Source organism: Oceanobacter mangrovi (assembly GCF_019740315.1).
GTDB classification, from domain to species: domain Bacteria; phylum Pseudomonadota; class Gammaproteobacteria; order Pseudomonadales; family Oceanobacteraceae; genus Oceanobacter; species Oceanobacter mangrovi.
On sequence record NZ_JAHXZR010000004.1, the window covers coordinates 1 to 57,671 of the forward strand.

General features: G+C 52.9%; 52 protein-coding genes (1 of these 52 running past the window's edge). 34 read left to right on the plus strand and 18 right to left on the minus strand.

Annotated features, from left to right (window positions below; genetic code table 11):
- Nucleotides 1-656: 656 nt before the first annotated feature.
- Both K6123_RS09500 and K6123_RS09505 read right to left on the minus strand, forming a co-directional pair.
- On the minus strand, nucleotides 657-1,037 hold the full coding sequence (locus K6123_RS09500; protein ID WP_221797059.1) for a hypothetical protein: 381 nt from the start codon (nucleotides 1,035-1,037) through the stop codon (nucleotides 657-659).
- A complete protein-coding gene (locus K6123_RS09505; RefSeq protein WP_221797061.1) occupies nucleotides 1,034-1,525 on the minus strand; it encodes a hypothetical protein in 492 nt (163 codons plus the stop codon). Before K6123_RS09505 ends, K6123_RS09500 begins: the two co-directional genes overlap by 4 nt.
- Nucleotides 1,526-1,732: 207 nt before the next feature.
- On the opposite strand from K6123_RS09505, the gene K6123_RS09510 reads away from it, so the two are divergent.
- Nucleotides 1,733-1,951, plus strand: a complete 219-nt coding sequence (locus K6123_RS09510) for a helix-turn-helix domain-containing protein (protein WP_221797063.1) — start codon at nucleotides 1,733-1,735, stop codon at nucleotides 1,949-1,951.
- 3 nt (nucleotides 1,952-1,954) lie between these two features.
- Here K6123_RS09510 and K6123_RS09515 read toward each other — a convergent pair whose 3' ends face one another.
- Entirely contained in the window at nucleotides 1,955-4,519 is a 2,565-nt protein-coding gene (locus tag K6123_RS09515) for a tyrosine-type recombinase/integrase (protein WP_221797064.1), read from the minus strand.
- Entirely contained in the window at nucleotides 4,509-6,680 is a 2,172-nt protein-coding gene (locus K6123_RS09520) for a hypothetical protein (RefSeq protein WP_221797066.1), read from the minus strand. The genes K6123_RS09515 and K6123_RS09520 overlap by 11 nt, the downstream gene beginning before the upstream one ends.
- A 271-nt stretch (nucleotides 6,681-6,951) precedes the next feature.
- Between K6123_RS09520 and K6123_RS09525 the strand changes: the two genes are divergently transcribed.
- Both K6123_RS09525 and K6123_RS09530 read left to right on the plus strand, forming a co-directional pair.
- Nucleotides 6,952-7,959 (plus strand): type IV toxin-antitoxin system AbiEi family antitoxin, encoded by a 1,008-nt coding sequence (locus K6123_RS09525; RefSeq protein ID WP_221797069.1) that lies wholly within the window; start codon nucleotides 6,952-6,954, stop codon nucleotides 7,957-7,959.
- A complete protein-coding gene (locus K6123_RS09530) occupies nucleotides 7,943-8,782 on the plus strand; it encodes a nucleotidyl transferase AbiEii/AbiGii toxin family protein (protein WP_221797071.1) in 840 nt (279 codons plus the stop codon). The genes K6123_RS09525 and K6123_RS09530 overlap by 17 nt, the downstream gene beginning before the upstream one ends.
- 1,524 nt (nucleotides 8,783-10,306) lie before the next feature.
- On the opposite strand, the gene K6123_RS09535 is transcribed toward K6123_RS09530, so the two are convergent.
- A complete protein-coding gene (locus K6123_RS09535) occupies nucleotides 10,307-11,992 on the minus strand; it encodes a class I SAM-dependent methyltransferase (RefSeq protein WP_221797073.1) in 1,686 nt (561 codons plus the stop codon).
- Nucleotides 11,993-12,079: 87 nt separating this feature from the next.
- Here K6123_RS09535 and K6123_RS09540 point away from each other — a divergent pair, with 87 nt between their 5' ends.
- On the plus strand, nucleotides 12,080-12,334 hold the full coding sequence (locus K6123_RS09540; protein ID WP_221797075.1) for a T6SS amidase immunity protein Tai4 family protein: 255 nt from the start codon (nucleotides 12,080-12,082) through the stop codon (nucleotides 12,332-12,334).
- A gap of 159 nt (nucleotides 12,335-12,493) precedes the next feature.
- The gene (locus K6123_RS09545; RefSeq protein WP_221797077.1) at nucleotides 12,494-13,501 is read left to right on the plus strand and encodes a hypothetical protein; all 1,008 of its coding nucleotides are present in this window, start codon (nucleotides 12,494-12,496) and stop codon (nucleotides 13,499-13,501) included.
- A 59-nt stretch (nucleotides 13,502-13,560) separates the two neighbouring features.
- Here K6123_RS09545 and K6123_RS09550 read toward each other — a convergent pair whose 3' ends face one another.
- The 8 genes from K6123_RS09550 to K6123_RS09585 form a co-directional block, all read right to left on the minus strand.
- Nucleotides 13,561-14,814 carry a hypothetical protein gene (locus tag K6123_RS09550; protein WP_221797079.1) on the minus strand — a complete coding sequence of 418 codons (1,254 nt, stop codon included), beginning with the start codon at nucleotides 14,812-14,814 and terminating at the stop codon, nucleotides 13,561-13,563.
- Nucleotides 14,793-16,022, minus strand: coding sequence for a cytochrome c peroxidase (locus tag K6123_RS09555; RefSeq protein ID WP_221797081.1), 1,230 nt, complete (start codon nucleotides 16,020-16,022; stop codon nucleotides 14,793-14,795). The genes K6123_RS09550 and K6123_RS09555 overlap by 22 nt, the downstream gene beginning before the upstream one ends.
- 32 nt (nucleotides 16,023-16,054) lie before the next feature.
- The gene (locus K6123_RS09560) at nucleotides 16,055-17,284 is read right to left on the minus strand and encodes a cytochrome c peroxidase (RefSeq protein WP_221797083.1); all 1,230 of its coding nucleotides are present in this window, start codon (nucleotides 17,282-17,284) and stop codon (nucleotides 16,055-16,057) included.
- The gene (locus K6123_RS09565) at nucleotides 17,277-18,254 is read right to left on the minus strand and encodes an MbnP family copper-binding protein (protein WP_221797085.1); all 978 of its coding nucleotides are present in this window, start codon (nucleotides 18,252-18,254) and stop codon (nucleotides 17,277-17,279) included. The genes K6123_RS09560 and K6123_RS09565 overlap by 8 nt, the downstream gene beginning before the upstream one ends.
- Nucleotides 18,255-18,334: 80 nt before the next feature.
- The gene (locus K6123_RS09570) at nucleotides 18,335-18,868 is read right to left on the minus strand and encodes a copper chaperone PCu(A)C (protein WP_221797087.1); all 534 of its coding nucleotides are present in this window, start codon (nucleotides 18,866-18,868) and stop codon (nucleotides 18,335-18,337) included.
- A gap of 331 nt (nucleotides 18,869-19,199) precedes the next feature.
- Nucleotides 19,200-19,589: a hypothetical protein gene (locus K6123_RS09575; RefSeq protein ID WP_221797089.1), complete on the minus strand. Its 390-nt coding sequence runs from the start codon at nucleotides 19,587-19,589 to the stop codon at nucleotides 19,200-19,202.
- 353 nt (nucleotides 19,590-19,942) lie between these two features.
- Nucleotides 19,943-20,308, minus strand: coding sequence for a hypothetical protein (locus K6123_RS09580; protein WP_221797091.1), 366 nt, complete (start codon nucleotides 20,306-20,308; stop codon nucleotides 19,943-19,945).
- Nucleotides 20,305-21,351 carry a LysM peptidoglycan-binding domain-containing protein gene (locus K6123_RS09585; RefSeq protein ID WP_221797092.1) on the minus strand — a complete coding sequence of 349 codons (1,047 nt, stop codon included), beginning with the start codon at nucleotides 21,349-21,351 and terminating at the stop codon, nucleotides 20,305-20,307. The genes K6123_RS09580 and K6123_RS09585 overlap by 4 nt, the downstream gene beginning before the upstream one ends.
- Nucleotides 21,352-21,833: 482 nt before the next feature.
- On the opposite strand from K6123_RS09585, the gene K6123_RS09590 reads away from it, so the two are divergent.
- The 8 genes from K6123_RS09590 (at nucleotide 21,834) to K6123_RS09625 (ending at nucleotide 31,768) form a co-directional block, all read left to right on the plus strand.
- Nucleotides 21,834-22,589, plus strand: a complete 756-nt coding sequence (locus K6123_RS09590; protein WP_221797095.1) for an SDR family oxidoreductase — start codon at nucleotides 21,834-21,836, stop codon at nucleotides 22,587-22,589.
- Between the two features lie 55 nt (nucleotides 22,590-22,644).
- Nucleotides 22,645-23,046 carry a tautomerase family protein gene (locus K6123_RS09595; protein ID WP_221797097.1) on the plus strand — a complete coding sequence of 134 codons (402 nt, stop codon included), beginning with the start codon at nucleotides 22,645-22,647 and terminating at the stop codon, nucleotides 23,044-23,046.
- A gap of 162 nt (nucleotides 23,047-23,208) precedes the next feature.
- Nucleotides 23,209-23,517: a 2Fe-2S iron-sulfur cluster-binding protein gene (locus K6123_RS09600; protein WP_221797099.1), complete on the plus strand. Its 309-nt coding sequence runs from the start codon at nucleotides 23,209-23,211 to the stop codon at nucleotides 23,515-23,517.
- Between the two features lie 122 nt (nucleotides 23,518-23,639).
- Nucleotides 23,640-24,674, plus strand: a complete 1,035-nt coding sequence (locus tag K6123_RS09605) for a WD40/YVTN/BNR-like repeat-containing protein (protein ID WP_221797101.1) — start codon at nucleotides 23,640-23,642, stop codon at nucleotides 24,672-24,674.
- A complete protein-coding gene (locus tag K6123_RS09610; protein ID WP_221797103.1) occupies nucleotides 24,675-27,134 on the plus strand; it encodes an efflux RND transporter permease subunit in 2,460 nt (819 codons plus the stop codon).
- Between the two features lie 91 nt (nucleotides 27,135-27,225).
- On the plus strand, nucleotides 27,226-28,881 hold the full coding sequence (locus tag K6123_RS09615) for a DUF1302 family protein (RefSeq protein ID WP_221797105.1): 1,656 nt from the start codon (nucleotides 27,226-27,228) through the stop codon (nucleotides 28,879-28,881).
- A 148-nt stretch (nucleotides 28,882-29,029) separates the two neighbouring features.
- On the plus strand, nucleotides 29,030-30,343 hold the full coding sequence (locus tag K6123_RS09620) for a DUF1329 domain-containing protein (RefSeq protein WP_221797107.1): 1,314 nt from the start codon (nucleotides 29,030-29,032) through the stop codon (nucleotides 30,341-30,343).
- Between the two features lie 126 nt (nucleotides 30,344-30,469).
- Nucleotides 30,470-31,768, plus strand: a complete 1,299-nt coding sequence (locus K6123_RS09625) for an ABC transporter substrate-binding protein (RefSeq protein WP_221797109.1) — start codon at nucleotides 30,470-30,472, stop codon at nucleotides 31,766-31,768.
- 76 nt (nucleotides 31,769-31,844) lie between these two features.
- On the opposite strand, the gene K6123_RS09630 is transcribed toward K6123_RS09625, so the two are convergent.
- Both K6123_RS09630 and K6123_RS09635 read right to left on the minus strand, forming a co-directional pair.
- Nucleotides 31,845-32,909: an aromatic ring-hydroxylating oxygenase subunit alpha gene (locus K6123_RS09630; RefSeq protein ID WP_221797111.1), complete on the minus strand. Its 1,065-nt coding sequence runs from the start codon at nucleotides 32,907-32,909 to the stop codon at nucleotides 31,845-31,847.
- A 71-nt stretch (nucleotides 32,910-32,980) separates the two neighbouring features.
- Nucleotides 32,981-33,970 carry a PDR/VanB family oxidoreductase gene (locus tag K6123_RS09635; RefSeq protein ID WP_221797113.1) on the minus strand — a complete coding sequence of 330 codons (990 nt, stop codon included), beginning with the start codon at nucleotides 33,968-33,970 and terminating at the stop codon, nucleotides 32,981-32,983.
- Between the two features lie 223 nt (nucleotides 33,971-34,193).
- On the opposite strand from K6123_RS09635, the gene K6123_RS09640 reads away from it, so the two are divergent.
- Nucleotides 34,194-35,987 (plus strand): sigma-54-dependent Fis family transcriptional regulator, encoded by a 1,794-nt coding sequence (locus tag K6123_RS09640; protein ID WP_221797115.1) that lies wholly within the window; start codon nucleotides 34,194-34,196, stop codon nucleotides 35,985-35,987.
- Here the strand turns inward: K6123_RS09640 and K6123_RS09645 are convergent.
- A complete protein-coding gene (locus K6123_RS09645; protein ID WP_221797117.1) occupies nucleotides 35,975-36,868 on the minus strand; it encodes a LysR family transcriptional regulator in 894 nt (297 codons plus the stop codon). The genes K6123_RS09640 and K6123_RS09645 overlap by 13 nt on opposite strands.
- A 170-nt stretch (nucleotides 36,869-37,038) precedes the next feature.
- On the opposite strand from K6123_RS09645, the gene K6123_RS09650 reads away from it, so the two are divergent.
- On the plus strand, nucleotides 37,039-37,974 hold the full coding sequence (locus tag K6123_RS09650; RefSeq protein WP_221797119.1) for a catechol 2,3-dioxygenase: 936 nt from the start codon (nucleotides 37,039-37,041) through the stop codon (nucleotides 37,972-37,974).
- Nucleotides 37,975-38,256: 282 nt separating this feature from the next.
- On the opposite strand, the gene K6123_RS09655 is transcribed toward K6123_RS09650, so the two are convergent.
- Nucleotides 38,257-39,978 (minus strand): sigma-54-dependent Fis family transcriptional regulator, encoded by a 1,722-nt coding sequence (locus K6123_RS09655; protein ID WP_221797121.1) that lies wholly within the window; start codon nucleotides 39,976-39,978, stop codon nucleotides 38,257-38,259.
- Nucleotides 39,979-40,234: 256 nt separating this feature from the next.
- Here K6123_RS09655 and K6123_RS09660 point away from each other — a divergent pair, with 256 nt between their 5' ends.
- The 12 genes from K6123_RS09660 (at nucleotide 40,235) to dmpG (ending at nucleotide 50,685) form a co-directional block, all read left to right on the plus strand.
- Nucleotides 40,235-40,522 carry a phenol hydroxylase subunit gene (locus tag K6123_RS09660; RefSeq protein ID WP_221797123.1) on the plus strand — a complete coding sequence of 96 codons (288 nt, stop codon included), beginning with the start codon at nucleotides 40,235-40,237 and terminating at the stop codon, nucleotides 40,520-40,522.
- A 32-nt stretch (nucleotides 40,523-40,554) separates the two neighbouring features.
- Nucleotides 40,555-41,538: an aromatic/alkene monooxygenase hydroxylase subunit beta gene (locus K6123_RS09665; protein WP_221797126.1), complete on the plus strand. Its 984-nt coding sequence runs from the start codon at nucleotides 40,555-40,557 to the stop codon at nucleotides 41,536-41,538.
- Between the two features lie 12 nt (nucleotides 41,539-41,550).
- Entirely contained in the window at nucleotides 41,551-41,820 is a 270-nt protein-coding gene (locus K6123_RS09670) for an MmoB/DmpM family protein (RefSeq protein ID WP_221797128.1), read from the plus strand.
- Nucleotides 41,821-41,961: 141 nt separating this feature from the next.
- Nucleotides 41,962-43,464: an aromatic/alkene/methane monooxygenase hydroxylase/oxygenase subunit alpha gene (locus K6123_RS09675; RefSeq protein WP_221797129.1), complete on the plus strand. Its 1,503-nt coding sequence runs from the start codon at nucleotides 41,962-41,964 to the stop codon at nucleotides 43,462-43,464.
- A 146-nt stretch (nucleotides 43,465-43,610) separates the two neighbouring features.
- A complete protein-coding gene (locus K6123_RS09680) occupies nucleotides 43,611-43,973 on the plus strand; it encodes a phenol hydroxylase subunit P4 (protein ID WP_221797131.1) in 363 nt (120 codons plus the stop codon).
- 3 nt (nucleotides 43,974-43,976) lie between these two features.
- A complete protein-coding gene (locus K6123_RS09685; protein WP_221797133.1) occupies nucleotides 43,977-45,038 on the plus strand; it encodes an NADH:ubiquinone reductase (Na(+)-transporting) subunit F in 1,062 nt (353 codons plus the stop codon).
- Between the two features lie 257 nt (nucleotides 45,039-45,295).
- Nucleotides 45,296-46,756 (plus strand): 2-hydroxymuconic semialdehyde dehydrogenase, encoded by a 1,461-nt coding sequence (locus K6123_RS09690; protein ID WP_221797135.1) that lies wholly within the window; start codon nucleotides 45,296-45,298, stop codon nucleotides 46,754-46,756.
- 11 nt (nucleotides 46,757-46,767) lie between these two features.
- Nucleotides 46,768-47,607 carry a 2-oxopent-4-enoate hydratase gene (gene dmpE / locus K6123_RS09695; RefSeq protein ID WP_425517706.1) on the plus strand — a complete coding sequence of 280 codons (840 nt, stop codon included), beginning with the start codon at nucleotides 46,768-46,770 and terminating at the stop codon, nucleotides 47,605-47,607.
- Nucleotides 47,607-48,407, plus strand: a complete 801-nt coding sequence (gene dmpH, locus K6123_RS09700) for a 2-oxo-3-hexenedioate decarboxylase (RefSeq protein ID WP_221797137.1) — start codon at nucleotides 47,607-47,609, stop codon at nucleotides 48,405-48,407. The genes dmpE and dmpH overlap by 1 nt, the downstream gene beginning before the upstream one ends.
- A gap of 55 nt (nucleotides 48,408-48,462) precedes the next feature.
- Nucleotides 48,463-48,696 carry a tautomerase family protein gene (locus K6123_RS09705; RefSeq protein ID WP_221797139.1) on the plus strand — a complete coding sequence of 78 codons (234 nt, stop codon included), beginning with the start codon at nucleotides 48,463-48,465 and terminating at the stop codon, nucleotides 48,694-48,696.
- Nucleotides 48,697-48,709: 13 nt separating this feature from the next.
- Entirely contained in the window at nucleotides 48,710-49,633 is a 924-nt protein-coding gene (locus K6123_RS09710) for an acetaldehyde dehydrogenase (acetylating) (RefSeq protein WP_221797141.1), read from the plus strand.
- A 2-nt stretch (nucleotides 49,634-49,635) separates the two neighbouring features.
- Nucleotides 49,636-50,685, plus strand: a complete 1,050-nt coding sequence (gene dmpG, locus K6123_RS09715; RefSeq protein ID WP_221797143.1) for a 4-hydroxy-2-oxovalerate aldolase — start codon at nucleotides 49,636-49,638, stop codon at nucleotides 50,683-50,685.
- Nucleotides 50,686-50,850: 165 nt separating this feature from the next.
- Here the strand turns inward: dmpG and K6123_RS09720 are convergent, their stop codons facing one another.
- Nucleotides 50,851-51,726 carry a helix-turn-helix domain-containing protein gene (locus tag K6123_RS09720; RefSeq protein ID WP_221797145.1) on the minus strand — a complete coding sequence of 292 codons (876 nt, stop codon included), beginning with the start codon at nucleotides 51,724-51,726 and terminating at the stop codon, nucleotides 50,851-50,853.
- A 155-nt stretch (nucleotides 51,727-51,881) separates the two neighbouring features.
- On the opposite strand from K6123_RS09720, the gene K6123_RS09725 reads away from it, so the two are divergent.
- The 7 genes from K6123_RS09725 to K6123_RS09755 all read left to right on the plus strand — a co-directional run.
- Nucleotides 51,882-53,912, plus strand: coding sequence for a TonB-dependent receptor (locus K6123_RS09725; RefSeq protein WP_221797147.1), 2,031 nt, complete (start codon nucleotides 51,882-51,884; stop codon nucleotides 53,910-53,912).
- Between the two features lie 8 nt (nucleotides 53,913-53,920).
- The gene (locus tag K6123_RS09730) at nucleotides 53,921-55,090 is read left to right on the plus strand and encodes a PepSY-associated TM helix domain-containing protein (protein WP_221797149.1); all 1,170 of its coding nucleotides are present in this window, start codon (nucleotides 53,921-53,923) and stop codon (nucleotides 55,088-55,090) included.
- Nucleotides 55,087-55,287: a hypothetical protein gene (locus K6123_RS09735; RefSeq protein ID WP_221797150.1), complete on the plus strand. Its 201-nt coding sequence runs from the start codon at nucleotides 55,087-55,089 to the stop codon at nucleotides 55,285-55,287. The genes K6123_RS09730 and K6123_RS09735 overlap by 4 nt, the downstream gene beginning before the upstream one ends.
- A 155-nt stretch (nucleotides 55,288-55,442) precedes the next feature.
- The gene (locus K6123_RS09740; RefSeq protein WP_221797152.1) at nucleotides 55,443-56,360 is read left to right on the plus strand and encodes a hypothetical protein; all 918 of its coding nucleotides are present in this window, start codon (nucleotides 55,443-55,445) and stop codon (nucleotides 56,358-56,360) included.
- A complete protein-coding gene (locus tag K6123_RS09745) occupies nucleotides 56,361-56,726 on the plus strand; it encodes a hypothetical protein (RefSeq protein ID WP_221797154.1) in 366 nt (121 codons plus the stop codon).
- On the plus strand, nucleotides 56,723-57,133 hold the full coding sequence (locus K6123_RS09750) for a hypothetical protein (protein ID WP_221797155.1): 411 nt from the start codon (nucleotides 56,723-56,725) through the stop codon (nucleotides 57,131-57,133). Before K6123_RS09745 ends, K6123_RS09750 begins: the two co-directional genes overlap by 4 nt.
- Before the next feature lie 204 nt (nucleotides 57,134-57,337).
- Nucleotides 57,338-57,671, plus strand: the 5' end (the start) of a protein-coding gene (locus K6123_RS09755; RefSeq protein ID WP_246624723.1) for a mechanosensitive ion channel family protein. It continues 980 nt past the right edge of the window; 334 of the gene's 1,314 nt are visible here — the first part of the coding sequence; its start codon is at nucleotides 57,338-57,340; its stop codon lies off the right edge, out of view.

Sequence of the window (57,671 nt, forward strand, 5' to 3'; positions counted from 1 at the left end):
TGGATATCGGCCGTTATCTGATGGGATTTTACAACCAGCAACGGCCACATACTGCGAATGATGGAATCAGTCCTCACGCCGCAGAAGAAAAACTTAAAACCGTGTCCGGAATCAGTTGACCACTACAGATGATGGTAGACAGAGCTCATAGAGTAAAATTAGTTAGCTCACTGTCCGTGTCATCAGCACCACCTTCTATTTCTTCAAAGTCGCTCGGCCGATCCTCCTCAACCTCAACAGTGCCGATCAAGTCTTTCCAATCTAAATTAGGGTTTTGCTCCAATAGAGACAGCATATCCAGAAAGGCCTTGATGATAGTCTTGTCGTTATGTGCTCATTTTCTCACCTGGGGCATGAGCAACTGGATCGCTACCCTTAGATTGACTGGGCCAATAAAAATATTGGGCTATCAGCGATTCTCAACGATCGAAGGGCAGGGGGTCGTGGCTAAATAACCCCGAACAGGATTAAAGCTCAGACTCCAAAGTTTGATATCCCTCCATCATTTTCGGGATAGTTTCTGCTTTATCACGCGAGCGGCCCACCAGGCGGCGATGATTAGCAGAATGTAAAATAGAAAGACTGCAGCCGTTTCAACAATAGGTTCGAGCATACCTTCCTCCGAAGGACGACGGGGCCTGCTGACCCCGTGTTGGTTACTGGCATTGAAGCTTAACCGCAGTGCCCATGACCTGGGCCGTTCCAGCTACCAGCATCCCCTTATAACGTGAGCCTGCTTGGTGGAATTCCCCCTCACTGGCCCCACCGACCCAAAATATTTTGAGGCCAGTAACCGCGTTGTAGCCATCCTTCTTCGCACTTTCACCCAGTTCTCTAACGGATTGCTGAATCATGCTATTGACGGATGTGCTTATCGAACCGTCAAAATAGAGAGAACTCCAATAGGGTGCCATGGCCACAATACTGCAATTCGGCAGTGGAAATGATTCTGTCGTGTAGGTGCCGTAATAATCTGCGGCGGCCGACCAGGATGCACTCAGTGCCAAAATTGCCAAGCAGGCTGTGCGACGAATCATCCTTGCAGTTCCTTGTACTTAACCAGACGCAGGTTGCAGCTGTGTTTTTGTACTGTTTTCATGGTTTGACCCATGAAATGCGATTCCTTGTAATAGTAATCACGTGCTCTCAGAGGCATCAGGTCACCAACCAGGCGATAGTGGTGACCACCCTCCAGCGTAATTTTCCTGACGGTATAGCCATCACGCTTGCCATCCATGGTCTTTTGGCTCAGGTCACATTCATAGGCGATGGTGTGAGTACCTGCTTTTAGTTCCTGCTTGGATTGAGAAATCAGTGATAACTCGTGGCCATCGATGGACTCGACGGTAATGCCATGGCCCATTCCCCAGCCAGTCTCGCCGTTGAATTCAATCACCGCTACCTGATCACGTGGCAATGGGGCCCCTTCATAAACCTGATCCGTTCCGTGACCGAGCATCGAGGCGCAGCCTGTCATGATGCTGAGGGTTGCTGCTGAAAATACAATTTGAGCTGTACGTTTCATTTGTCATCTCCTTGTTCTCAAAATGAGATCACAAATATAAGAAACGTCGCCATGATAGACAAGCTGGATTCATTGTAACTGCAATCAAGATCGCTATTGCAGCTTTGGGTAACGGTCATAAGGATAAAAAGACAATGAATGCATTGAGGTTGTACTCATTTTGGATAAATAATCAAATATTCTCAGAATGAGATGATGGAACGCACAATGAGCTCGACCAAATATGCCCGCCTGATTGGCTGGTTAATTGCCACTCGACAAGCCAGAGGCCTGACTATTCGGGATGTGGCTCAACGTCTGGATGTTGTGCCCTCGGCGGTGCATCGCATTGAAAATCTGGAACGTCGGTTGGATGTTTACGAGTACGTACAGTATTGCGCTGCATTGGAGCTGGATCCCCAGGAGGGGATCCGCATGTTGAAGTGACCGTTACTCTGTTTCGGGGGAGAGGGTTTTCATCAGGAAACGAAATGCTTTCTGCTGGCGAATGCTCCCCCAAGAGATCTCTTTAGAAAACAGTTTTTCCGGGGAATCCTGCCGAATGATCTCCCAGCGATACACGCATATTTTTTGGGTGCTGGGCATCAAATTGAAAAAATTGACCACCATTTTCTGAATTCTTTCTTTGTCGTCCTTTTGCCAATGGCCGCAGATCAGATCCAGCAGCAGTGGATCGCTTACGATTTGTCTGGGGATCGATGAAATCTCCGGAAATATCATGATCAGTCGCCCCAATGACTGATCTCCCGCCTGAAATTTTCTCAACTCGTCAACGAACCCATCAAAATTTTCTCGAATGAATCCAGGGCGGTCGGGTAGTTGAACTGCCTCAATGGTTTGCCAACCGGCCAGATCGAACTCTGGCACAAGTTTTTTCATCCGTTTGAAAACCATTTTTTCAACGGATGAAACTCCCCGGATGCCATCCGCGCTTGAAGCTGAGTTACTTTTCTGGATTGCTTGCCGGCTGACAGCCAAGAGCTGGGCCCAGGCAGCTGTAGTTAATTGCAGTTCTGTCCGCTTTCGGTACTGCGGCAGCAGCAAGTCGACCGAGTGGATATAATTTCGGAGTGTGGTCTTGGGACTTACATGCCCCAGTTCTGCCGAGATTTGATGAAGTGGGTTCAGAACTCGATTACCATTTTCTGACGGGCTGACGCGAGAAAAGTACTTTTTGAAGTTTTCGATTTCTGAGGGCGGAACTGAAAATGGATTGGCGCCAGCCGCCCCTTCAGGACCGATATTACACATCATTTGCTGGAAATTGATTGTTGCAAACGAATGTCGCAGTGAGTGAAATGAGGATTGTGGGTCTCCAGTCACCCTGCGAATGATGGCCGAAAGCAATTCAAAAATCCGGTTCTGCAACGTCGACACTTTGCGCCGCGAATTCCAATGCATCAATCCGTCCGTGTTGCTGGCATGATCCTGACGCCATGTGAGCCAGTGATTGAGCAACTCGAACTCTGTGTTTGACCAGCGTCCTTCCATGGCGACGACTCGATTTCCAGTTTGAGTTTTGGGCTGCCAGTCGTCTGTTTTCGAGATCACCACCGTTCTGAACCCCTCCAGGTGCAGCCCAGTCATGCGCAAATTTTCAATTTCTCCACGACGCAACCCAGAGCGAAATCCCAGCAGCGCACAAATTTTTGCAGCCTCCAAAAACCGCTTATTCGGATTTGACGTTTCCGCCGAAATCAACCGATCCAGCCAATCCAGGATTGCCTGAAACTCCCACGGCATCAGCATGACTGGGTGGTGTTCATTGTGACCGTCGCGATCAAATGCCACCTGGAACAGCTCTCTGCTGCATCGTTGATGCAGAAACCAGCAAAAATAATTTAGATTTTTGGCAACGTTTTCTCGACTGCGGGGGCTGCATCTGTACAGCAATGCCTCGAATCGAATCTGCAAATCGTCGTTGTCGAGATCCAGAGGATTCTGATCGCCAAATTCCTTTGTCATCCGGTCAGACAGATCATTCGCGAGCCGTTTCAGGCTGGCCGGTTTCAGATTCTGGCCGAATGCCGTTGGGTTTTGGCTGAAAAAGCCTATGCATTGGGCAACGATTGCCATCGGAGGCGGGAGTTGTTGAGCAAGGTTTTTCAGCTGGACTTGCAGATCGTTGGACGAATCAATCGTGGATGCGAGTGTTTTCGCATCTGGAGAATGCTGCTGCTTTCGGCTTTGCTGTTCGTTAGCCTGCTGCTCAACGATGGCTGTCATGGATGGAATTAAATGGGTCAACCGGCGAACGTGCCCGATCTCCGAGAGACCTCGATTGCGGGCTCGATTGGCGAGGGCATGGGCCATAAACGCTGGCAACTCCTGGTGCTGTAGCGCCAGCATTGCCGAGAGAAATTGGTGTTGATTGCCAATCTCTAATTCTGGTGAAAACTGCCGAACCATTTTTTTGATTTGCTGAAACCAGCTGGCGGCGTTTTTGGGTTCAAAAACGTCTCGGTGCCGCCAAATCAGCAACAGAGTTAGTGAATCTGGTTGCCAGACCATGTCGATCTCGTGCCTAGGTTTGCTCAACCTGAACCAAAAATCATTTTTCAATCGTCGCAGACTGCTGATCCAGTGCTGTTGATTAAAATCCCTAATCAGATCTGGATCGAGTAATCGGCCATAGCGAATGGCCGAGTACAAAATTATTCCTCTCGCTGTTTTTGAATCACTGTTGATCAGTCGCTCTGAAAAAATTCGATCAAATTGCTGTAGTGCCTGCCAGAATTGATAATTGTTCGACGTGACCGGCGCAGACGGTCGGGGGATGGAAACGCTGCGGTGGATTTCGTCGTGAGATGTTCTTCCCTGGGCAACCAGAGTTTCGACAATCTCGGTTAAAATTTTATCCACCTGATCGCCGCTGGTACGGCGACGCAGTTCGTCGATGAGGAGTGTGAATTGCTGGCGGCGGACCCATTGTGATTCGGAATCGGGGTCAACCCCAACTGCCAGGAGAGCGGCTTTTGCAATATCAGACAACATCGAACCATTCCTCCTGAATGCCGAGCTCGTCAATGATTTCATCGAACGCTTTCAAAAGTTGTTTTTTCACAATGACTGGATCGGTGGTCGAAAACTGATCCCACATGGCCTCGCCTTGCGAGTGGTGGTTCATGGCCACATTGATGGCATCAGCATCAACCCCCAAATTGCGCAGTTTGTTTTTGAGAAATTTGCGGTTCGAATTCAATGGCCAGCGAGTGTAATGCCGCAGATGGCTCTCAATGTTTTTTGGGTTTGGGGAAATGATTCGGCCGCCCTCGCCCCTGAAAAACGAAAAATAGGCGACACCATTTTTTTGCAGTCCAATTTTTGCAAATGTGGCGCGGCGTACCCCGCAGTAAAAATCGGAAATTTTAATCGCCAGCGGATGCACTGGCTGAAATCGGGCATGTGAGTAATCTGGCTTGTCCTTGTCACGAAAAAACAGAAATCCAGACTCCTGATCAATTTCAACCAACGGGTCGAACACACCCCGGACACTGGTGCAGATGGACTGCACCAAAATCGCCAACAGCGTGTTGGCGTTATGCCACTCCACTGAGCCTGGCTGAAAATGTTGTGCGTCCTCGGCAATTGCCTGAATCACAGCCGCCATTTCATCCGTGGTTGGGACGTGGCGAGCAGCGAAAAAACCGCTGTGTTTGATTTGCAGTGGCCAAATGGGTTGTTCATCGAGTCGCTGGAGCAGTTGATTCAACGAATCGAAAAAACATATTGCGACATCTCGGTCAGAAACCGCAGAGTAAAACTGAGGTGTGTTGGCTGACGGAACTCGGATGCCAAACGTGGTTTGCACGATGACAGGGTCAAATGAACTTCGGGCAATTTCGAAAAGGCAGCGAGAGATTTTGGCGCACGTGATGCGCGTTGAATTCAGCGTCGACAGTGCTGATTTCACTGATTTTTTCAGCTGCTCTGGGTTGGTCGCAGCAACATGCCGGATAAATTCAACGACCTCACTTGGCTGCAGCAGAACGTTGGGAATTTCCACCGAGGGTGAGGAATACAGGATGTGCTTGGCCATTTTTACCGTCACAGGTGCTGGCTCCGGTGTTCGGTACTCTGGCCGAATGCGTGGGACCAGAAAAACGTTTTTCTCTTCGTCAAAACTCAGGTTTTCGGAGGCGGATTGAGCATCTGCCAAGCACATCTCGCCAAGGTCCTCGATTTTTGTTGAAGTTGCCAGCATCAGGACCAGAGCAATTCCAATGAATTTTGTCTTTTGCTTTTGCCGAAGTTGCTTCGCCAGTTGCCAAATTTTTTGCAATTCCGAATCGGTCAGTTGGGAGTAGGTCAGCGGCAGTGCGGCGTTCACTCGGGCCAGAATGGCCCGGGCCGATTCGGATTTCTGACGAGCGGTTTTGATCTCAATCGACTGACCCTGAAGTTTTTCAAGCAGAATCAGAATCTGATCAGCGGGGTGGTCCTCTCCGTGTGCGAGGCCAGCGGGAGGACGAAATGCCAGACTTTCGTGTGGAAAAAATTCAAGAATGCCTGGGTGGGCACCTGGGTCCTCTTCATCGGGTGGCAGCAGTTCCACCAAATTGCCAAACCGACCACGGGTGATCCCCTCCCTTGGAGATGAAGTGCGGTGGTGGGGATTTTTCGTGTGAGCGCCGCGACGAACGACTTTTTCCCCATCGAGAACCTTCAAGAACCGCAGAGCATCAGCAATTTCTGTATCTGGCAGTTCCATTGATTCGACAGTGGCCAAAGTGACAGTCTGCTTTGGGGGGAGAGTGAGGCTTTGATCTTTACCGCATTTGCGAATCAGCCGCCCAAAACCAGCAACGTCGTGAGATTTAAAGTCGATGGACTTTGGGTCGACCAAGGCTTCCAGCAGGCGATGCTGCAGCAACATCACGGTGCGGTTGCCCTCATTACAGACCAGCATAGCTGCCCAGGCTGGGTGGTCGTTAATGTATCCGTGCATGCGGCTGTCTGCAGAGACTGATGTGTCGATGGCCCAGCTTGAACCTCGCGTCTCGTTCTCGGCCATTGCATCCAGCTCTTCCAGAGCCTGGGCAAGGGAATCTGGCAACCCCAGTGCCTGGTGGATGAGATGCAGATTTTTCCGCACCTGGTGCAGCCCGATTTCTCCAGCTGGAGGATTGAGGATTTTTTTAACATTGTTAGCCATATCTATACCTGTTTTTTAACGTGGTATAGATACATAGCGTCCCACGGACAGCCCTCCTGGAAGGCCCATGGATACTGGGTTTTCACTTTGTCGTGTGCTTACCCAAAGGTGATCGGGCAGCCTTGCTTTGGCGTTTGAGCTTGCAAAAGCAGTTATAGGGGCTGTGGTTTTCGTAGAACTACAGCTGTTCAGAACTTGATCATTTATACCGTCCGGTATAGTGTTCAATAAAAATGAACGTTCATTTCTATTGAACACCATGGTGAAGGTGATGAACCAAAACGTGTTTCAGGCATGCGCTGACCAGCTGATGGCCCAGGTCCATATCCCTGTCGAACTAAAAAAAGTGGCTTCAGATGAGCTGAGTAATACCGGTCTGACTCTTTGTTTTTCTCAGCAAGAGGCATTGCCGATTTGGTGGGAAAGCGAACTGAGTAAAGAGCAGCTCAGCAGGCTGGCCAGCCTGGCTAAACACAAACAGGTTGTTGCGACCGAATTCATCCCGGCAGGTCTGGCGACTCAAATGAGGAAATTGGGTATCCAATATATGGATGCTGCTGGTAACGCGTTTATCTCTTCGGGCGGTATACACATCACCATCATTGGTAAACCGAAGCCTAAGCCGAAGGGGAGATCCTCGGCGAGTACTACCGAAGGGAAAACAGGTAAAGCCTTCCAGGCAGCTGGGCTTCGAGTTGTCTTTGAGCTCTTGATGAATCCTGATTTGGCCAATGCTTCGATGCGAACTCTGGCGGAAGCAAGTGACGTTTCTCTAGGTTCAGTAAACGCCATTCATAAAGATCTGATTGCCCACCGTTATCTCAAAAAAACGTCTGCCGGTATTCGTCTGATGGACAGGGAAAAGCTGATGCATAGGTGGGCGGAACTTTATCCTTATGCATTGCGGCAAAAATTGTTGATAGGACGCTACACCAGTGACCGAGAAGACTGGTGGCAATCCATTCGGCCCACCAGCGGAATTCAATTAGGAGGCGAAGTTGCGGCATATCAGCTCTCTCACTATTTGACCCCTAAAGACGGTTTGCTTTACGTACAGCAGGCTTCTTTGACTGAACTGATGAAAACTCTACGTCTTCGGAAAATAAAGGAGGGGGAAGTGGGCGTCAGAACGATAGATGTCTACGAAGCCTTCTGGAAAATTGCAGATAGTGAGTCGATAACAGCCCCTGAATTGGTTGTGTACAGTGATTTGCTGGCGACTGATGAGCCACGTTGCCTGGATGCAGCAGAGAGGATAAAGCATGAATACTTGCGTTGATGTAGCCGGGTCCCTTCCCGCTGGTTTGGTTGACATGTATCGGCTGGTCGAAGCTTCCGCCACCGATCTGGATATTCCGTTTCTGGTGGTTGGAGCAATGGCTCGAGACCTTGTTTTACACCATGGATTTGGAGCCAATATTGAGAGAGGCACCCGCGATGTTGATTTTGCAATTCAGGTCGATAGCTGGGCATCGTTCACGTTGTTAAGAGAAGCCCTGATCAAGAGTGGTATGAAGGAGGACGAGAGACTGATTTATCGCCTGGGCTTTGAAGCCTCGGATGGCTTGCCATGGGAATTGGATATCCTGCCATTTGGCGCCATTACCGATGACGCTAAGGATCTCAGCTGGCCACCCGAGGGTGACATCAAAATGTCCATGCTCGGATTTCCGGAGGCATTGGCGTCTGCATGGTTGGTCAATATACACAGCGAAGAAGAGTGCGTTATATCGGTCGCTAATCCTGTGGCTATGGTGATTCTGAAAATGGTGGCATGGACCGAGAGGGGCCCTCAACTACGACGCAAGGATGCCGGCGACGTTGCCTATATTATTAAAAGCTACGAGAAGATCCCTGAAGTGTTTGAGCGCCTCTATGACGAAGAGCAGGGATTAGCGGCAGCTTGTGATTACGATCTTGAAGAAGCCTCAGCCATGCTTATCGGCACTCAGATATCCGAGATGGCTGCAGAGCAAACCAAAAACTATCTCTGTTCTGAGTTGCTGGATGTTGAGAAACACCGGCTGGCTTTTATTCACGATATGGATGATGACCGAGCCGAGACCTGGGTTGACCGGTTGTCCGTCGCTCTTCAGAGATAAGCACCTCAGCCTGCAGTTCTATCCCGATGTTTCAGCAAACCCCATGTAAACCGAAATTCTAATGCAGCCGGAGTCACTGTGAATTTTCGATTCACAAGTGATTTTGCATGCGAATTTTCGATTCGCAGGAAGTAGGTTTTGCGAATCAATCAGAGTCTGGTGGATAAACGATGCTTGCATGGAATCAAAGCTGACAAGGCAGCACTAACACCTGTTATTTCTCGATTCGCTAGAGACTTCATATGCGAATTTGAAATTCGCAGGATGTGAATTATGCGAATTTTGCGAAAACTAGCGGATCATTAGACTCTTAAACTTGTGTCCTTTGGGTATTTATCTGTTTGGCCTCTCTTACACCGTAGGGGGCATGCAGCCTCAAAAAAATCTGTTCACCTTAATTCGGTAAGAATTCGCACCGCGAATCGAAATTCGCATGGTGGTTTGAATCACTGTGAATTAATGATTCGTTAGTGAAAGCAGATGCGAATCTTCAATTCACAAAATGTGAAATTTGCGAATCTTACGAACTCTAGCGGATTGTTGATTTTTCAAGCCTATGTATTGCGTGCGCTTATCTGTGTGGCGCCCGCTACCGCTTCGCTCTTTCCAGGAGTGTGGATGTTCATATACACCGTCGCTTTCAGGGAGAAGATTGCTGAGAGCGTCCCTGCTTTCAGGCGTGATAGATGGTAATCAGGAGGAAGTGTGCGATCTGAGAGCGTTGCTTGGTTTATAAACCGGCTGCAATCGGGTTTACGCGGCAGGAATCATCACCTGTAGGCCAATGACAGTTGGAATCAGAGCTCTTTGTTCAGGAGGGTTGTGGTCGAAAAAAGAGAAATCAGGTGCCAACTTTTGGTGACCAAAATTTTCTAAAGTGACATTAATTTTCAGACACTGGATACTTAAAAATTCAGAAAAAACCCTTTAAAAACAGTTGTTTGTAGTTTAATGTACATTTCAGAGCTTACCCTCCGGAGGCAAAGGTCAGAGGTTCGAATCCTCTCGGGCGGGCCATTCTTCGAAGTCTCTCGAAGCATCCCGCTTCAAATTCTCTCCCTTGTAACAGACACTAGCGTAGCGCCCGAGATGGACGAGAACCTCTGACAGGTTCGATTCGTAGTGAGCTTGCGAGCGAAGAAAACATCGGAGCTTGCGACGATGGCCCGAAGGGCATCAGTAATCCTCTCGGGCGGGCCACTCTTCGAAGTCTCTCGAAGTCTCTCGAAGCATCCCGCTTCAAATTCTCTCCCTTGTAATAGACACTAGAGTAGCGCCCGAGATGGACGAGAACCTCTGACAGGTTCGACTCGTAGTGAGCTTGCGAGCGAAGAAAACTTCGGAGCTTGCGACGATGGCCCGGAGGGCATCAGTAATCCTCTCGGGCGGGCCATTCCCTCAGCCGTTCTGGCAATAGTACCTGCTAACTTTTTAAAATTGAGACCATTTTGAGACCACGTCTGAAAATGCGATTTCAGGACTTGTGCCGTTTTTGACCTTTGACCTCGCTCCCGGGAATTGTGCTCAGCTCCATTCCCACGGTTCTTCCCCTCGTTGATAGATGGCTTGGGCAGAGCGTTCCAACAAGTGCTGAAACAAATCGAGTTCCCAACATTTGGGCTGGAATTTACCCAGAGTTCTCTCTATTTCGTATTGGAATACTTTCGGTTCTATCTGATTGGCGAAACGCCAGGTGTCTATAATGATATCGTGACGGCGACGCAGGAATTCCGGTGTGGGAACCTTATCCCGTTTGGCGTTATTCACGCGTTTAAAAGATGGAAGCAGATTCCAGAGGTCATTGTTGTGCCACAACGAAAAGGGCAATGCATGATCGACCTCCATGTCCTTCATCGTAATTTTCTGATCACTCCAAACGCAGGTCAGATCCTTTGCTTCTTCGTAAAGACGACGCGCCAGGCCTTGCTCCCTTTTCGGGTCTTCGTCTTGAGTCAGTAATGGTATTACTACGCCAAGATGAATATCAGGGTCTGTGTTTCTGGCGAAGCTTGCACAAAGCTCTGCCCAACGTAACAGCAATGAATCCCTAATCCAGTAACCTGATAAACAAAACTCCCGCCATAAATCCACTTCCAACAGCACCAGTTTTCGATGCTTGTCGTAGCAGAACATGTCTCCTTGCGCCGCGTGTTTGACTGGCCCATCCAGCAAAGCTCTGCTAATAACTGTGAGAGTTCTGTTTAACTGGGTAACAATAGAAACCGGCAGATTCCCTTTCTTCCACCCCAGAACAAACAGACTGTATGTCACGACAGGGTCCGAGCCATAGTTTTCCTGGCACAGCTCAATCAACCGGCCAAGGGGCTCTCGGAAAGCAAGTTGCCGGGTACTATTAGCATGATCATTATTGCTTTGGGGAACACGTATTGGGGCGGCGATTAAAGGCCAATAATAACGTAGCCAGCATTCTGCCAGTACACTGACCGGCATCCCTATGTATCCGCCGGGAAGCCAGGAAACAGCACTGCTATCCCGGTCTGACATATCACAGAATGCACGCAACAAGGCCAGTTTGTACGTTGCGACCTTCCTGTCATGTTTGAGTACCGCTTCAATCCGGTCCAGTGGTCGGTTTTGATCAGACGACTTCTCAAACAACATGATGTGCCATTGCACACCTGAACGGCCAAGAGCATCGCTGTTAGCAGACTGACTCAGTAAAACCAGACCCAGCTGTTCTGCGATCAAACGTACACGGTCAGCGTCCAAAGGCAGGAACAAGCGTCCCTCTGGATCGCGATAGTCTCGGTCAAGATCGTCACGAGAAGCTGGAATCGACAACAGCAGACGGCCGCCAACTTTGAGTAAATTGCGTAGATTCACAAACGCTTCGAGCTGTTCACCTGACGGGACGTGCATCAGAACCGCGCTGCACAGCACGCCATCATAGGGTTCATGAGCCTGAATTGTGGGTAAATGCCCTGCGTGGATACGAGACGATAGCTGAGGTGACCGGCTGACAGCCTGATGGCGAAATTCACTTACGGGTTCTACGCCATAAGCGTTATATCCCAGACCGAGCAAGGCCTTGAGATCGCGCCCGGAACCACAGCCAACATCCAGAACCCTACTACCAGGAAAGAAAGCGACAGGGAAGTATTCAAGCAATGGACTACGCACAGATTCGTAGCGAGCGAATACGTCTTTCACATGGAGCGCGTAGTAATCAAGAGTTTGAGAGTCTGTCATTAAGGTCCCGGGATTGGCCTGGATACGATCAGCAGCCATGGATAGGCTGGCAAAATGAAAGCACTATCTCGTTATCAAATCTGATTTATGAGTGAGATCAGTTTCCTTGAAAAGTCTCGCTTGTTGCAAGCCATGGACTGGAGTTATTACGATATGGAAGAAGGTACCAAAGAAATTAACTCGTTAATTGAAGCATGGCTCAAGCGAGATTATAAAAACCCTTTGGTTACAGATCAGAGTATTCAGTTTGGTTATCTGAAGTGCATCGATTTGTACCATAGCGAAGAGCTGGATGATGCCGCTGTTCGATTCACCACGGATGGTCAGGGGAGCGATCATTAGGACAAGTAGCCTGTTAAAGCCAATCTTTTTTGACAGGCTCTGCTGAACCTATTGTCAGAGCATTTGTGAATGTTTCTTTCCAATGGCAAACAGGTCTCAGAAAGGTAAACTTTCACATATTATTTCAAATTTATCCGGGACTTTTCAGGTGACAGCTTCATGAGTGGTGGCAGTAACCATCGACATTCCCAATGCTTTAACTGGTACTCGGCGACGGTGTTGACACTGTGCAGCCTGCTGCAGCTGACGGCTGTTCATGCTTCTGCCGGCACTTCATTTCAGCAGCTGATGTCTGACACCAGATTGCTTGCATTGGGTGACATCCATGGCTCAGAGAAGCCGATGGATTATTTGCTACAGCAGCTGCAACAACCCACGATTGCCCGTCAGATTGATAACATCGTGGTGGAGTTTGGTAATTCACGTTATCAACAGCTGGCCGATGACTATGTACTGGCAGGCATGGATATTCCTCCTCAGCAGCTGAATCGTATCTGGCGCGAGACCCTGTATTTCATGGCCTGGCAAACTCCGCAATATATTCGATTGATTGAATATCTGCGCCAGTACAACGGCAGTCATTCACACCATATTCGCCTGGTGCTTGCCGAACCTGTCTTTGACTGGAACCGGATCACTCGTGATGAATGGAACGAGTTAACAGTGACTCGCGAAGCAAGTTATCAGCACATTATTCAGACTGAAGTGGTCGATAAGAATGAAAGTGCTGTATTGCTCTTTGGTTCGTTCCATCAAATGAAAGAGCCAATAGAAGTCCAAGGCAAAGAGGGGAAATTTGTCTCCGTGGTCGCTCGTCTTGTTCAGCAGGGAATTAAGGTAATCACCGTCTGGCCGCATACGGGGCCAGTCTTGGAAAATTACCCTCAGTCAGCTCTCATTGACCTGCGACGAGAGGCGTTTGGCCAGCAAAGGCTCTCTGACTTCTCTCCCCGTTTCCTGTCGAATGAGCCATTGCGCAATATAGCCGATTATTATCTTTATCAGGGCGCCGATCTCCGTGATGCCAGACCGGACCCTGCAAACATAACTGATACTGACTGGCATACAGAAATGCTCAGAAGAGCGTATCTGCTGGGCGGCAGAGTTGAACAACAGGTCAAGCAATGGCTGGAGCAGTACAGCACCAAGCCCGGCCTGTCTGATTGATTGAGCTAAACATAGAGCTCGATAGACAGGTAGATAGTCGCCAACACAACCTTCAGGCTTCACATCAAGGTGGTTTGCCATACCACTCCGGCAGTGAGCAAGTTTGGCTGTCGATCCGGGTTGGCTTTGTCTTTCATCCATTCCAGTCGCAGTCGCAACTTGTCGTTGTATTGCCAGTTCCAGGCACTACTCAAGCGCTGCGGATTGTGGCCGTTGTTGATCAAACCTGCCTCTTCGCCAAGGCTGGCGACCGCTGACCCTGTCAGGCGGTTAGTGAGGCTGAGGGTTTCATAACGCAGGCTGAGGCTGTGCTTGCCGAATACCAGGCGCGGTTCTAACAGAATACTGCGGTAGTCACTGTCCATCTCGATAGACTGGGTGCCATCCGCATCGCGAACGTCTCCATCTACCTGCATTTGCAGATACTCTGCAGTCAGGCTCAAACGGCGGTGATAGCCAAAGGTCCAGCCGGTTGCCGCGAACAGCCCGATGGCCTGGGTATCACCATCGAAATAACCATCAAAGGCCGTAGTGGTTGACGTGCTGTGGCTGTGTCCGCTGCTGGCTGAGCGGTCATCCTGACGGTTGTCTGCGTGGGCCATTAATGCCCAGCCCTGTAATTGCCAGTCGAGATTGAAGCCTTGGTGAGCGTGGCGCAGGTAGACGGCGTGTAGCCCGCCGCTACTGGCTGATGGGAAGGCACTGCCCTTGTAACTTTCAAGTCCGGCACTTAATCCCTTGTCTGCATCACCGGCCGCAATGCGTAGGCCGGAGTCCTGTACATGACCACCAAACAGGGCTGTGAAGCCAAGTGGGGCGAGACTGAAGTCTTCCGTTGAGGGATGTACGTGATTATGCGGAGAGAAGAACGCAAACATTTCTCCGGCCTCTGCATGTAGCGGAATATCATGCCATTGCCACTGTTGGCCTATGTAGGCGTTTTCCAGGCTAAGTTCACTGCCGTCGTGACTGCCCAGCTTAATCGCGCCATAACTTCCGCCATCTGCCAGGTACATGATTCGCAGCGACATTTCATCCAGCGACGTTCCCTGTTCATAGGCACTGGCATGGCCGCCCATTAACACTCCGGGAATCTGCCACACGGTTTTGCTGGCAATATCGTCATCTGACAGTTGATTTTGACTACGCGAGGAAGCAGCCAGAGCCAGGCTGGAAGACAGGCCACTTTTGTCTGGCTGGCTCTCATGGGCAAGGGTTTGGCTCGCAGTCGTGATCAGACAAATACTGGTAAGCAGGCCAAGCTGGTTGGATATAAGCCCTGTCCGGGTTTTCAGAAAGAAAGGCGCTGGCATTGGCTGGGTACTCCGGGGGTAGCAGGCGCGGGACGCGGGTTACCGTCGGCGTCTGGCCAGGGGTTGCTGTAAAGGACGTTGGTAACAAAGGCGCTATCGGTGAGGCTGCAGAGAAATGCCATCAAATCATCTGTTTCTGCTGCGGTGAGTGTGAATCCACGAATCAGCGGATCCTTGATACCTCGCTCTGTAGAATCACTGCGAATACCGCCAGCGGCATAATTGGCAATCACGCTGCGCAGATCTGGCTGTGAACCATCGTGCATGTAGGGAGCGGTGAGAGCGATATTCCGCAGGCTTGGGGTGCGGAACAGACCAAGCTCTTCCGCTTTGCCGGTGGCTTCATGTTTGCCGGTGTTGGGGTACAGATACGCCACGACGGCGGCATTGTTGTGAAAGCCATTGGCGTGTGAGCCGGTGAGGCTACTGATATGGGAGTCGGTCAGAAAGTGATTGGCCTGATGGCATTGTGAACACTTGAGTTCATCACTGCGGAACAGCGCCAGGCCACGTTGAGCGGAGCTGCTCAAGGCGTCATTGTCACCTTGAAGATAGTGGTCCCAGGGAGCGTCAAATGAGGTCATACCGCGCACAAAGGTGGCCAGTGCTGGTACCAGATGGCGAAGGTAGTTCCAGTTCTGCTGTGGCGTCGGGTACGCACTGGTGAGTAACCGCTGGTACACCGGATCGGCCAGAAGGGTGGCGAGAATCTGTTGTTGGTTATGTTCTTCCAGACCGTGCTCAAAGGGGGTATCGCCAAACATGGGAATCTGGATCTGGCGCTCCAGTGTGACGGTTACCGGGTTGGCCCAGTTGAGTGTGCCATACCAACCGGTGTTACCCAGTGCCTGAGCATTGCGTGGATGTACATCACCATAGGTGCCAGCCGGTTTGATACGGCCGTCACTGAAGCCTTTATCCTGATGATGGCAGCTTGCGCAGGCGATATTGCCTTTGGCAGATAACCTGGAGTCGTAAAACAGGTGACGACCGAGTTCAAATTTGGCTCGGGTCATCGGGTTGTTAGCGGGAATTAAAGGTGGTGCCACGCCAGCAGGCAGCTGCCATTCAAAGTCGCTGGCTTCCTCTCTGGTCTTATCCGGCTGCACCTGTGTTGTTGAAAATGGTGCTGTTGATGATGGTGCAGGCCCACATCCAGTCACTATGGAAAGCAGCATCAAGCCAGCTATTGCTAACGCTTGTTTCATAAATCGTCCCTGAGCGAATCTGCCTGTTGGCTCTAGTCCAGTTGGCATTGGGGGTTAACGGAGGCGTCGGCCAACGGGTTCTCAGTGACGCCAATCGGATTACCGTCCTCATCCGGCCACGGATTGCCATAGTCGGGATTACTGATGAAGGTTGTGTCTGTGAGGCTGCACAAAAAGGCCAACAAGTCGGTTTTCTCGTCATCAGTCAGGGTAAAGCCGGGGCTCAGATCGCCATCTACCGAGTAGTCACCCTGCTTGCCGCCTTGCGAATAGGTGTCGATGATGTCCGCCAGTGTCGCGTGACTTCCATCATGGGAATAGGGCGCTGTGAGTGCGATGTTGCGCAAACTCATGGTTCGAAACTGGCCAAAATGGCTGCTGTTTCCGGTGACTTCGTAAACACCTCTATTGGGCTCTTCATACACCAGTACCGAACCCGTGTTATGGAAGTTAGAAGTCGGGTAGTTCCAGGTTCGGTTCATGTGGTTGTCAGTCAATGTGAAATCATCCAGATGGCAGTGAGTGCACTCCAGCCGCTCGCTGGCGAATAGTGACAAGCCTCGTTTGGCTGATGCAGACAGGGCATCACTATCACCCAGTAAATACTGGTCAAATGGGGAATCAAATGACGTCAGCCCTCTTACGAAGCTGGCCAGTGCCGGAATCAGATGATCATCAAAATTCCATTGGCTGTTGGCATCTTCGTCCGGATAGGCCGCTATGAGTAACACCTGATAGGTGCTATCGGCGCGTACTTCGGATTCGATCAGTTCGATATTGTCATCAGTGATGCCGTGTTCCGGAATCGGGCTGGTATTGAACAGTGGGCCACGAATCTGCTCTTCCAGTGTGGTGACATCCGGTCTGGCCCAATTGAAGGTGGCAAACCAGCCGGTATTGCCTAATGACATGGCATTGCGTGGATGCATGTCACCATAGGTGCCGCTGGGGAACTGGTTGCCATCACTAAATGCCAGTTCCTGTTTGTGACAGCTGGCACAGGCGATATCACCGTTGGCTGACAAGCGAGTGTCGTAGAAAAGGTAACGGCCCAATTCGAATTTGGCGGACGTCATGGGGTTGTCATCCGGCTCTACCGGCAGTGGAATCGAAGCCGGAATATCCCAGTCATAGCTGCTGGCAGAGGCACCTTCATCATCCAGTGAGGTGCCACTGCTGCCGACGCAACCGGCCAGCAAACTGCAGCTGGCCAGCAGTAGAGCAGCCAGCTGGTGATAATGCGGATGAGATGAATCAGTCATTCAGGGTGCTGAAAATGACTTGCTCAATGGCGGTATCAAAATCGTCGCCCTGGGTTGCGTGTTGCAAACCCAGACGGGCAAAAATTTCGGCACATTCCGGATCTGTGGTGCCCGACATGCAGCCGGAAGCACTGCCTGCGTCGGCAGAAATATCATTACCTGCAAACAACGCTGCGATATCCACGGCAATCTGGCTACTGTCTGGATCAAAATCTGTCAGGCTGACTTCTGAGAGGTTTGGGGTATCACAGGAGCCGCCGGTTGGCGGCGCAGAACGGTTATCTGTGCCATCGTATTCATCGGCGTTGGTGCAGCCGGTCGCACCGAGGTGCACTGTCCAGGTTGAGGAGCTGCCAGTTGAGGTTGTCACACCACCGTCCGGGATCAGATCCATACGCAAATAGCGGTAGCCTGCCAGCCATTTCCAGCTCATGGATACTTCGGAAGACAATACGCCAGCCGTTTCCAGCTCGGCATGGTTAATATCGGCGGGTAGTCCCAGTTGATACTTCAGGCCTGTATAGCTGGTGCCACTGCTGTGTTCGTAGCTGCCGGTCACATCATTCCAGACGGCCTTCGAGGTACCTGTGCCACCGCAGGCGCTGGTGATGTCACGGAAGTCGACCAGTGCGATGCCTTGCTCCTGGCTTTCCTGGTCTTCGTCCAGCGTTACAGCAACTTCATCCCCTGTGCTGGTGACCAGCCGCACGTCTGAAATATAGAACGCCATATAGGCAATACTGGCATCGGTTGCTGCGGTACCAACACTGCTGAGTGTGGTGCTACAGATACTGTCGGTCACATCGACGGATGGTGTGACCGTGCTGTTGATCGCACGAAAATCCAGCGTGATTGAACGGGTTTCCGTGCTGGTGCCATCTGATGACGTGGTAGACGAATCTGAGCCGCAGCTGGCCAGTAAAATACTGGCAGCCAGCAGACTGAGTGGCATGGCCGTTCGTTGGAGCATTGTCATAGTCCTGTTTTCCTTGTTATTTCCCTGTAGGGGTGAGCAGAAGATGGTGAAAGAACCCGATGGAGCCGATGTTTTCAGTGTTGGTGGTGAGCATCGGCAGCGGCTATGCCGGCGTCGCGGGTCTGAATGCGTACTTCAACCGGAAATTCATCCAGACCTTCGAAGGTCAGCCAAAGCTGGAATGTTTCACCGTTACGCAGCTGGTCTTGCAGGCCAATCAGCATCAGGTGATAGCCTGAACCCGGTCGCATCAGCAGGGTTTCAGCAGGAGCGACATTGAGCTCATCAACGGCGCGCATGGTCATCTTGCCGTTGGCCATGGTCATGTAATGAATTTCGACCTGGTCGGCGACATGGCTGCGTGCCGACAGCAGCCGTAGCGGTTGTTTGGAAAGGTTGGTTATATCGAGATAGGCAGCCCCAGTGGGGGCTGACGGAGGCGTTTCAACAGCAAATGGATGGGCTATGCGTATGCCTGGTAACGTGTATTCATGGGCCTGGCTCGTCGAACAACAGAACAGCACCAGCAATATGAGCCAGCGAAACCTACGAGCGGTAAAAGTCGCCAGAGTTAAGCCTGAAGTGTGGCTGGAAAAAGAAAATTGCATAACCGGTATCCTTACTGATATGAAGGACATTAGGCCATGTTTTTAAAAGTTCCATAATGTGGCGAAGTGTCGCAAGAGTTTTATAGGGTTTAAGCCGTGTAATCTTTCCATGACTGGTAATATATTTTCCAGGGTCATTCGGAGAAGGGAATATTCGTACTGGATGGAGCAATACAATATAGATTTGGTTTACCTGGCTGACTCGCTCGATACATAAAGCTAAGGACAGGTCACCAGAAAAGGACTTCCCTGATTAGAGGGGAAGTCCATCAGCTACCATTATACGCTGCCAGAGCAGCATTAGAGTTCCTGTTCAGGTGAGAGATGGTGTCTAGTAAAACAAAGCGTTAATCGCTTTATGAACCGCATCAAAGAAAGGCAGGGTCAACAGCCCGGCAGCCATGAGGGTAAATATCGCGATAAACAGATAGCAGCCTGTTTGAAAAAGCAGGGGAACTTGTTGTCGAAACCCTTCAATTCCACGCTTTGCTATCAAACCAGGGAACACCAGACCCCACGCAAAAATGGATGTTCTAAGGTAGCGCCCTGGAGACCGCTGCATCATGATCAGCTCGCCTTTAGTGAAAAAAGGCTCTTGGAAGCAGGTACTTAGCAATTTCTCGGGGGTAAAGACGGTTAGAACAAACCATAGCGGGAGGATGGTCATAAATCCGAGGAATATGACCGCAAACACCAGCAGCGCGAGTGTTTCCTCCGTCATCTGCATACCTCATCAACGATCGTTCCACTGACAAGGTCGTAGTGCGATAGTTTATCTGAATAAATGGAGCGTGCGTATTTACCCGATGCGTAGCTTGCAGCAACGCTCCCTGCCGCAAGTGTCAATCCCATTGCCCATCCAACTGGATTCGATACCAGGAATAAGCCAATTGCAATGGAAGCTACAGTGCCGGTACTTGCTCCAACGATAGTTTCCACAAATATCTCGTTCTTTTCCTGCGTCGTGTTTGCATGATTGATAATCAGGGGGAGGTTCAGACATCAAGTGGCAGTAACTGCATCAAGCCCAAGTATATGAATAGCTCTGCCACGAGAACTTTCTGAGTCATTGCTTCATAACGTCAAAGCAAAAATGGCCATGGCTATCAGGCTGGCCATGCCTGAGGTGATCGACAGAGCCATCAGATAAGCACATAACCTGAACAGCAGCGGAGCATGATTGCGAATTTCCCTAATCCCTCGTTTCCTGATCAAGCTAGGAAATACCATTCCCCATACAAAGATGGCTGTTCTCATATGCCGTCCTGGTGATTGACTCATCACCACCAGCTCTCCGGGACTGAAATATGGCTCACGGAAAAACCGATCCAGAAAGGATTTTGGGGTGAATACTGTCAGGCCGAGCCACAGTGGGAGCAAGATGATAAAGCACAATATCTGACTCCCGAATAACAGCAAAAACAGGTCGCTGTCGCTCATCGACAAACGTCTCCGACAATACTGCTTGTCACGAAATCCGGTTGGGAACCCAGTTTGGTATAACCATAACGCGCTAGCTTGCCGGAACCATAACTCATGGCAGTGATGCCTGCGGCCAGGGTTAACCCCATCACCCAGCCGACCGGGTTGCTGATGAGAAAGAGTGCCAGAGCTCCAGACGCCGCTGTACCTGTGGTTGCCCCTACAATTGTTTCCACAAATATCTCGTTCTTTTCCTGCGTCGTGTTTGCATGAGCAATGTTGTAGCAACTCATTGCACCACCAGCAATGGTCAGCAACGGGCCGCCATTGGCGGCAACTTTGGACAATTTCCCCAAATGTGCCAGATGACGATCAATATTGGCGCTGGCTGGCAAAGCACGACTGCGGTTGATGCGAATGGCTTCGCGGGCTGTTTTGCCCTTCAGCAGCACTTTTTCCAGAGGACCCACTTTGTCCTTATAGAGTGCCAGGGATTGCTGGCGACGGTAGTTGTATTGGTTCTGGGTGATTTGCCCTTGCTTGTACGCTTTATAATCCAGATCGACCTGGCGAATAATCGCACTGTGTGCTTCTGAGGTCATGTTGCCCAGGGATGTCAGACCGACACCCGTGGTCAGACTGAGAAAGTCGTAGTTCTCCTGCAGCCAGCTCATGGCCCAGAAGGCTTCCTGCTCATTTGTGCCTGTCGGGAGATTGTTCTGGTATCGCTGCAGCATTGGCGCATAAAACGTTTGCTGACTCATCAGCTTGTCGGCGTTCAATGCGTCTTCAATCGTGCATTGGCCGGCTCTATGACCGTAATCTTCCGGGAATAACAGCAAGGTTTTGCCAGCATAGATGCGATTGGGGTTCTCCAGGCCACTATTGGTGGCCATGATGAGCTTCAGCAGCGTTTGATAACGAGGGCTGTTCATTGGCACACCGTAATAATTGAATATCACTCTGCCGAGTGTATCGCCCGGCTTGATTACATACACAATGGGCTGCATGGTATTGGCAAAGGAAGGATTACTAATCAAATTGGCGGCAGACAAGGGCATATCAACGTCCTGTTGTAAAAGTTGGACGGATGGTAGGTGATCTTCTGATGCTCTAAATAAACCTGTCTCTCAAACTGACAAAAGCTTGATGATAGTCTTGTTGTTATGTGCTCATTTTCTCACTGAGGCATATAACGACTGGACAGCTCCCCAGCGTTTTATGTGTCGCTATTCACCAATATTGGATAGCCAGGCCGGCGGTATCCATGGCTGTCAAAGTGCTGTTCAAAAAAGACCAGATCCATCTTTTACGCCTGATCCCGGATTCGACCTGTGTCACTTCGTCCAGGCAATCACAAACAACCAAAACGACCATCAAGTGAACAGACATTCATTCAGGGTATGAACGTCTGTTGGAAATGGTATTAGAAGGTATGCCTGGATCTTTTGTAGTCTCGACTCAAAGTCATTCTCTTGTAGATATCTGTCATTGAATTGAGCAATTCGTCAAAGTCAGATAGCTCAGGAACGCTGGAATTATTATGCATAACAATAAGAAGATCGCTCTGGTCGTGGGTGCCACAGGTGCATTTGGTCAGAAAATTATTTCTCGTCTGCTCGATGAAGGGCTTCAGGTCATCGCCGTTGCCCGCACCGCTGCGGCGCTTGCTGAGTTGGCAGCTCAGCATGACGGCCTTGCAACCTGCGTGGCTGATATCTCTGATGACTCCTCAATTGAAGCCATTCGCCAGTCGATCACAGGCCCTGTAAAAATGGTTGTTCATGGTCCGGGTGTCGGAGTGGCTGGCGGTATTCTAGATGCGCCAACCGCAACCATGGTTGATGCGGTAAACATCAAGGTTGGGGGATTTATGCGGCTTTGCCGGGCAGTGGATGAATTCCTCGAAGAAGGTTCCAGACTGGTCGCTATCGCGGGCCATTATGGGCTGGAGCCAACGGCTTATGCGGCGTCGGCAGGGGTTGCCAATGCGGCGCTGTTTAATGTCGTGCGGCAGTTCAGTCTGGCGTTGGGGCATCGCGGGGTGACCGCTCATACGATTGCGCCAGGTCCGGCTGATACCGAGCGTTTGCATCGCGTAGCCGAAGCGCGTGCGCTACAACGAGGTGTGTCGCTGCAGCAGGTGCTGGATGAGATGAAGTCAGACTCATCCATTGGCGCCTTTACCACGCCGGAGCAAGTGGCCTGGAGTATTGCCATGTTGTTGGCCCCAGAAGCCAGCAGCATGACCGGGTCGACGCTGATGCTTGATAGTGGTCGGCGTCGCGGTTTGCCATAGGATTTCGAGCCGCTTCACTTTCTCTCGATCGATAACAATAACAAGAGAATCTGCCATGCCTGTTGTTAGCTTTAATGTGCCTGAAGCCGGGATGTCTCGTGAGCGCGGGCAACAACTTTGCCGGCGTGCCTGTGAAATATTTGCCTCTGTGCTGACAGCGCCTGTTGAACGTATTCGGGCCTATATTCAGGTGTTTCCTGAATGGGCCGCGGCCTCTGGCAATGAAGCCGGGGCAGCCCCCTTTTATCAGTTTTATGTATTGGCCGATCGATCACCGGAACAGGTGGCTGAACTGCATCGGCGTTTTACCGTGTTGTTGGCAGAAGTTCTGGGTATTGAATCAAGAGTGATTCGTGGGGCCTGCATTCGGGTCGAGCCCGAAGATTGGGGAATTGCCGGTGGTCTGGCCAGCGATGCGCGCAAGACCGAAATTGCTACACGGCGAGTCTCCTCCTGATACCTGCAGGGTATGACACTGGGTGTTAAATAGTATTAGAGGGCATTGCTCAAGGTTGGTACCTTGAAATGATCCCCAAAGTGTTTGACGGCGTTACGGGCCTTGTAAACCGGACGCTGCTCGGACATCCACCTCGATCAATAATAAAAAGCGAGGGACAAGATGAAACATGCAATTCGTATCGCAGGCCAGGAAGGCGTTTTCTGGTGTGATGAAAACGACTCCATTCTCAGTGGCCTGATGAAAAGCAACTCCCGTGGCATTCAGTTTGGCTGCCGGGGCGGTGGCTGCGGTGTCTGTAAAGTGCAGATTCTGTCGGGCAGTTTTGAGACTCGTTGTATGTCCGGCAGCCAGGTTACTGCTGTAGATCGTCAGGAGAACAAACTGCTGGCCTGCCGGGTATATCCTCGCAGCAATATCGAATTGATTGTTATCGGCAAGGTTATCAAGCGCTGCCAGTCGGCGGCCTGATATCTGGCCGCTTATAGCGGCCATTTCATAATTTTAATAATAACCATAAATGTCCGTTCGCCGGGCAGGGGTCCCCTGTGTCTGACGACGGCATATCGGCAGTATTTACTGGCGGATTTTATATGAAAGCAAAACTATTCCGGTGTAAGTCACTGGCGGCTTTGCCGTTGCTGATATCGCTGACTGGCTGTGAAGCGCGGCTGGATCTTGAGGGGGTCGAAAAGACCCTGGCTGAAGCCGTTCGTCGCACGGATCAATGGCAGGCGATTGCCGCTAACGACCAGACGCTGGTCGTCGTTGGTCAGGCAGGCATTCTGCTGACGGCAGAGCGTTCAACCAACCCACAATGGCGACGCCAGCAATTGCCAACGGCGGCACCGCTGGTTGATGTCGTCAGCTGCGGCGATGGATGGCTGGCAATACTGGCAGCAGACCGCACTGTGTGGCTATCCCGCGATAACGGCGCTGAATGGCAGCCACACGGTGTCGATACCCAGGAGAGTTTGCTGACCATTACCTGCGCTCCCGACAACTCTCTGTGGCTGGGAGGCAGTTTCTCTACCTTGCTGAACAGTACCGATGGTGGGCAGCAGTGGCAGCAGAACGCCATTGGCGAAGATGCCCAGATCACCGCAATCCAGTTTCTGGATAGCGATATCGCCTACGCCGTGGGGGAGTTTGGTCTGGTTGCCAGAAGCGACGATGGTGGCAGCAACTGGCGTGTCGTCAATTATATGCCGGATGAATTCTATCCCCAGAGCCTCTGGTTCCGGACGCCGGATCAAGGCTGGGTGACCGGCCTGACAGGCACAGTGCTGCGTACCGATGATGGAGGCCAGAGCTGGGTCACCGAGGAAACCCCAACCAGTATGCCGCTCTATCAGGTAGGCGGTATTTCAACAGCCTCAACTAACGATCGTTATGTGCTGGGTGACAACAGCACCTTGTTGCTGGGTCGCGGCCAACAGGATTCCGGCTGGCGTTTCTCGATGGTCAGCCCATCGCCAATGTTTCTGGCGGATGCGATTCAAATTGATAACACCTTGCTGGTGGTTGGCGGCGGTGGCGCTATTTACGACCTCGATCTGAATACGCAAGCGGCGGCCAGCCAGGTTACCAATGTTGTTGCAGATGTTGTTGCAGAGGGAGGCCTATAAATGGACAAGCATTCTGCCAAGGCACACCGCGCTACCCACTGGCTGCACTTGCTGGAGGTCTCTGCGTTTCGTCATCCGAAAGTGATTCTGGGGTTTATTGCTGCGCTAACGGTGTTTTTTGCACTGCAAATTCCCGCGGTGAAAATGTACTCCGATTTTGCCGATCTGTTGCCGCAGTCACACCCATACATTGAGCTGCATAACCGTATCAAGGGCAGCTTTGGTGGTGCCAACGTGATTATTATCGGTGTTGAAGTGGAGCAGGGCTCCATCTTCACCAATGAAGCGCTGGAGAAAATCCACAAGGTTACCCAGGCCGTCGACAGCTTGCCCGGCGTCAACCATAACCTGGTGTCCAGTGTGACCCATCGTAATTCACGCAAGGTCTGGATGACGCCCGAGGGGAACGTCAACTCAGAGTCCTATTACGATCCGCAGGGTGGCGAAATGAGCCGCGCCGGACTAGCCGCACTGGAAAAGGACGTCCTGGCAGATCCTCGTGTCTATGGCCCGTTAGTCAGCCCGGACAAGCGCATGGCGCTGGTGAAAGCACAACTGGTTGAGGGCAAGCTCGATTACGTCGCTACCTTCAATCAGATTCAGCAGATGCGAGAAGCGCTGGCGGCCGATGGTTTCAGGATTCATGCAACGGGTCAGCCGATGTTGGTGGGTTGGGCCTATCAGTACCTGGATCAAATCATCGAGATCTTCCTGTTTACAGCGCTGATCATGATCGCCTTGCTGGTGTTCTACTTCCGCAAGACCTATGGCGTGTTAATTCCGCTGGGTGGTGTGATTGTCTCGACCATCTGGGGCATCGGTATCATCTCGTTGTTTGGCTATAACCTGGACCCGCTGGGTCTGGTGATACCGTTCCTGATTTCAGCCCGGGCGATGTCACATGGCATCCAGATTGTTGAACGCTATTACCTTGAAATTAATGTGCTGGAACAGCAGCCGGATACTGCCGGAGCGTCAGATAACCACCAAACGGCGGCGCGACGGACATTTGAAAGCCTGTTTCGTCCAGGGTCTCTGGGCGTGGTTTCCGACGCCATCGGTTTGCTGCTGATTGCTGTTGGCTCGATTCCGCTAAACACCAAACTGGCGCACTACGCGTCGCTGTGGGCGCTCAGCATCATCCTTACCGTATTGCTGGCGGTACCACTGTTGCTGTCGGTGTTGCCACGTCCGCGCAACACCGAGATGAAAGACAATTTTTTCCGCAGTGTGGGTTACTTCTGTGCCGACATAATCAGCAATGACAAGCGTGCCCGTGGTGCTTTATTGATAGCAGCGGCGTTGCTGGTGGGCGGCTGGTATGCCTCCTCGAAAGTGGTAATCGGTGAATCCGAACCTGGCTCACCGATCCTGTATCAGGACCACGATTACAACGTTTCGTCGACGGCAGTGAACGACAGCTTCCCGGGCTCGGAAGAGTTGTACATCGTGGCGGAGACGGCAGCAAAGGGTGGCATCAAGCGGCCGGAAGTACTGGCCGCGCTGGCCGACCTGCAGCGCCATATGCTGCTCGACCCGGAAGTGGGCGGGGCCAAGGGAATTCCCGATCTGATCGTGCAGGTAAATCGTTTGCTGCATAACGACGATCCGCGCTGGATGATCATCCCGGAAGACGATCAGTACGTTGGTGGCCTGATGTTCACCTACATGATGTCGAACCCGATTCCTGGCGCCCTGAATGAGTTTGTCGATACCGACGAGCGGATGGCCAATCTGGTGTTCTACTACAAGGACCATCAGGGCGAGACCATCCGGCGTGCCATCTACATGGCCAAGCAATGGATTGCCGAACACGGTAACGATGTCGATGGACTGAGCATTCATCTGGCTGGCGGTACCATCGGTGTAACGGCAGCGATGAACGAGGCTGCCTACGAAACCAACCTGTGGGTACTGCCACTGGTATTCGTACTGATTTTCCTGTTCGTGACCTTCTTCTACAGCTCACTGGCGGCAGGCACCATGATGTTTATGGCGATGCTGTTCGCCACCACGCTGACCTACGCCTGGATGGGCGTAACCGGCATGGGCATCAATATCAACACCGTGCCGATCATTGCGGTTGGTGTCGGTGTCGGCATCGATTATTCGATCTACATGATGGACCGTATTCGCAGCGAAATGGTGATTCACCGGAATCTCGCAGCGGCGGTCAGTAACGCCATTCGAACTACCGGACTGGCGGTGAGCTTCACCGCGATCACCCTGATCGCCGGCATTGTGATGTGGGTGATTCTGTCTGACCTGCGCTTCCAGGCCGATGCCGCTGTGCTGCTGATTGTGATGGTGGTGCTCAACGGTGCGGCTGCGATGTTGCTGGTACCCAGCTGGGTACTGGTGTTCAAACCCGGGTTTATCTGCGCGGCTTATGAAGACGAGGATGGAGTGATCCATGCCGACTCCGAGCCTGCCAGGCCAAACCCGCAGGCGGCTACCTGAGTGTAGCGGCCGCAGTGGCCAGCCCGGCTGGCCGCTGCCTCGATCATGTTCCAACAATCGTTCCGACAATAACAATAACCCGGAGTTAACTATGAGAGCTGGAAATTCCAACCTGTTGCCCCACGCCCTCGGGCTGGCGGTCGCACTTGGCAGCCTGTCCATGACGGCCAGCGCGGCGGATACCTCGATTCACGGCTTTGCCGAAAACGCTACCTACTTCCGTGACGGGGTGGGGCTGTCGAAGTTTCGCAACACTGGTCAGCTGGAAATTCTCAAACCGCTGGAGACCAGTGGTGGTGGTTGGTACAACGTCAGCGTCAATGCTGTACTGCGTGCAACTTATGATGGCGTATATGACCTCAATGACGAGGAGTTTGGTGAAGATGCCCAGCAGCAATATCTGGGCTCCAACTGGCACCCGAACGAAGATGTATCGAACCAGGCCCTGACCCCGGGCGTTCCGGTACCTTGTGAAAACGATCCAACCCTGTGTAACAACCTCAGTGGTTACATGGATGAAGATAGCAACGACCTGCGGACGCCGGATTTCAACGACGAATGGGACTTCGTCCGGGAGCTCTACATTGACGCCAGTCGTAACGTCGGAGACGACCAGCTGTCGATCCGGCTGGGCAAGCAACAGGTCGTTTGGGGGCGGACAGACCTGTTCCGGGTGCTGGATACCATCAACCCGGTGGATTATTCACGCCACAATATCTACGACGAGCTGGAAGACATCCGTATTCCCCAATGGATGCTGAAGGCTGACCTGTTGATGGGGCCGAACGAAGTCTTCGACGACATGAACTTCCAGCTGGTCTGGAATTTCGACAAGTTCCGCCCTAACAATCTGGGCACCTGTGGCCAGAGTTATTCCATCGTTGATGCGGGCTGTTTCTTCTCTTCCTACATTGGGTTTCCAGATAGCTTCCCAGTGGCGGATTACGCTGGCAGCCTGATTCCGATTATCCACGACGTCAAACTGCCAGAGCATAGCCTGCAAAACACCCAGATTGGTCTGAAGTGGGAAGGCGTCTACGGTGATGCCACATTCTCCCTGAATACCCTGCGTTACCGTCAGCAAATGCCATCACTGCACTACCGCGCCGGGGCAGTCCCAGGATTGCCAGCGCTGGACGGCGTGTTTGATATCCACTTCCCGCAGGTCAACCTGTTTGGCGGATCGCTCGACTACTACGACATGACCACCGATGCCACCTGGCGTATCGAAGCCGCTTACACCAATGGCGAAGAGCTGGCTCGCGATACCGATGGCCACAAACAAACGGACATGGCGCGTTACGTCATTGGCTTCGACAAGAACCTGATGATTCCGGCGCTGGGTTCTACCAGCGCCTTCCTGCTGTCGGCGCAGGTCTTCGGTCAGCATGTGCTGGAACACGAAAGCGATATGCCGGATGCCGAGAAAAACTGGACCGGCACACTGCTGTTCAAGGGGTTCTACATGCACAACCGTTTGAGCCCTCAGCTGGTACTGGCGCACGACGTCAAGGCCGCTGCAACAGCGATCGCTCCGAGCATTTCATTCCAGCCGGATAACCACTGGCTGTTCAACTTCGGCTTCAACGTCAAGGAAGGCGGTAACAAGAAATTCCCGTGGTCGGTTGCCGCCGCCAATGGCGACAGCAGTGGACAGTGGGAACCGCTGGCACGTTTTACCAACGGCCCGATTGGCGTTGCCAACCAGGAAGACGAGGTTCAGCTGACCATCCGTTACGGCTTCTGATGAAGCCGCTGGTCAGTTGAAAACCAGAATATTCAGGACAGTTAGTCAGGGCAGCTATTCAGGAAGACTGTAAGAAAGCTGCCCGGACAAACGATCCAAACGAGCTATTAAAAACGACGTTCAATAACAAGAACAAAGGACATGCACTATGAAACCAGCCATTGTTGCACTGGCCCTGGCGGCCGGTATCAGCACTGCAACGCAGGCGTTGCCTGTGACCGAAGCCCAGATTCAGGCTTCATTCTTTCCCTACCAAACCGAGTCGGTGCCACAGGTGCCCGAGCTGGCTCCGGGCAGCGTGATCAACGCCGGTAACGTTGACAAGGTGATGGCTTATCTTGATCCGGCCATGTACCAGTTTGTGAAAAACGGTGACTATGAGATCACGGTTGGTGAAACCACGTCGTTTGGTTTGCATCAGTCCTACATCGATGCGACCCGCAAATACGCCAGTCAGGCCGAGCTGGGCGCAAAAACCGGTGAAATTACAGCCCCGGGGGCTGGTCGGCCATTCCCGCAGGAGCCATCCATGGACGATCCCCGGGCTGGTGAAAAGCTGGCGTGGAACTACAAATACGGCTACAACTGGGGTGACTCTGCCGCCATCATGCCGTTCTACTGGTACATGAAAGACATGGAGTCCGGCAAGGTCGAACGGACCTTCAAGTTCAACTTCAATTTCCTCAACTATTCCCGTCGTACGGCCCAGGACCCGGTGCCCGAAATCAGTCCCAACCCGTCTGAATTGTTCCGTGGCACCTACGCCATGGTGCTGGAACCGTTTGACGTGAAGGACACCCAGCTGCTGATTCACAAGTTCCAGAACGATGTGAAAAACGACAACGCCTATCTGTATCTGGGCTTCCAGCGCCGTGTTCGGCGTCTGTCGTCAGGCCAGACGACCGATGCTTTCCTCGGTACTGACATCATGATTGAAGACTTTGAAGGCTATGGTGGCCGCATCAGTGATATGAAGTGGACCTACAAGGGCACCAAGTGGTTGTTGTCACCTATGTACAACCACAATGACATGGCGCTGGCCAGCGAACCGGTGGAAAGCGATGGTTACCAATTTGTGGACTTTACCGGTACCGGAACCTGTTTCCCGAAAATCACCTGGCAGTTGCGCAAGACCTACGTGCTGTGGTCGGAGCCGGTGGACCCCAACCATCCGGTTGGCCGTCGCGAACACTATGTCGATGCCCAGACCTTTATCATTCCACGCAACATCACCTATGACCGCAATGGTGCCATGTGGAAGACCTTCACCATTGGTCAGTCTCACCCGGATCATCATCTGCCACAGAACAAGGGCAAGGGCGTCGCGATTGATGACTCTTTCTCGATGGTGGATATGCAGGCCAATCACTGCACCACAGGTCAGTTCAAGGGCATTATTGATCCGAAGCTGAGCCCTGAGTCCCGCTTCACCGTTCAGAACATGCGTGCCAGCGGCCGCTGATAAAACGGCAGCCAGCGTATTTCTGCGATGGCTGCCGCCATTCTCCGGCAGTGCCAGCACTGTCTGACGGACTGACACCTTTGCGTGCAGTCCGTTTGCCCGCCTCCAACTACCGAGACCTGATCGATGAACAAGAACAACATCAAAGCCAGGACTTCGACTGCCTGGCTCGCGATCCCCTTGTGTCTGTTACTGCTTGGCGGTTGGCCAGACCGGCTGATAGCCCGGGCGGCTGCCGAACAACCCTTGTTAATTGGAATGACCTATCCCAACACCGGCCGTTATCGCCAGACCGGCATCGACCAGGCCCGTGGGGCCTTGTTAGCGATTGATGAAATTAACGCCAGTGGTGGCATCAATGGACGCATGCTGCAATTGCAACCGGGCGGTAAGGGACGCCAGGGAACCGAGCAACAGCAAGTCGATGAGCTGGTGGAAGCTGGCGTCGCAATGGCTTTTGGTGGCTCCCTGACGCCGGAGGTGACCGCCCGCGCGGCGGCCAGCCATCAGTTGCTGTATTTCGATACCCATTTTCATTCGCCGTCGGAACGGATTCGGGACCCGCTGGTGTTTTACGAAGCAACGGATTCCTGGATGGCCGCCAAGGCACTGGCTTTTTATATCAATCAGCAACTTCGTGGTCGCAAGCTGTATTACGTCAGCAGTGACAATCAATGGGGGGCGATGAGCGAAGGCATTCTGCGGCGCTTTATCAGCAGCACGGAGGTTGCTGGCAGCAATCGCTCAATGACCCGTTTCCCCAATCCCCGACGGCGTGAATTCCAGCAGGCATTTGAGCAGGCCCTCGCGCAGGGAGCCAAGGTGCTGGTGCTGGTTCAGTCCGGTGATGATCTCGCCAAAGCCTTGCAAATCGCGCAGGAAATGAATCTGCAGGGCAGCATGACACTGGTGGCACCGAATATATCGCTGGCAGTGGCCAGGGCGGTCGGTGCCGAAGGACTGGAAGGGGTGATTGCGACCGTGCCATGGAGCTGGCAGGTCGCCCGAGACTACCACTATCAGGCAGGAGAGGCTTTTACGGCGCATTTTCTGGAGCGCTTTCAGACACATCCTTCCGCTTCGGCGGCCTCTGCCTGGAGTGTTGTCTGGCAGTACGCGCTGGCTGCCCGGGATCTGGGGAGCACGGACGCGAAACGGCTTGCCCACTATTTGAGGGGCAAAAACTACACTGCCCTGAAAGATCCACAACGCTGGCGCGAGCTGGATCAGATCAGTGTGCAATCGATGTACGTGGTGCAAGGCAAGTCCCGGGAACAGGTGCTGCAGGGTGCTTTGCGTGAAGACTACTTCCGGGTGGTTTCTGATGTGCCTGGGCAGGTACTGGTACTGACAGAAGAAGAGTTAAGGAACAAGGTCTGGCAACAACAGTTATCTCAGGAACAGCTGGCGCAGGAGCAGGACTGAAGCCCAAAAAGCCGATCAGCGCAGAGCTGATCGGCTTTTGAGCGTTGGCCCCTCGAATCTGACGGGTTTCCAGAGCTTATTGTGGCAGCTGCTCTTTCTCGATCAGGGCAGCCAGACGGCGGCGAACCTTTACAGCGGCAATGTCGGATGGCAGCAGCACCGGCTTCAAGCCGAACAGATCGTTGGTGCCCATTTCCTGCTGCACTGCGTCGACGACCGGGCCGTCTTCGGTAACAAAGGCTTCGTGCATGTTCGCGATCTTCATCTGGTTGAATTCGGCATCGTCTTCCAGATGGTTACGACGGGTGCCAAAGAAATAGTGGGTGGTGGTGGCTGTCTCTGGTGTGCAGGTGTGGAGGTCGTACTGACCAACACAATGTTTGAGATCCAGCGGGGACTGGTCGTCCTGGGTACAGCCTACCGACAGCTGGATATTGGCCGGTGCTGACCAGTGGATTTCGATGAAGTGGCGGGCGCTGGCATCTGGCGCTGGCAGAAACTGGTTAAGAATCAGCAGCGCTGGCGTTTGTTGCCACTCCCAGCGAGCGCTGACGTTTTCCTCGCTGTCTGTGATCGCTGGGGTTTGTGGCGATAGCTGACCGCGGGTGGTGATGATTTCGCCATGCAGGTGATCGATATGGCTGAGGTCCATGACGTTATCGTTAATCAGCTCGTAGTTGCACTGGCGATACATGTAGGTGTAGCCAACGCCGTTGGGATGGCCGTCGACTAACGGGCCGTAGTCGGGAATATCATCCGGATTGGCCGTTTCATCGCCCATCCAGATCCACAGGAAGCCGTAGCGCTCAACCAGTGGATAGGACTGAATACGTGCCGCTGCCGGAATGTGCTGGTTGCCATGGGGATTGTGGTCACACTCGCCGGAGCAGTTAAAACTGAGGCCATGATAGAGACAGACGACGCTGTCACCGTTGCGCTTGCCCATCGACAGCGGCACAAAACGATGTGGGCAGCGGTCTCGAAGGGCGACTGCGGTACCGTCCTGGCGACGGAAGATCATCACGCCGGTATCGAGCAAGGTGCGGCTGAACAGGTTTTCACCATCGACTTCACTGGACAGTGCCGCAACATACCAGGCGTTCAGGGGATAGGGACGGTTTGCAGGAGTTGTTGTTGTCATTGTTATATCTCGCAATTGAGGTTGGTTTTGTGAAAGCGCCAGCCAGGCGGCTGGCGGGGACGGGCAACAGGCTAGAGATCGACGACCAGGCGTCGGCTATGGGATCGTGAGCAGCACGGCGTGAAACGTTCGTTAGCTGCTTTTTCCGCCTCACTCTGGAAGTAGTCACGGTGGTCTGGCAGACCATCGACAACGGCGGTCAGGCAGGAGCCGCAGATTCCCTGCTCGCAGGACAATTCAACCGGAATACCGGCGGCTTGCATGGCGTTGGCTGCACTCTGGGTGGCAGCCACTGGAATGACCTGTCCACTGCTGGCAATGACGATTTCAAAGTCGTTATTTGGTGTTGTGCTGCCTTGAACTGAACTGGAAGCAGCGTCAGACCCGGCTGACGCTACTGCAAACTGCTCGAAGTGAATCTGGCTGGCGGGCCAACCAGCTTCCAGGGCGCTGGCATTGACGGCCTTGATCAATCCACCAGGGCCGCAAACGTACAATTGGCGGTGCTCGTGATGAACCAGCAGTGAGCTTAACGGCAGCGCCTCCGTAGTCGGGTCGTCGTCGATGTGCAGCACCACGGAATTGCTCAGCGGTGGCTGCTGGAGCAGCTCTGTAAAAGCCTGGCGGTCACGGCTTCGGACACAATAGTGCAACTCGAAGGACTGGCCTCGCCGCTGAAGTTCTTCGGCCATGCAGAGAATGGGCGTAATGCCGATTCCACCGGCGATCAGGACATGATGTTGGCCGTCATGCAGCGGAAACAGATTACGTGGCTGGCTGAGCATCAGATCGGCCCCCACCGGCAACTGGTGTATGGCTGCTGAGCCACCTCGGCTGTGCGGATCGAGCAATACTCCCAGCTGGTAATAACGGCGGTCGGTAGGTGAGTTACACAGCGAATACTGACGGATCAAACCGTTGGGTAAATGCAGGTCAACGTGGGCACCGGCTTCGAACGCTGGCATCAACTGATGGTCTGGTCTAACCAGCGTTAGTAAAACAATGTCGGTGGCGATCACGGTTTTCTGCTGCAGACGAACAGGGAACAGGGTAGTTGTCATGTTCGGCTCCTTTTGAGCTTGTTGTTATTGTTGTTGGCCCAGTGGCCTGGGTACTCTTTTGCGAGCGCTGTGCCAGCCATCAATAATTTTTTAACTCATTGAAAATAAAGAGAAAGATATTTTAGGAACCCAAAATCGGAATACCTGATTTCCGCATTTGCTGAAAAACGGTTCGGCAAATCAGCAAGCTTCTGCAAATAACAAAAATAAGGAAGGTGCTTTTATGAACCCCAAAATAAAACCTCCTCGGCATAACCGGCAGCTGGCACCGATCAGTGAGGCGATTGACGACAGCCTGCTGTCGGAGCAACTGGAGTTTGACCCCGATGGCGGTCAGATCCGCTTGTTTGGTCATCGCATGCTTCTGATGCATGGCTTTGCCATGGCATCGCTGCGGCGGGAATTGATTGAGAAGCTGGGTCAGAACGCAGCCCGCCAGCTATTGACCCGTATTGGTTACCAGCAAGGCGTGGAAGATGCCCGTGCCTTGACGGATGCCGATGACCTGAGCATCTACGACACCCTGGCCTTGCTACCCAGATTGCGGGAAATGCAGGGATTTGTGCGCCATCAGGCCCATGAGCGAATGCACCTGAACCCGGAAACCGGCGAATTTCGGGCCGATTATTTCTGGCAGGGATCGTGGGAAGCGGAAGTTCATCGGCAGCAGTTTGGGCTCGGTGGTGAACCGGCCTGCTGGATGATGGTGGGTTATGCGACCGGAGCGACGACGGCCATGATGGGGCGGCCAATGATCTGGCGGGAGGTTGAGTGTGTGGCTATGGGACACAGCCGATGCCGGGTTATTGGCCAGCCGCTGGCTGAATGTGATGAGCAGCATGGTGATGAACTGGCATTTCTGCAGGTCGAACATTTTGTCAGTAGCCCTGGTGCCAGGCACTCGCGTTTTCAGCAGCCAGACAGTGGTCATTCTGCCGTACCACTGGAGCAGCTGCTGCAGGCCGCTGACGAGCTGCATGCGACTGAGGAATTACCGGAGTTGATTGGTGCATCGGCCAGTTTTCATGCTGCAGTGCACTTGCTCAAGCGGGTTGGGGCGACCGATGCCACTGTGTTGCTGAAGGGGGAAAGCGGCGTTGGCAAAGAGCGGTTCTCAAAGAGCCTGCATGCCATTGGGCCGCGCGCAGACAAGCCGATGGTATCGGTGAATTGCGCTGCCATCCCGGCAGATTTGGTCGAAGCCGAATTGTTCGGCGTCGAGAAAGGGGCTTTCACCGGTGCGCATCTGTCCCGTCCCGGGCGTTTTGAACGTGCACACGGCGGTACCCTGTTTCTGGACGAAATTGCCAGCTTGCCAATGCACGCCCAGGGCAAGCTCTTACGGGTGTTGCAGGAAGGCGAGGTTGAACGCGTCGGTGGCAGCAAGGTTCACAAGGTTGATGTACGAATTGTGGCGGCAGCCAATCGCGATTTGCGCGAAGAGGTTGCTGCCGGGCGTTTCCGTGAGGATCTGTTCTTTCGGCTGAACGTGTTTCCGATTGATATCCCCTCATTGCGGCAACGCCGTGATGACATCCCACTGCTGGTGCACGTATTCATCAAACGCAGCTGCAAGCGATTCGGCAAGTCGATCCCCGGTTTGACCCGGCGAGCCAGCGAGGCGCTCTGGCGTTATGAATGGCCAGGTAATGTCCGGGAACTGGAGAACATGATTGAACGAGCGGTGATTCTGGCCGATGACGGGGAATATCTGGATATTCGCCAGCTGTTTTCCGGTGGCGAGCAGGTGCCGTCTCCCCAGACTCCAACGCTGCTGATCGGGGCTGGTCAGCCTGAGCCTCCGTGCTGTGCCGATAACCCGCTGGACAGCGAGGATCTCCGGCTGGCACAACTACTGGAACAGGCTGGCTCGTTACAGGGCGTTGAAAACCGCTTGCTCAATTGGGCACTGGAGCAAAGTGGTGGCAATGTTTCGGCAGCCGCCCGTTTGCTCAATATGCGCCGTGGCCAACTGGAGTACCGCTTGCGCAAACAGGCGGAGGATCAGGATTGCTGACGTAACTCCCGAATGGTTGCCAGAAAGGATTGCAGCAAGGGCGACTGATTGTCTTTCAGATACACGCAGCTGAGGTCCACTTTGGCACTGGCGGGCAGGTCATGAATGGGTTTGTAAATAATGCCGGGCAACTTCAGCGACGTTGCCGATGCCGGCACCAGACAAATACCGAAGTTACTGGCAGCCAGCGCTACTGCCGTGACGGCATCACCGACTTCCTGCGATACCCGTGGCAGGAATCCCTGTTCCTGACAAATGTTAAACACCTTGTCTACAAAGTTGGGGCGGCCGGTATTGGGGAAGGCAATAAAAGGCTCCTTGCCCAGCGTATCGAACGGTAGTGAGTCAAATTGTGCCAGCGGCGAATGTTCACTCACTGCAATAAACAGTTGCTCGGTTGCGATCACTTCACTGACGATGTCTGGTAGCGGTGCCAGAACACGGTTAAAACCGATGTTGATCCGGCGCTGACGCAAGGCATCAATCTGTTTGCTTTTGTCCATGGTGTGCAGCACCACATTGACTTCCGGGTGCTTGCGGCGGAACGCCTGTAGCAGTTTGGGAATGGTGTCGAATATCGCTGAACCAAAAATACCAACGTCAAGTTGGCCCAGTTCTCCTTGCCCTGCCTTGCGTGTTCTGTCGGTTGCCAATTCAACCAGAGCGTTGATATTACGGGCTTCCTCAAGTAACAGCTGTCCAGCTTCAGTGAGTTCGACGCCTTTCGGCGTGCGCACAAACAACTGTACACCGAGGTGTTCTTCCAGCTGTTGAATCTGACGGGTGAGAGGAGGTTGGGAGATATGAAGCTTCAGCGCAGCGCGGCCAATATTGGCCTCCTCAGCAACCGCGATAAAATACTTCAGCTGTTTCAGGTCCATCGACAGGCTCCTTGCTGACATACCGATTGGGTATCAAGTACCCAAGTTATTAGTATTAGACGAGTATGGAAAAGCTAAGATACCGTGATCATCAGCGAAACAGAAGTAGCCAGCCAAAGGCTGTAAAGCAACATTCTGCCTCATTAAAAATAATAAAGAGGAGGCCTCTAATGGCTTTGTCAGGAGTACTACGTCCCGGTCATGCACAGATCCGGGTTATGAATCTTGAAGAAGGTGTTCGTCACTATCGTGATGTTCTTGGTCTGGTTGAAACCGGCCGTGACTCGCAGGGGCGTGTGTATCTGAAGGCCTGGGACGAAGTGGATCACAACAGTGTGATTTTACGTGAGGCAGATCGCGCTGGTCTGGATTTTTTCGGCTTTCGGGTGCTGGATGATGAAACACTCGATAGACTGGAAATTGATCTGAAAGAGTACGGTCTCAAAACCGAGCGTATTCCGGCGGGTGACATGCTGGAAACCGGTGAGCGAGTGCGCTTTGAGTTGCCATCCGGCCATCTGATTGAGCTCTACTCGCAAAAAACCAAGGTTGGTAATGGCAATGGCAATGTGAATCCGACGCCATGGAATGAGAACTCTGAGCGGGGTATCGCGCCGGTTCGTATGGATCATGCTCTGCTGTACGGCCCGAACGTTGCTGAAGTTCAGAAAATCTTCGAAGACGTGTTGGGTTTTCAACTGGTCGAGCGTTCACTGACCCCGGATGGCCAGGGAAATATGGGAATCTGGTTGACCTGCTCCAACAAGGTACACGACATCGCCTTCGTTGAGCATCCAGAGCCGGGTAAGCTGCATCACGTATCGTTCTTTATCGAAAGCTGGGATCGGGTACTTCGTGCTGCGGATATCATGAGCATGAACGATGTGCCGGTTGATATTGGACCTACCCGCCACGGTGTGACTCGCGGAGGTACCATTTACGCGTGGGACCCATCCGGTAATCGCTTCGAAACCTTTATGGGAGGATATATCGTATATCCCGACCATGAAGTGCTGACCTGGACTTTTGAAGGGCTCGGTGAAGGCGGCGGTCTGGATTATGCCCAGCGTAAACTGCATGAGTCGTTTCTGACGATTGTTACCTGATTTATATTTTCAGAATTAATGGCATGACCGCTGGGGAATCGGGTGGTCATTTTATGATGGCAGTCAGATAAGTTGATTGCTCCCTATATCTGATGAATCAGCAAGTTGCATTTGAACCTGTATTACCTGTTATCTTCATGATTGCATTGTATTATCGTTGGTGTGTCACATACCCTTTTGGCGATTTCGAAAGAAATCGCCTTTTTTACGTCTGCAGAAAAATCATTTGGCATATATTTATGCAGCCGAATATATACAGGATTCGGCCGGACATGGTTGTCATTATGGCTGAAGCTTCTTCAGCCGGTAGGCCATCGCGGGACGGCTGATTCCCAACAGACGGGCTGCATGGGTGATATTACCGTCTGCCTGGCGCATGGCCTCTTCAAGCAGGCGGGATTCCAGCTGCTCCAGGCCAATGCCATCCTTGATAATGGCGCGCGCATGGTCAGCAGAATCGCCTTGTTCAGCTGCTTCCTGATGATCTTCTTGCTGGCTGTCTGGTGTCATGGAAGGCCGTTCCAGGGTGCCATTGCGGCTGATGATATTCAGTGGATGCGTTGGCTCCATCAGCGATGGAAACAGGTTCATCAGCTCAATCGAGTTGCCGTTGTCCGTCAGAATGACTCCGCGTTCGATCATGTTCTCCAGCTCCCGGATGTTCCCCGGCCACTTGTACTGAAGCAGTGCTTGCAGGGCGCGATCCGAAATACCGGCCAGCTTCTTGTTATAGAGTGCCTGATACTTGTCGAGGAAATGATCTGCCAGCAGAGGAATGTCTTCGATGCGTTCCCGCAACGGCGGAATACAAAGAGGGAAGACGTTCAGTCGAAAGAACAGATCGGCGCGAAAGCGGCCTTGCTGGACGGCTTCTTCGAGGTTTTCGTTGGTTGCCGCAACGACCCGTACATCAATCTTACGGGTACGGTTATCGCCAACCCGCTCAAGTTCCTGTTCCTGTAGGACGCGCAGCAAAATGGCCTGGGCCCGGGGCGAAAGCTCGACGACTTCATCCAGGAAAATGGTGCCACCGTGGGCCCGTTCAAAGCGACCTTCACGACTGCTGCTGGCACCGGTGAAGGCTCCTTTCTCTACCCCGAACAACTCGGCTTCAATCAGGTCTGGCGGAATGCAGGCACAGTTCACGGCGATGAAAGGGCCATCCTTGCGGTCACTGGACTGGTGCAAGCCGCGGGCGACCACCTCCTTGCCAACACCGGTTTCTCCGCATAGCAGCACGGAAACCTTGCTTTGTGCGGCCTTGCGAATCAGCTGACATACCTGCAAAAAAGCTTCTGACCGACCGACGGAGTTGGTCAGTAAATCTTCTTCCAGCTGTTCGTTGCGTACCCGCGCCTTGAGCCGTTCGACCTGCTGCTGCAACAGATCCAGCTCATCAGCCAGATGGCTCGGTTGCAAAATGGCTTGCATGCTGGCGGGGTCGACTGGCCGACCAACAATGCGGCAATGGCTGTGGCCCATGCCCCGGCATTCCTGTTCCTGATACAGAATCGGCATGCCCAGAAATGAACTGGTATAGCCGCTGGCGTAGCCCAGCAAGGTCCAGCACACCGGATAGTCCGACAGCCCGTGGCTGGCCAGGTGCTGCTCCATTTCGTAGGAGCTGACCCATTCAAATTCGCCGTGGTAGTGATGTTTTTCGAGGTCGATTTCCAGCCGTTTGGGAATCACCTGCACAATCCCTTCAATGGCGTGTAACTGAACGCCAGCAAGAAAGGCTTCTTCCAGCGGCATATGGGCGCGTACCTTGCGCGCGACCTCCGCATCACGCTTGCCAGACTGGTAGCCAAAACGAATCAGAAAGCCGCGAGCACGTTCCACGCCCATGGATTCGATCAGTTCGTTACGCAGAATCCCCATGTCACCCGCATGAATCAGTAGCATGCGGTCTTCCTGCAGCCAGATTTTGCCTTGCTGCGGACAGAACTGGATTTGGGATAACAGGTCGTCTGCTTGAGGGAGTTGCGGGAGCGAGTACGCCATACGGTATCTCTTGATTATTTATATTTATTATTGATGAGGCAGGTCATTTGGAATGACTGCCTGATCATATCATGAGGTTGTAATTTCGACCTGATCATTTGGTGAGGCTATTACCGGGAAATTGCGATTTTGATTCTGAATAGTGATCTATTTGAGCCAGAAAATCTGGCATATCGGTTGCAATAGCCTGATTGAGTAATAAACCGGCCTTTGCCGGTCAATATAAAAATAACCACTCGATCACAAGGTGATTGCCATGACTTTGGATTCGGCAATAACAACGCCAGCGACAGATATCGAACCTGTTAAATATATTCGGATTCGCAGTAAACCGGGTGCCCGGTTTGTGGAATTCGACTTCGCCATTAATGACCCGTCGTTGTTTGTGGAATTAATAATGCCACCGGCGGTGTTTGACTCGTTCTGCCAGACCAACCGGGTGGTGCAAATGACAGCAGCCCAGATGCAGGCCGTCGATATGGAACTGGAAAAATGGCGCTACGGGGAAGAAACCCTGATGGCGGCCAATCACCAGCGCAACTGATCCAGATAACAACAACCACATTGGAAGCCCGTATGACTATTGAAATCAAAACAGCAACGATCGAGCCGATCCGGTCGACGTTCGCCAATCTGCAGCGCCGGTTTGGCGACAAGCCTGCCAGCCGTTATCAGGAAGCGACCTACGACGTGCAGGCCGAAACCAACTTTCACTATCGGCCGTTATGGCAGCCGGACAGGTTACTCAACGACAAGCGTCGCACGGCAGTGGTGATGGAGGACTGGTACAGCCTCAAGGACCCTCGCCAGTTTTATTACGGCAGTTATGTGCAGCAGCGTGCCCGCATGCAGGAGCAGGCTGAAAACAATTACGCCTTTTTTGAAAAGCGTGATCTGGCCAGGCACCTCAGTGATGACGCCCGCAACAGTCTGATTCGCCATCTGGTGCCACTGCGCCACGTCGAACACACCGCCAATCTCAATAACGTTTATGGCAGCGCCTATGGCTACGGTACTGCCGTCACCCAGGCAATGCTGTTTGATGGCATGGATCGCCTGGGCATCGCCCAGTACCTGTCGCGGATTGGTCTGATTCTGGATGGCAATACGGGGGAGTCCCTGAGCGCCGCCAAACAAAGCTGGATGCAGGACAGCTGCTGGCAAGGCATGCGGGCGATGTGTGAGAAGAGCCTGACTGTCGAGGACTGGTTCGAGACCTTTGTACTGCAGGATCTGGTCATCGATACCCTGATGCAGGAGTTGTTTTACGTCCGGTTCGACCAGTGGCTGAGTGAGCACGGGGGCCAGGACGTCGGCATGCTGACCGAATTTATGCGTGATTGGTACAAGGACACCAGCCGCTGGGTCGATGCCGTATTGAAGGAAGCGGTCAGTGAATCTGCTGCCAACCAACAGCTGATACAGGGCTGGTTTGGTAACTGGCGCGGCAGGGTGGTTGAAGCACTGGCGCCGGTTGTGGCGGATATGAACATCGACGATGCCGCTCTTGATATCGCGCTGCAGACGCTCGACAAACGCGCCGCCAAAGTTGGCCTGTAACCGGAGATTCCCATGTCAAAAGTGTACCTGATCCTGCAAGACAACGACGATTCCCGCTACCTGGTGGAAGCCATCGAAGCAGACAACCCGGAAGTTACCACCATCCATCAGCCAGCGCTGATTCGGCTGGAAGCTGAAGGTCGTCTGGTGATTAACCGCGAGACCGTCGAAGACAAACTCGGTCGTGACTGGGATGTGCAGGAGCTGCATCTGAACCTGATCAGTCTGGGCGGTAATGTGGATGAGGATGAAGACCGGCTGGAGTTGAGCTGGGCGGTTTAAATGGACGAAATCTGGCTCCCACGCTCCTGCCTGGTAGCCGCAGCGTCCTGGCGTTCCCACGCAGAGCGTGAGAACGAGACAATCGCGTCGGCTGCCTGACTGCTGCTGGTCGACCACAAAAATAACAACAAGGAGCCTGTTATGGCTGCGAAGAAATTGAACCTGAAAGACAAATACAAGTTACTGACCCGAGACCTAGACTGGGATTTTTCCTACGAGGATCGCAAGCAGGCTTTTCCTTACGAGGACTTTGAAGGCATCAAGATTCACGACTGGTCCAAATGGGAAGATCCATTCCGCCTGACCATGGATGCCTACTGGAAATATCAGGCTGAAAAAGAGAAAAAGCTCTACGCCATCTTTGATGCATCACAACAGCATAACGGCCATCTGAATGTCTCTGACGCACGTTATATAAACGCAATCAAATTGTTTCTGACCGGTATTTCGCCACTGGAATATCAAGCCTATCAGGGCTTTGCCCATGTTGGCCGTCAGTTCGGTGGTGTGGGGGCGCGGGTTGCCTGTCAGATGCAATCCATCGATGAACTGCGTCATGTGCAGACTCAGGTTCACGCCATGAGTCAGTACAACAAGTTCTTCGACGGCTTCCACGACTGGACCCACATGCACGACCGCGTGTGGTACCTGTCGGTGCCGAAGTCATTCTTCGATGACGCTCGTACCGGCGGCCCATTCGAGTTTCTGGTGGCGATTTCTTTCAGCTTCGAATACGTGCTGACCAATCTGGTGTTTGTGCCCTTTATGTCGGGCGCGGCACACAACGGTGATATGGCGACGGTAACCTTCGGTTTCTCGGCGCAGTCTGATGAAGCCCGCCATATGACGCTGGGCCTTGAAGTGATCAAGTTCCTGCTGGAGCAGGATGAAGCCAATGTGCCGATTGTGCAGAAGTGGATCGACAAATGGTTCTGGCGTGGCACCCGTTTGCTCAGCATCGTCGGCATGATGATGGACTACATGCTGCCCAATAAGGTGATGAGCTGGAAGGAAGGCTGGGAAGTCTACTTCGAGGAAGCGGGTGGGGCTCTGTTCAAGGATCTGGCACGTTACGGCATCCGCATGCCGAAGTACGCTGGAGTGATCGAGAAAGAAAAGGAACACGTTTCCCATCAGGCCTGGTGGACTTTCTACACCTATGGTCACGCGGCTGGTTTCCATACCTGGATTCCGACCGATGAAGAGCTGGACTGGCTGGGCGAAAAGTATCCAGACACCTTCGACAAATACTACCGGCCGCGTTGGGAGCTGGCGAAAAAGCTGGAAGCCGAGGGTAAACGTATCTATCACAACGCCCTGCCACAGCTCTGTAACACCTGTCAGATTCCGTTGTTGTTCACCGATATGGACAACCCGACCGAGGTCTCTCATTGCGTGACTGAATATCAGGGCGACAAGTACCACTTCTGTTCTGACGGCTGTAAGGACATTTTCGAAGACGAGCCCGAAAAATACGTTCAGGCCTGGCTGCCTGCTCACCAGATTTTCCAGGGCAACTGTGGCGGGCCAGATATTCCGGACATCCTCAAGGACTACTACCACTTCAATCTGGGCGCCGACAACCTCGACATAAAAGGCAGCCCGGACGAACAGCGCTGGAAAGAGTGGAAAAAGCAGGGCTGATTGCGGGACATATGCATTGATCCATGCAGGTCGGATAGAGGCAGTGAAGCTACCGCCATCCGCCACCAGGGTTTATCCGTGCTGCGGAAATGGCGCTCCCACGCCAGGCGTGGGAGCGAGAAAAAATACCTGACGAGAATAACAATATGGCTGTTAACGCGATCGTTCCGGATTACTCCGGCGAAATCAAAGATAAGTTTGAAAACTTTCACGGTAATCAGGTGGTGTACGTCGACTGGGCTGCACACCGTTTGTTTCCTGCCCCCATGAGCTGGCCGTTGCCACCGGATATGCCCTTTGTGGCACTGCGTGAACAGGTCATGGCAGGCACTTTTGGTATTCATCCCGAATGGCCAGAGATCGACTGGAGCCGTGTTGAATGGACTCTGGATGGCGAGGCCTTTACTCCGGATGAACAGCAAGGATTGGCCGAGCAGGGCATTGGCCATAAATCCATGCTGCGTTTCCACACGCCTGGCCTGAGCGGCTTCCAGAACGCGGGGGTATAACTCATGAGCTATGTGGTAACCATTGAACCGACTGGCGAGGAAATCGAAGTCGAGGAAGGCCAGACAATCCTGGATGCGGCGTTGCGTCAGGGAGTCTGGTTACCGTTTGCCTGTGGTCACGGCACTTGCGCAACCTGTAAGTGCCAACTACTGGAAGGCGATGTTGATATCGGTGATGCCTCGCCCTTTGCTCTGATGGATATGGAGCGTGATGAAGGCAAAATTCTTGCCTGCTGCGCCAAACCGGAAAGCGATCTGGTGATTGAGGCTGACGTCGATGTAGACGATGACTTCGCCGGACACCCGGTAGAGGACTTCAGGGGCACGGTCGTTGCCATTGAGGATTTGTCGCCAACGATCAAGGGCATTCGCTTCCAGCTGGATCGCGCAATGGCATTTCAGGCAGGCCAGTACATCAACCTGACGATTCCGGGGATTGAGGGCTCGCGGGCATTCTCGATTGCCAATCCGCCATCGAAAGCTGCTGAACTGGAGCTGCACGTGCGTCTGGTGCCGGGTGGAGCGGCGACCAGCTGGATTCACGAGACCATGCAAGTGGGTGACGAACTGAAGGTAGCTGGCCCCTATGGTCAGTTCTTCGTGCGCAAGTCGGACGATAAGGACGTGATTTTTATTGCTGGTGGCTCGGGGTTATCGAGCCCGCAATCCATGCTGCTGGATATGCTGGAACAAGGAGATACCCGCCAGATCTACCTGTTTCAGGGGGCCCGTAATGTCAGTGAGCTGTACAACCGTGAGTTATTGCAGCAGCTGGCGGAGCAGTATGACAACTTCCACTATATTCCGGCGTTGAACGCACCGGCTGACGGCGATGACTGGCAAGGCTTTACGGGCTTTGTACACGACGCAGCCAAAGCCCATTTTGATGGCAAATTTGAAGGCCACAAAGCCTACCTGTGTGGGCCGCCACCGATGATTGATGCTGCCATTACCACCTTTATGCAGGGGCGTCTGTTCGAACGGGACATTCACATGGAGCGTTTCTACACCAAGGCGGATGGAGCTGAAGATCAGCCTCGTTCCGCCTTGTTCAAACGTATCTAGCGTACAGCCCTGCAAGCCCCGACGTGTTCGGGGCTGCTTCGTCACTCTCTACTGGCAACTCTCTGCCAGCCACTCTCTGCCAGCCACTTGTCCACGCTGCTGGATCACTGCTGACAAGCTAAATTGATACCTGACAGGTATGAAGGAGCCGATTAAATAGTATTAGCTGGTATGTAGAGCATTCTTTACCCTTGAACTTTAACGATCGACCAGCAGGTTGCTGGATAACTCTAATTAAAGGTCGAGGTTCACGCGTTATGCTCCAGATTGATAATTTCATTAATGGCTCTTTCAAAGCAGCGTCCAGCGGCCGTCGTTTTGACAAGCGCTCTCCCGTCGATAACAAAATCATTGCCTCTATCGCAGAAGCCAGCGCCGCAGACGTGGATGAAGCCGTCAAGGCTGCCCGCGCTGCCTTGCATGGTGAATGGGGTTCCATGTCCCAGGAAACCCGTGTTGGTTTGCTGTACGAAGTTGCGGATGAAATCACCCGTCGCTTCGACGATTTTGTTGCTGCCGAAATGGAAGACACCGGTCAGCCAGAACACGTTATGAAGCACGTCTTCATTCCCCGTGGCGCAGCCAACTTCAAGGTCTTTGCCGACGTTATTAAGAATGTTCCGACCGAATCCTTTATGACGGATACGCCAGACGGCCGTGGCGCACTGAACTACGGTCTGCGTGTACCCAAAGGCGTGATCGGTGTGATCTCGCCATGGAACGCGCCTTTCCTGCTGATGACCTGGAAAGTTGGTCCTGCTCTGGCCTGTGGTAACACCGTACTGGTGAAGCCTTCCGAAGAAACCCCGTTCACTGCCGCACTGTTGGGTGAGGTGATGAACAAGGTCGGTATCCCGGCAGGTGTCTACAACGTGCTGAACGGCTTTGGCCCGAACTCCGCTGGTGAATTCATTACCTCCCATCCGGGCGTTGATGCCATCACCTTCACCGGTGAAACCCGTACCGGCAGCGCCATCATGAAGGCGGCTTCTGAAGGTACGCGTGACGTGTCGTTCGAGATGGGTGGCAAGAACGCCGGTATCGTCTTTGCCGATGCGGATTTTGATGCCGCAGTGGATGGCATTTTCCGCTCTGCTTTCCTGAACACCGGGCAGGTGTGTCTGGGCACCGAGCGTGTTTACGTTGAGCGTCCGATTTTCGACAAGTTTGTGACGGCCCTGAAAGCCAAGGCAGAAAGCGTGAAGTTTGGTCGTCCGACCGACGCTGGTGTGAACTACGGTCCGCTGATCAGCCGTGAGCATCAGAACAAGGTGCTGAGCTACTACAACAAGGCCGTTGAAGAAGGCGCTACCGTGGTCACCGGTGGTGGTGTGCCACAAATGGAAGGCGAACTGGCCGAAGGTAACTTCGTGCAGCCCACCATCTGGACCGGCCTGCCAGAAACCGCAGCCGTGGTGAAAGAAGAAATCTTTGGCCCTTGCTGCCATATCAGCCCGTTCGACACCGAAGAAGAAGTCGTCGCCAAGGCCAACGATACCGAATACGGCCTGTCGACCACCATTTGGACTACCAACCTGAACCGTGCCCACCGTGTGACGGCGCGTATCGACGTCGGTATCTCCTGGGTCAACTCCTGGTTCCTGCGTGACCTGCGTACCGCATTCGGTGGCACCAAGCAGTCTGGTATTGGCCGTGAGGGTGGGGTGCACTCGCTGGAGTTCTACACCGAACTGCGCAACGTCTGCATCAAGCTGTAAGGAGTGCTGACATGGCTATGGATATAGAACAGATCAACCAGCTCGGTGACGAGCTGTACAACGCTTTTGTCAGCCAGACCACTCTGGTGCCGTTCACCGAACGGTTTGAAGACATCACGCTGGAAGACGGCTACCGCATTCAGGAGCGTTTTATTCAGCGTCGTCTGGAAGCTGGTGAAACCATTGTGGGTAAAAAGATCGGCGTCACCAGCAAGCCGGTGCAGGATTTTCTCGGCGTGTTTCAGCCGGATTTTGGTCAGCTGACTTCCAACATGATCTACGCCGAAGGCGACGTCATGAATCTGGATGAACTGATCCAGCCGAAAGCCGAAGCCGAGCTGGCCTTCATTCTGAAAGAAGATCTGATCGGCCCGGGCGTTACCGCCATGGACGTGATCCGTGCCACGGACTATGTAGTGCCGTGTTTCGAGATTGTCGACTCCCGAATCGACAACTGGAAGATCAAGATTCAGGACACCGTGGCTGATAACGCTTCCTGTGGTGTGTATGTGCTGGGCGAGACCAAAGGCGATCCGAAAAAACTCGACCTGACGCTGGCAGGCATGGTGCTGGAGAAAAACGGCGAGCTGCTGAGCACCTCTGCCGGTGCGGCGGTGCAGGGTTCGCCGGTCAATGCGGTGGCCTGGCTGGCCAATACGCTGGGGACACTGGGCATTCCGTTCAAGGCCGGTGAAGTGATCTTGTCTGGGTCCCAATCCCAGCTGGTAGAAATCAAGGATGGCGACACCCTGACCTGCACTGTGGGCGGTCTGGGTAGCTGTTCTGTGTCCTTTAAAGGCACCACCTCGGTTCAACGTCAGGCCAAAGCAAATGCACAGGAGAGCAAGTAATGAAAGACGTCACACTGAATCGTGAAGACATCGTGCGCCTGTGTGAGCGTGTGGAAGGCGCACAAACCCGTGCCTACGAAATTCCCAAGCTGACCAACGAATATCCGGCCATGACCATGGACGATGGTTACGCGGTGCAGAACGAACTGCGTCGTCGTTTTATCGAGCAGGGCCACAAGCTGGTGGGCTGGAAAGCCGGTCTGACTTCCAGGGCCAAGATGAAGCAAATGGGCGTGGAAGTACCGTCGATAGGTTTCCTGACAGACAAGATGGCAGTACCGGAAGGCGGCAAGATTTCCGTTTCCGAGCTGGTGCATCCGCGCGTGGAATGTGAAATCGCCTTTGTCACTTCCAATGATCTGGAAGGCCCGAATTGCACCGCCGAACAGGTGTTAGCGGCTACGGATTACGTGCTGCCTGCCATCGAGATCATCGACTCCCGCTTCCAGAAGTTCAGTTTCGACCTGCAAAGCGTGATTGCCGATAACGGCTCATCGGCTCGTTTTGTTGGCGGCGGCCGTCCGCGTTACGCCAGTGATCTGGATCTGCGCACCCTCGGTGTGGTGATGGAGAAAAACGGTGAAATCGTTGAAATGGGCGCTGGCGCTGCGGTGATGAACAACCCGGCCGAAGCCGTCGCCATGCTGGTGAATATCCTGCACGGGCTGGGTGAATACCTGCCCAAAGGCAGCTTCGTGATGAGTGGTGGTATCACGGCTGCGGTTGCCGTTGAACCCGGCGACTTTGTTTCCGCACGCTTCCAGGAACTGGGCTCGGTATCGGTTTCCTTTATTGAATAACCTCAGTCTCTGTCGCGTGGTCGACAGGGCACAAAAATAAAAAGGGGTCACCCTCATGCCAATTATCGAAATGCACATGCTGGAAGGACGATCACTGGAAGACAAGGCCCGGCTGGCCGAGAAAGTGACCGCTGCCTGCGTTGAAGCGCTGGATTGCAGCCCGAACACCGTGCGCATCCTGATTACTGAACACAGGAACGGCGAATTTTTTGTCGCTGGCAAAGCCGGTCGGGCATCCGACCAGGCTGCTGCAGCGGCTGCGGCAGACACCACTTCCAAAACCGAATAAGAGGACCTTTACGATGGCTAAAATCAAATGTGCCCTGATCGGTTCAGGCAACATCGGTACCGACCTGATCTACAAGATCCAGCGCAGTGAGCTGCTGGAACCCGTGTGGATGGTGGGTATCGACCCGGAATCAGAGGGGCTGAAGCGCGCTGCGGCGATGGGCTTGAAAACCACCCACCTAGGTGTGGATGGCTTGCTGCCTCACGTACTGGAAGATGAAATCCAGATCGCTTTCGACGCCACCTCCGCCTATGTGCATGCCGAGAACAGCCGCAAGCTCAACGAGCTGGGCGTGCTGATGATCGACCTGACGCCAGCGGCCATTGGCCCTCTGTGTGTACCACCAGTGAACCTGAAAGAACACGCCGAACGCGCCGAGAAAAACGTCAACATGATCTCCTGTGCAGGTCAGGCCACCATTCCGATTGTGAATGCAGTGTCGCAGATCCAGCCAGTGGAATACGCCGAGATCATCGCCTCGCTGTCGTCCAAATCCGTCGGCCCGGGTACTCGCGCCAACCTGGACGAGTTCACCTACACCACCTCCAACGCCATCGAGAAAGTCGGCGGTGCCAAGAAAGGCAAGGCGCTGTGCATCATCAACCCGGCTGAACCGCCAATGATCATGCGTAACACCATTTATTGCCTCACCGCTGACAAGCCAAACGAAGCCGCGATCACCGAGTCCGTTCTGAAGATGATCAAGGAAGTACAGAAGTACGTACCAGGCTACCGTCTGGTCAACGGCCCGGTTTTCGACGAAGTACCACAAGGCCACCGCGTGGCTGTGTATATGGAAGTGGCGGGCCTGGGTGACTACCTGCCGACTTACGCCGGTAACCTCGACATCATGACCGCTGCCGGAACCCGTACTGCCGAAATGTTCGCCGAAAAAATGTTGGCGGGCGAATACAACCTGAAAGCTATGGAGGCTTGATCATGGCTAAGCGTTTGAAAGGTCGTAACATCATTTTGCACGACATGTGTCTGCGCGATGGCATGCATGCCAAGCGTGAACAGATCTCCGTGGAAGAAATGGTTCGTGTCGCCAAAGGGCTGGACGACGCCGGTATTCCTTACCTGCAATGTACCCACGGTGCCGGTCTGGGTGGTAACTCGCTGCAGCATGGTTTTGCGTTGGCATCCAACGAGGAATACATTTCCGCCGTTGCCGACGCGGTGAAAAACGCTAGGGTCTCCGTGCTGCTGCTGCCGGGTCTGGGCACCATGAACGAACTGCGCAGTGCATATAGGGAAGGTGCCCGTTCGGTTCACGTGGCCACCCACTGCACCGAAGCCGATACCTCACCACAGCACATTGCCTGTGCCCGTGAACTGGGCATGGACACCACCGGCTTCCTAATGATGGCACACCTCAACGATGCCAAGGGGCTGGTGAAACAAGCCAGGCTGATGGAATCCTACGGCGCGCAAACCGTGTACGTGACCGACTCGGCGGGCTTTATGTTGCCAGAAGACGTTACCGAGCGTATTGAAGCCTTGCGTGACGCGCTCGATCCAAAAACCGAAATCGGTTTCCACGGCCACCACAACATGGGCATGGGCATCGCCAACTCCATCGCTGCGGTGGAAGCCGGTGCCAGTCGTATCGACGCTTCTGTTGCCGGTATGGGCGCTGGCGCAGGCAACACACCGCTGGAAGTGTTTGTCGCTGTGGTTGAGCGCATGGGCGCCAACACAGGCACCGACCTGTTCAAACTGATGGACCTGGCCGAAGACGTCGTCACCCCACTGATGGAAAAACCGGTCCGTATCGACCGCGACTCCCTCACGCTGGGCTACGCCGGTGTCTATTCCACCTTCCTGCTGCACGCCAAACGTGCCGCTGAACGCTTCGGCGTCCCAGCCCGTGACGTGCTGGTGGAACTGGGCCGCAAGAAAATGATTGGTGGTCAGGAAGATATGATCATCGACACTGCCATGACCATGGCGAAAGAACGCGGCTTGCTGAAGGAATCAGCGTTGTAATCAACGCTGTTCTGGTTCATGGCGGCGCAGGGCTCGCGACGTCATGCCCACTATGTGACCCATTGTTGTAACGCTCGAACTCTCATTGCCCTGCTGTGAACACAGCGGGGCTTTTTTGTCTCTGGCTCTCGATCTGCCCGAAAATATTGGCTGTAACAGGCGTTATCAGCAATCCTGATTGCGTTTCCACTGACTCGGTTGGCAGCCATGCCAGTGCTTGAAAACCGCTGCAAATTTGGCGGGATTGGAGTATCCCACTTGCAGTGCTGCTGTGGTTACCGGCGTGTTGTCTTGCAGCAGAATCCGGGCTTGCTTCATGCGCTGGAAAGTAAGGTATTGATAGGGCGTGTAGCCAGTCTGGCGCTTGAACGTGCGGGTAAAGGTTTTGGTATCCAGGCCGCAGGCTGCGGCCAATTCGGTAATTCTCAAGTCGCCATCAAGCTGCTGGTCGATCATTTCCATGGCGGCGTTGAGTTTTGCCAGCTTATTGGCAGACCAGTGTGCGGGTTTCGGTTGGCTATTGAGTAATTGGGTCAAACGGTAGATCAACAGGGATATGCCGTGATCAAAAAAAGCTGAAGCTGCACCATGGTATTCAGCATTACGCAGCAGCGTCAGCATCAGCCCACTCAGCAGCGAGTCATCAATCAATTGGCGGGTTGCTGGGCGCAGGGTTTCGGGATCGACAGCGCCGCTGTGGCAGGCCGGGATATCCTCAATGTCAAAAGCTATCGCGAGTGTGTCCATAGCTGGTGTAAACCCTTCGGAGGCTGTTTCGGGTAAAACGAAACCCACTCGCCCGGGTCGCCAGACATCATCCAGTTCAAAGCCGTTATTACTTCTTACCGTTCTTCCTCCTCCTCCCACACACAGCATAAAAACGGCGTAGGGCTGATCATTACCCTTGCCCTTGAAAGTGTCGTAGCTGGCCTGACTGATAACACAGGAGCCGGTCGGGTTGGATATCAGCTTGTTGGATCCCCGACCAAGGGAATGCAGCTGCTGATAGAGCTCATCGCGGTGGATTGACCAGTTCATCATGACGCCTCTGCTTCATCGTAATGACCTTGCCAAGTGTCCTTTTTGGAGTGGTCGTGAATTTCCCCAACGCTACTATCAATAGGAATTATTTACAATTGCGAATGGAGCGTTCAGCCCAGGCAATTATCTGTTTGGTCAGTCAGGAGAGTGGAGTAGTGAACCTGAAAACGAATTCTTTGGTATGGATGGGAAGTGCCTTTGTGATGGCGAGCCCGCTGGCCTTGGCTGCAGATGAGTCTGAACCGGCACGTGTTGTTGAAGAAATTGTTGTTACTGGTGAAAAAACCAGCCGTCCTCTGAGTGAGACGGCGTCCAGCGTGATGGCAAAAACCGGGGAAGATCTGAGCAGCATGGCGGGGGTCGAGTCGTCCGGGGATTGGCTTGATCATATTCCGAACATCGTTACGGTGGAGCCCGGCAATGACGCGCCTGCGGTTCGCGGCATTGATGGTACGGGTCCGGCTTCTGGTGCCAATGCCTTTCTGGCAGGAACCCGCCCGCGCCTTACGTATCAGGTTGATGGCCGGACGTTGGGGTTTAATGAATCCGTTTTTCAGTCGTCGAGTCTGTGGGACATCGATCAGGTCGAGGTTTACCGAGGCGCTCAAAGCACCTTGCAGGGACGTAATTCCATCGCAGGTAGCCTGGTGATGAAAACGGCCGATCCAACGTTTGACTGGCAAGGCAAGGTTCGGGGCATGGCAGGGCAGCAGGATCATCGTGGCGGATCATTCGCCGTTGGTGGTCCTCTGGTCGATCAAACTCTGGCTTTCAGGGTCGCAGGCGACTATCAGCGTCATAAAACCTCGGTCGACTTTACTCCGTATGAAGAAGAAAGTGAGCCGGATGTCTATCGCACCCAAACACTGCGAGGAAAGCTGCTTTATGTACCGTCGGAGCGCTGGCGGACTCTGCTGACAGCGGGGGTGACCGATGGCAAGGCGCCTCAGTCGGAGCGCGTCATTCGGCCTTTTGAGGAGAGAGAGGCTGAATTCCCGAACCAGCCGACGTTTCACTCTCGCAATATATTCGGAATTCTCGATAGCCAATGGCAGTTGAATGACCTGGTGAGCGTTGGTCTGAATTTACAAACAACCGATTTTCATACGGATCGTCATGCGCTAACCAGCCAGGGCAATTTGGAAATCGATGGCCAGGAGAAGGTCTTCCAGCCCATGCTGAGGATCGGGGATGCAGCCTATGATGAGATCTCCGGTTTTGTTGCCGCCTATATTTTTCGCAGTAGTCAGGACGAATACATTGATTTGTTTGGCGGTGGCACCTTTCGTGACGAAACCGAAAACAATGCGCTTTTGGGAGAACTGAACTGGCGTGTCAGCGAGTTGCTTGGCCTGACAATCGGAGCCCGCTATGAGCAGGAAACCCGTTATCGGGTAGGCAGTGCTGGACCACTGGCGATCGATTATCAGGATGAGCACAAGGAATTTTTGCCCAAGCTAACAGCGAGCTTTTATCTGGAGAGTGGTTGGATACTGGGGGCAACCGTTGGGCGTGGTTATAACGGTGGCGGTGCCGGTATCACCTTTTATTCTCCTTATGTTGATTACAGCTACGACCCCGAATTTATCTGGAACTATGAAGGCTTTTTGCGGGGCAGTCTGCTGGATCAGCGGCTTGGCCTGACGGCGAACCTGTTCTACAACCGGTTCCGGGATATGCAGTTGCCGTTCAATCTGTCCTCAGGCTCCACCATCATCAGCAATGCTGAGAAGGCTTCGACTATGGGTCTGGAAGCGGGGGTGGATTATTACTTCTCTGAAGGCAATGAGGTGTATCTGAATCTGGGCCTGCTGAAGACCCGGGTTGATAGCTATGACGACGATACTGTTGAAGGCAATGAGTTGGCCCGGTCTCCGGCGTTTTCCATGGATACCGGCTTTGTCACAACGCCGCTGGATGGCCTCGAAATGACCCTGAGTGTGCGGTACACCGACTCCTACTATTCCGATGTAACCAATACAGCCCGCGGCAAAGTCGATCCGTATACCGTGGTGAATGCTCAGGTGAGTTACCAGATGGAGCAAACCCGCTGGTTCCTGGCAGGGAAAAACCTGCTGGATAGTGACAGCGAGGTGTCCATTCTCACTGGTGATACTGCCGCTGATGACTCGGCAACCTTGTTGCAGCCCAGAACACTGCTGGCCGGTGTTGAGTACGGATTTTAGGAGTCGTTATGGCCTTGTCGAAACGTGCTGTACGGGTCTGGTATCTGGTTCATAAATGGTCAAGCCTGATTTGTATGGCGTTTATGCTGTTGTTGTGTCTGACCGGGTTGCCACTGATCTTTCACAGTGAAATTGATCAGTGGAGTCACGCCGAGGAATATGCGTCGGTAGCTGACGATCAGCAAGCCAGCCTGGACCAGATTATGGCTGATTCCAAAGCCGAAAAGCCCGGTTGGGAGCTGGTCTTTCTGGTATGGGATGACACTGATCCGATCATTCGGGTGGTGATGGGCGAAACCATGAAAGTCAACGAAGGCTCGGCTTACTTCCTGACCTTTGATCGTCGAACCGGTGAGCGCCTGAAAGCGCCGCCACCGAATGAAGGCATCATGTTTTTCCTGCTTGATTTGCACGGAACCCTGCTGATGGGACTCCCGGGTGCCCTGTTTCTCGGACTGATGGGGGTATTGTTTGCGGTTTCTGTGATCAGCGGCATCGTTGTCTATGCTCCGTACATGAAAAGGTTACCGTTTACTGCAGTGCGACGAGAACGTGGGGCGCGGATTAAATGGCTCGATATTCATAATGCTACCGGAATGGCGACCGTTAGCTGGGTGCTTGTTGTAGGTATTACGGGGATCATTCTGACGCTGGTACAGCCGCTCAGTATGTTGTGGCAGCAGGGACAGCTGGCTGATATCGCCAATACCTACCGTGGTACAACGCTGGAGCAGAACGCCGTGGGGCCGGACCAGGTGAGGGCTGCCTTGCTGGCCGAGGTGCCAGATGCAGATATTTCATTTATGTCGATGCCCGGTAGTCCGTACGCGACACCACACCATTACACCGTCGCCTTGCGTGGTAATACCCCACTAACCGAGAGGTTGATCAAACTGGCCGTCCTTGATGCTGCAACAGGACAGTTGGATGGCATTCGAAGCACCCCCTGGTATCTGACGATGGTGAATATTTCCGTGCCGCTGCATTTTGGTGACTACGGCGGTCTGCCTCTGAAAATCATCTGGGCATTACTCGATATTCTGGCCATCTTTACATTGGGCTCTGGTATCTACCTTTGGCTGGCACGAGGAAGTCGGGGTGTCAGACGCGTGGAGGAAATTCATGCAATGGAAGAAGAAACATTGCAACAGCAGCCTGTTCCAGGAGCCAATGGATGAAAAACCTCAGACGTTTGCGTAGCACTTGGGAGATTTATCGTTGGCCATTAGTGGTCAATCTGATTGCTCTTGCCGGAATCCTTTCGGCCCTGATTGGGAATGAACTCTGGGATTTGTTCTCCTGGTTATCACTTGGCATGATCGCCGTTGCGATCAGCCTGAGCAGTACGTTCAGGCGCTGTAATCCGGTGGAGTGAGCTTCCCTTATAACCAATAGGTGATACCAGCGCTACTGACAAAGTATTACATCGCTATATTGATCATTGTCTCAAAATAGATCAGAGCGATTTGCCGTGATAGCAGCTCAGCACTACCTTGCTTCCTTTCGATAAAGTATGCCAAGGAGGCACTTATGAGCAGTTTGCTGATTTATTCGCAACGTCAATCGACCTTTGATCAGGTAAGTGCTGATTTCAGCAAGGTTTCTACTGATCGAATGAAAGCGGCGAATCATCACTTACCATCCAATGGCTACGTGGCGGCAGGCAGCCCTGTTTTGATCCCGGGAAATACTCCCTCACCAATCAATGTGAATCAGTGTCCAAGGGAAGATCACAACGTTCTGATGCATATGGCCATGACGGCTGGAGGGGTTGCGACAGCCGCATTGGCTGAGTTATTGGAAAGTTCTAGGCTGATGGATTTTACCAGTGATGCTAATACCTTCACCGGAGGCGGCGTTGGTGGAGCAAGTGCAATTGCAGACAAGCTGCTTAGTCTGGTGCAAAGCTACGATAAAGCGGTTATGGAATTCGAAGATCTCAGAAACCATAGAGCAGCACCGGCGACTCTGGAGCGTGCAAGGGTAAAATTGCAGATTGCTTTTCAGGAAATGAATGAAGAATTTAACCGACGTGGCCAGAAAGTGTTACAACGCCATATATCCCATATGGAGCAAATTACGAACCAGACTGGGCGTGTAGTTCAACGCAGTATTCCGTTAGCGAATAATGTGGAAATGCAACGGCTGGCCAAAATGGCAAAATTCGGCAAGATTGCAGGCCCGGGATTTATCGCATTCGATGGTGCGCTGAGATACAACAAGGTTTACCAGATGCGCCGGAATAATAACTCTCAATGGAAGCGGGAAGCTGTCATTCAGGGGGCTGGCTTTGCAGCAGGTATTCTTGCTGGAGTTATTATCGGGGCCATGATTGTTCCAACTGCTGCTGGTGTTGCATTTGGTTTGGTTGTTGCGGGTGGTGCGGCCTATATCGCAGATAAGGCTGTCAGCATAATATCTTCAAGAATCTATGATGGAGTTATGTGAATGCCTGCTTGGGAAGTTGTCATCTTATTTGGAGGTTTCATTGCATTTATAGGTCTTGTATTTGGTCCGTTGATGCTCCGTCTAACCCTCGACCGTCGGGTCCGTAAGCAATTGCTCCCGGCAGATAAGGTATACAACGATTCCTTCGATAGTTATGGTGGTCTGCTGCGAGCTTCGCTATTCGGTTTTGCCTGCCTGTTCGACCGCCTGAATCGCCATCCGGCCATGCTCTACAGCTACAACCGCATATATCTCAAAGGATTCGCGAACTGGTTTGAAACCCTGCTCGCGGTCTGGCATGTCGGAGGTCTGGCATTGCTGCTGGCTGGTGGCATTATTATTCAGCTATACGAGTGGTTTGTATGACGACTGATGCTTTGACCTCCTTTGTGGATCCTGAGACCCGCAGCCAATATCTGTTTATGAGCCTGGAGCAGGCTCGGGAAGCAATACGTCAACCTGAATGGCAGGTTCTGAGTGCTACTGATACCGTGATGTTGCAGAGGCTGGAAACCGATGAGCGGTCGATGGGCATTACCCGCTTTGACGATGACTTCTGGATCGTTGTGACTGGAACAGCGTTTCGCCGCAAATACTGTGGACCTTTTTTCAAAAAGCGTACAAGCGTGTTGTTCGACTGCACTTCTATTGAAGAAGTCGAGGAGCATCTGGCGCACTTCTACAAGGTCGACTCCGCTCACTACACCGGCCTGATCAAACAGAAAGAAGTTGAATACTCCGCCACACGGAAACGGAATAGCGAACATGAATAATCACCCCGACGGCATCGGTTAACTGAGGCTGTTGGGGTATATGTCGTAGCAAATTTCTGGCGCGTTTGATGGTTCACTCAGCTGAACCCCTGGCTGCCTCGCTCGAACTCTGATTGCCCTGCTGTGAACACCGCGGGGCTTTTTTATGTCTGTCATCCTATACTGGCCCGACAAAAATATGATCCGCAATGCAGGAGCGACCATTTGGATTCCCAGCTTTACCAGCAAAAACTGACTGGCACCCTTGAGCAATTTTCTGAGCTGTTAGCGCAACCCGAGACCTATGCCCAGTTGTTGCTGGTTTCTGTGATTTACGCGCTGGCGTATTTTGCTGCTAACCGTATCCGCAAGCTATTCCCACTGCTGTCTGACAGCGAAGGTAATACCGCCGCGACGCCACTTAAAAAGCTCGGTGGTCATTTGGGAAGCCTGCTGTTTCCGCTGTTGAGCATCACGGCGCTGACCTTTGCTGTTGAAGGCAGTGGCCAGTTGCTGGGTCGGTCATGGCTGGTTCACATTGCGCTGGTGGTGGCATTAC

Bases quoted from the DNA above. Each gene is read 5' to 3' on its own strand.
- K6123_RS09500 (WP_221797059.1), bottom strand. From the start codon at position 1,037: ATGATTCGTCGCACAGCCTGCTTGGCAATTTTGGCACTGAGTGCATCC.
- K6123_RS09505 (WP_221797061.1), bottom strand. From the start codon at position 1,525: ATGAAACGTACAGCTCAAATTGTATTTTCAGCAGCAACCCTCAGCATC.
- K6123_RS09510 (WP_221797063.1), top strand. From the start codon at position 1,733: ATGAGCTCGACCAAATATGCCCGCCTGATTGGCTGGTTAATTGCCACT.
- K6123_RS09515 (WP_221797064.1), bottom strand. From the start codon at position 4,519: ATGTTGTCTGATATTGCAAAAGCCGCTCTCCTGGCAGTTGGGGTTGAC.
- K6123_RS09520 (WP_221797066.1), bottom strand. From the start codon at position 6,680: ATGGCTAACAATGTTAAAAAAATCCTCAATCCTCCAGCTGGAGAAATC.
- K6123_RS09525 (WP_221797069.1), top strand. From the start codon at position 6,952: ATGAACCAAAACGTGTTTCAGGCATGCGCTGACCAGCTGATGGCCCAG.
- K6123_RS09530 (WP_221797071.1), top strand. From the start codon at position 7,943: ATGAATACTTGCGTTGATGTAGCCGGGTCCCTTCCCGCTGGTTTGGTT.
- K6123_RS09535 (WP_221797073.1), bottom strand. From the start codon at position 11,992: ATGACAGACTCTCAAACTCTTGATTACTACGCGCTCCATGTGAAAGAC.
- K6123_RS09540 (WP_221797075.1), top strand. From the start codon at position 12,080: ATGAGTGAGATCAGTTTCCTTGAAAAGTCTCGCTTGTTGCAAGCCATG.
- K6123_RS09545 (WP_221797077.1), top strand. From the start codon at position 12,494: ATGAGTGGTGGCAGTAACCATCGACATTCCCAATGCTTTAACTGGTAC.
- K6123_RS09550 (WP_221797079.1), bottom strand. From the start codon at position 14,814: ATGCCAGCGCCTTTCTTTCTGAAAACCCGGACAGGGCTTATATCCAAC.
- K6123_RS09555 (WP_221797081.1), bottom strand. From the start codon at position 16,022: ATGAAACAAGCGTTAGCAATAGCTGGCTTGATGCTGCTTTCCATAGTG.
- K6123_RS09560 (WP_221797083.1), bottom strand. From the start codon at position 17,284: ATGACTGATTCATCTCATCCGCATTATCACCAGCTGGCTGCTCTACTG.
- K6123_RS09565 (WP_221797085.1), bottom strand. From the start codon at position 18,254: ATGCTCCAACGAACGGCCATGCCACTCAGTCTGCTGGCTGCCAGTATT.
- K6123_RS09570 (WP_221797087.1), bottom strand. From the start codon at position 18,868: ATGCAATTTTCTTTTTCCAGCCACACTTCAGGCTTAACTCTGGCGACT.
- K6123_RS09575 (WP_221797089.1), bottom strand. From the start codon at position 19,589: ATGACGGAGGAAACACTCGCGCTGCTGGTGTTTGCGGTCATATTCCTC.
- K6123_RS09580 (WP_221797091.1), bottom strand. From the start codon at position 20,308: ATGAGCGACAGCGACCTGTTTTTGCTGTTATTCGGGAGTCAGATATTG.
- K6123_RS09585 (WP_221797092.1), bottom strand. From the start codon at position 21,351: ATGCCCTTGTCTGCCGCCAATTTGATTAGTAATCCTTCCTTTGCCAAT.
- K6123_RS09590 (WP_221797095.1), top strand. From the start codon at position 21,834: ATGCATAACAATAAGAAGATCGCTCTGGTCGTGGGTGCCACAGGTGCA.
- K6123_RS09595 (WP_221797097.1), top strand. From the start codon at position 22,645: ATGCCTGTTGTTAGCTTTAATGTGCCTGAAGCCGGGATGTCTCGTGAG.
- K6123_RS09600 (WP_221797099.1), top strand. From the start codon at position 23,209: ATGAAACATGCAATTCGTATCGCAGGCCAGGAAGGCGTTTTCTGGTGT.
- K6123_RS09605 (WP_221797101.1), top strand. From the start codon at position 23,640: ATGAAAGCAAAACTATTCCGGTGTAAGTCACTGGCGGCTTTGCCGTTG.
- K6123_RS09610 (WP_221797103.1), top strand. From the start codon at position 24,675: ATGGACAAGCATTCTGCCAAGGCACACCGCGCTACCCACTGGCTGCAC.
- K6123_RS09615 (WP_221797105.1), top strand. From the start codon at position 27,226: ATGAGAGCTGGAAATTCCAACCTGTTGCCCCACGCCCTCGGGCTGGCG.
- K6123_RS09620 (WP_221797107.1), top strand. From the start codon at position 29,030: ATGAAACCAGCCATTGTTGCACTGGCCCTGGCGGCCGGTATCAGCACT.
- K6123_RS09625 (WP_221797109.1), top strand. From the start codon at position 30,470: ATGAACAAGAACAACATCAAAGCCAGGACTTCGACTGCCTGGCTCGCG.
- K6123_RS09630 (WP_221797111.1), bottom strand. From the start codon at position 32,909: ATGACAACAACAACTCCTGCAAACCGTCCCTATCCCCTGAACGCCTGG.
- K6123_RS09635 (WP_221797113.1), bottom strand. From the start codon at position 33,970: ATGACAACTACCCTGTTCCCTGTTCGTCTGCAGCAGAAAACCGTGATC.
- K6123_RS09640 (WP_221797115.1), top strand. From the start codon at position 34,194: ATGAACCCCAAAATAAAACCTCCTCGGCATAACCGGCAGCTGGCACCG.
- K6123_RS09645 (WP_221797117.1), bottom strand. From the start codon at position 36,868: ATGGACCTGAAACAGCTGAAGTATTTTATCGCGGTTGCTGAGGAGGCC.
- K6123_RS09650 (WP_221797119.1), top strand. From the start codon at position 37,039: ATGGCTTTGTCAGGAGTACTACGTCCCGGTCATGCACAGATCCGGGTT.
- K6123_RS09655 (WP_221797121.1), bottom strand. From the start codon at position 39,978: ATGGCGTACTCGCTCCCGCAACTCCCTCAAGCAGACGACCTGTTATCC.
- K6123_RS09660 (WP_221797123.1), top strand. From the start codon at position 40,235: ATGACTTTGGATTCGGCAATAACAACGCCAGCGACAGATATCGAACCT.
- K6123_RS09665 (WP_221797126.1), top strand. From the start codon at position 40,555: ATGACTATTGAAATCAAAACAGCAACGATCGAGCCGATCCGGTCGACG.
- K6123_RS09670 (WP_221797128.1), top strand. From the start codon at position 41,551: ATGTCAAAAGTGTACCTGATCCTGCAAGACAACGACGATTCCCGCTAC.
- K6123_RS09675 (WP_221797129.1), top strand. From the start codon at position 41,962: ATGGCTGCGAAGAAATTGAACCTGAAAGACAAATACAAGTTACTGACC.
- K6123_RS09680 (WP_221797131.1), top strand. From the start codon at position 43,611: ATGGCTGTTAACGCGATCGTTCCGGATTACTCCGGCGAAATCAAAGAT.
- K6123_RS09685 (WP_221797133.1), top strand. From the start codon at position 43,977: ATGAGCTATGTGGTAACCATTGAACCGACTGGCGAGGAAATCGAAGTC.
- K6123_RS09690 (WP_221797135.1), top strand. From the start codon at position 45,296: ATGCTCCAGATTGATAATTTCATTAATGGCTCTTTCAAAGCAGCGTCC.
- dmpE (WP_425517706.1), top strand. From the start codon at position 46,768: ATGGCTATGGATATAGAACAGATCAACCAGCTCGGTGACGAGCTGTAC.
- dmpH (WP_221797137.1), top strand. From the start codon at position 47,607: ATGAAAGACGTCACACTGAATCGTGAAGACATCGTGCGCCTGTGTGAG.
- K6123_RS09705 (WP_221797139.1), top strand. From the start codon at position 48,463: ATGCCAATTATCGAAATGCACATGCTGGAAGGACGATCACTGGAAGAC.
- K6123_RS09710 (WP_221797141.1), top strand. From the start codon at position 48,710: ATGGCTAAAATCAAATGTGCCCTGATCGGTTCAGGCAACATCGGTACC.
- dmpG (WP_221797143.1), top strand. From the start codon at position 49,636: ATGGCTAAGCGTTTGAAAGGTCGTAACATCATTTTGCACGACATGTGT.
- K6123_RS09720 (WP_221797145.1), bottom strand. From the start codon at position 51,726: ATGATGAACTGGTCAATCCACCGCGATGAGCTCTATCAGCAGCTGCAT.
- K6123_RS09730 (WP_221797149.1), top strand. From the start codon at position 53,921: ATGGCCTTGTCGAAACGTGCTGTACGGGTCTGGTATCTGGTTCATAAA.
- K6123_RS09735 (WP_221797150.1), top strand. From the start codon at position 55,087: ATGAAAAACCTCAGACGTTTGCGTAGCACTTGGGAGATTTATCGTTGG.
- K6123_RS09740 (WP_221797152.1), top strand. From the start codon at position 55,443: ATGAGCAGTTTGCTGATTTATTCGCAACGTCAATCGACCTTTGATCAG.
- K6123_RS09745 (WP_221797154.1), top strand. From the start codon at position 56,361: ATGCCTGCTTGGGAAGTTGTCATCTTATTTGGAGGTTTCATTGCATTT.
- K6123_RS09750 (WP_221797155.1), top strand. From the start codon at position 56,723: ATGACGACTGATGCTTTGACCTCCTTTGTGGATCCTGAGACCCGCAGC.